The sequence below is a fragment of the Vibrio sp. AH4 genome (assembly GCF_030710545.1).
GTDB lineage: Bacteria > Pseudomonadota > Gammaproteobacteria > Enterobacterales > Vibrionaceae > Vibrio > Vibrio metoecus.
This window is the reverse complement of sequence record NZ_JALAIV010000001.1, coordinates 1170001-1227671: the sequence shown is the minus strand read 5'-3', so window position 1 is coordinate 1227671 and position 57671 is coordinate 1170001. Positions and strand designations below refer to the sequence as shown.

The following is a 57671-nucleotide window of genomic DNA, read 5'->3' as shown; positions in this document are numbered from 1 at the left end:
CTAGACGGTGGATTTTACCGCCCGCTTCAGTGATTGAGCCAGTGTAACGTTCGATCATGCCAGCAACTTGCTCGCTTTGATCTGGGTGCACCATGAATACGATTTCGTAATGACGCATTATTTGCTCCTTACGGATTATTCAGCTTCCAGAGTTGGCCCGGTCATCCAGAGGAAGCAAGGAACTAATGATAATTGACCGAGAATTAAGGAGCGGGAATAGTACAGAAAGGAAGCAGCTTTAGCAAGGGAATTCTCTGGGATAAACTGGAAACGCACAAGGCAGATAAGCCGCGTCCTGCCTTGTGATACTACACCTCAGTGGTTCACACTATTCTTCATCTACAAACTGAGCTTGTAAGTAATTTTGAATACCTGTCATGTCAATAAGTCCGAGTTGAGTTTCTAACCAATCAACATGCTCTTCTTCATCTTCCAAGATGCCATGAAATAGATCTCGCGATACGTAGTCACGCACTTTTTCGGCGTAAGCAATTGCCTCTTTCAAATCGGGAATGGCGGCCAACTCAAGTTTGAGATCACACTCCAGCATCTCTTGTACGTCTTCACCAATCATCAACTTGCCGAGATCTTGCAAGTTAGGAATGCCCTCAAGAAATAAAATGCGCTCGACAAGATGATCCGCGTGTTTCATCTCATCAATCGATTCATGATATTCCTTATCAGCCAGATGTTTTAAGCCCCAGTCCTTGTACATACGTGCATGCAGAAAATATTGGTTGATAGCAATTAACTCATTAGCAAGCACTTTGTTGAGATGTTGAATAATAACCGGATCACCTTTCATAGCAGAGCCCTCCTCTTTGGTTCTATTAACTGTAGAACTGATTAGAAGAGAGTCAAAACATGTTGATCACTAACTGGCCATTTTAAACTGACAGCTCAGCGACGCTTCGATGATCTCTTTAGCTTGGCGTACACACTTACCGCACTGTGAACCCAGTGCAGTACAGCGTTTAATGCCTTTGATATCCGTTATCCCTTGCTCCGCAACCAATCTCTTGATTTTTTTGTCTGAGACACCATGACACAAACAGACGTACATAAAACAACCTCAACGTATCGACGCTGAAAATATAAAGGAGAATCACTCCCATTTCTATTGCGTTTGCTATTTTATTCAGATCGTATGGTTATAAGAAAAATAACAGGAGAGGTGGCCATGTCGGTAAGAGATGGAAGAAGACGGCGGTTCACTGCCTTTTATTGAAACTAATAGGTTGTTTTAGCTATAAACGGAAAGAAGTGGCAACAGCAAAGATAGGTGAAAATCCTTATAACTAAAAATGAAAAAGGGAAGCCGAAGCTCCCCTTTTTCGATGCAGCATTGCGCGGCAAGATAAACGCGATTAAGCGATGATCTTAGCTACAACACCAGCACCTACAGTACGGCCACCTTCACGGATAGCGAAGCGTAGACCTTCGTCCATCGCGATTGGCGCAATCAGGTCTACAACCATCTTGATGTTGTCGCCTGGCATTACCATTTCTACGCCTTCTGGAAGCTCGATGCTGCCTGTTACGTCAGTTGTACGGAAGTAGAACTGTGGACGGTAACCTTTGAAGAATGGAGTATGACGGCCACCTTCGTCTTTTGACAGTACGTATACTTCTGATTCGAACTTAGTGTGTGGTGTGATTGAACCTGGCTTCGCCAGTACTTGACCACGCTCTACTTCTTCACGCTTAGTACCACGTAGTAGTGCACCAACGTTCTCACCTGCACGACCTTCGTCAAGCAGCTTACGGAACATCTCTACACCTGTACAGGTAGTTTTTACTGTGTCTTTGATACCTACGATCGCAACTTCGTCACCCACTTTCAGGATGCCGCGCTCGATACGGCCAGTTACTACTGTACCACGACCTTGGATTGAGAATACGTCTTCGATTGGCATCAGGAATGCCATGTCTACTGCACGCTCTGGCTCTGGAATGTATGAATCCAGTGCTTCTGCTAGTTCAACAATCTTCGCTTCCCACTGTGCTTCGCCGTTTAGCGCGCCTAGTGCTGAACCTTGGATTACTGGCAGGTCATCACCTGGGAAATCGTACTCAGACAGCAGCTCACGAACTTCCATCTCAACCAGCTCTAGAAGCTCTTCATCGTCAACCATGTCACATTTGTTCATGAATACGATGATGTAAGGAATACCTACCTGGCGACCCAGCAGGATGTGCTCACGAGTTTGTGGCATTGGACCGTCAGTTGCCGCTACAACTAGGATACCGCCGTCCATCTGTGCAGCACCAGTGATCATGTTCTTAACATAATCCGCGTGTCCTGGACAGTCTACGTGTGCGTAGTGACGGTTTGGAGTATCGTACTCTACGTGAGAAGTATTGATTGTAATACCACGCTCACGCTCTTCTGGTGCGTTGTCGATTGACGCGAAGTCACGAGCTTTACCGCCGTATACTTTTGCAAGTACAGTACAGATAGCTGCGGTTAGAGTTGTTTTACCGTGGTCAACGTGGCCGATAGTACCAACGTTTACGTGCGGTTTCGTACGTTCAAATTTTTCTTTAGACACGATCGTGTTCCTTCCTAGTTATGATTCGCTTTGGGTAAACTATACCCAAGGCGCGCCAGAAATTGCTATTTTATGCGCCAACTCACGTTAGCGCAATAGATTCGTTATTAACCAACAACGGTTAACCACGTTCTGCGATAATTGCATCGGCAATATTTTTCGGCACATCAGCGTACTCAGCAAACTCCATAGAGTAAGAAGCACGACCTTGTGTTGCAGAACGCAGGTCAGTTGCATAACCAAACATCTCAGAAAGTGGCACTTTAGCGTGGATAATTTTCAGTCCAGCAGGGCCTTCATCCATACCTTCGATGATGCCGCGACGACGGTTTAGGTCACCCACTACATCACCCATCCAATCTTCTGGAGTGGTTATTTCAACTTTCATTAGCGGCTCAAGAAGAACAGGTTGCGCTTCAAGCGCACCTTTCTTGAATGCCATAGAACCAGCGATTTTAAACGCCATTTCGCTGGAGTCGACATCGTGGAATGAACCATCAAACAGGGTTGCTTTGACATCCAATACTGGATAGCCCGCTAACACACCGTTGTTCATTTGCTCCTCGATACCTTTCGCAACTGGGTTGATAAATTCTTTTGGAATCACACCACCCGCGATTGCGTCAACGAAGACAAACCCTTGACCAGGCTCAGCAGGTTCAATTTTCAGCCAAACGTGACCATATTGACCACGACCACCAGACTGACGAACGAACTTACCTTCCACTTCCGATTTACCACGAATGGTTTCACGGTAAGCCACCTGAGGTTTACCTACGTTACAATCGACACCAAACTCACGTTTCATGCGATCGACGATAATATCTAGGTGAAGTTCACCCATACCAGAAATCAGCGTTTGACCCGTTTCAGCGTCAGTCTCTACGCGGAATGATGGGTCTTCTGCCGCTAGTTTACCTAGAGCAATGCCCATTTTTTCCTGATCGGCCTTAGAGCGAGGCTCTACAGCGATCTGAATAACTGGTTCAGGGAACTCCATGCGCTCCAGAATCACAACATGATTCGGATCACACAAAGTATCGCCCGTAGTGACATCTTTCAGGCCGATAGCCGCTGCGATGTCGCCCGCACGAATTTCTTTGATTTCATCACGCTTGTTAGCATGCATCTGTACGATACGGCCAAAGCGCTCTTTCTTTTGCTTCACTGAGTTGTAAACCGCATCACCCGAGTTAACCACTCCAGAGTAGACGCGAATAAAAGTCAGTGTGCCAACAAAAGGATCGGTAGCAATCTTAAACGCGAGTGAAGAAAACGGTTCGTTGTCGTCAGCGTGACGCTCAACATGGTTTTCTCGTTCATCAATACCTTTGATTGCAGGAACATCCGTCGGTGATGGAAGAAACTCAATCACCGCATCCAGTACCGCTTGTACGCCCTTGTTCTTAAACGCACTACCACAAGCTGCGAGAACAATTTCGTTATTGATGGTGCGCTGACGCAGAGCTTGTTTGATCTCTACTTCGCTAAGTTCACCATCTTCAAGGTATTTTTCCATCAACTCTTCACTGGCTTCGGCAGCTGCTTCCACAAGGTGGTTACGCCACTCTTGGGCAAGCTCAAGCATATCCGCAGGAATTTCTTCATAAGTGAAGCTCATGCCTTGATCGGCTTCATTCCAGTTGATGGCTTTCATCTTGATAAGGTCGATGACACCTTTGAACTCTTCTTCTGCACCAATGTTGAGTTGGATAGGAACAGGGTTCGCACCAAGACGATGTTTAATTTGGCCTACTACGCGTAAGAAATCTGCACCGGCACGGTCCATTTTGTTAACGAATACCATGCGTGGAACGCCGTATTTGTCAGCTTGGCGCCAAACGGTTTCAGACTGAGGTTCAACACCTGATGTGCCACAGAATACGACCACTGCACCATCAAGCACACGAAGTGAACGCTCTACTTCGATCGTAAAGTCAACGTGTCCAGGGGTATCAATGATGTTGATGCGATGTTCTTGGAATTGCGCTTCCATACCACGCCAGAAGGTGGTGGTAGCCGCAGAGGTAATGGTAATACCACGCTCTTGCTCTTGGACCATCCAGTCCATAGTCGCAGCACCGTCGTGAACTTCGCCGATTTTGTGAGAGAGGCCAGTGTAGAACAGAATACGCTCAGTAGTGGTTGTTTTTCCTGCATCTACGTGAGCACAGATACCGATGTTACGGTAGCGCTCAATAGGAGTTTTACGAGCCACGATTGTATCCTCTTACTAAGGTCAACCTTAGAAAATAGAAATGTGCTGCGAGAGAACCTCGCAGCACAGAAGGTATTACCAGCGGTAATGAGCGAACGCTTTGTTCGCTTCTGCCATACGGTGAACGTCTTCACGTTTCTTAACAGCAGAACCTTTGTTTTCAGCCGCATCCAGCATTTCAGCAGCCAGACGAGCAGCCATAGATTTTTCACCACGCTTACGCGCAGCTTCAACCAACCAACGCATTGCCAGAGCATTACGACGTACTGGACGTACTTCAACTGGCACTTGGTAAGTTGAACCACCTACACGGCGAGATTTAACTTCTACCGCTGGGCGAACATTTTCAAGAGCTTCTTCAAAAACAGCTAAGTGGTCTTTACCAGACTTCTCAGCCATAGTGTCTAGTGCAGTGTAAACAATTTTCTCTGCAGTAGATTTTTTACCGTCAACCATAAGGATGTTAACGAATTTTGCCAGCAGTTCAGATTTGAACTTTGGATCTGGAAGGATCTTACGCTGACCAATGACGCGACGACGTGGCATGGAATATTCTCCGTTGTCTTCTTCAGGTTTTTTCCAAAACTTTTCAGTTTTTTCAAAAAATTCAAATTAATTTAGTGTTTGGCCTTACTTAACGGATTCCATTAAGACTTAGGACGCTTCACACCGTACTTAGAACGAGCTTGTTTACGGTCGTTCACGCCAGCACAGTCTAGTGCGCCGCGAACAGTGTGGTAGCGAACACCTGGAAGGTCTTTAACACGACCACCACGGATCAGTACAACACTGTGCTCTTGTAGGTTGTGACCTTCACCACCGATGTATGAAGTAACTTCAAAACCGTTAGTTAGACGTACACGACATACTTTACGAAGTGCTGAGTTAGGTTTTTTAGGTGTAGTAGTATAAACACGAGTACATACACCACGCTTTTGTGGGCACGCAGCTAGTGCTGGCACGTTGCTTTTAACAACTTGCTTAGCACGTGGCTTACGAACCAACTGGTTAATAGTTGCCATTAACTAGCTCCTGATTTACTTAAAGTAAGCTTGTGAAAAATCTACCCCGACTCATGCAAACAGATTGCACAAATAGGGACGCAAAATTCTATGCAGCAGTGGGAGGTGTGTCAAGAAATATACAGATCTTTTTTGCTGATCCAGCAGCGTTACAAATCAACACTGCCATTGCAGAAAAGCAATCCCTACCATGTTATTGATTTTTCATGAGTTATGGTTAACTCAACAAAATCACTCATGGTTGTGATATGAATACGGGGATCTACATTTATCAGCCAACCACGAGCTTGCAGATCCTCATGCAGAACCGCCCAAGAGATCTGATCATTGAGACGGATTGGATAAGGCGATTGAGCCGCGGCGGCATAAACGGCATTTTCAGTTAACAATGCGGCATCGCCCGGCAACAAATACGCACTGACTAACGAGAGCTTCTCTAGATGCTTAATAATATGCAACATGCGTGATCCTTAGAAGGTGAGTAATTGATCGTAGTTGCGCAGCCGTTGCGCCAATGCTTGAGGATCCAGCACTTCCACCTCTATCAGCAGATCCTCTTCACTCACCCCCCAGCACTGTAAACTCTGTTGGCAGACATAGCGTGCGTCGATGTCGTAGAGATCCAACAATTTGAATGCTGCAATATAGTCACGACTTAAAATCACTTCTGGCTGCTGGTTTTTCACTAACTGTAGTACGCCTTCGCCAACAAAAAACAGGGCTTGAGCGTCACTGTAAGCCGAAGTGGCCAGAATGGCATCAAGCCCTTCTCGCCCTGCGGCGGTTCCATGCGGTGGAGTATGGAATACCCATGCGACTTTGTTCAAAACTGTACCACCCTATCTTGCTCTAATAACGCTTGTGCGAGGCTACCTAACCCTGCCTGAGTGAAATGAGATGCGAGGTTATGGCTACTTAAACCGTGTTGTTGAGCCTCTTGCTCACTTACCACCCCGCGACGTAGCGCCGCAGCAACACAGGTTTCAAGCTGCACGTTATGTGCTTGTGCGAGCGTTTGCCAACCTTGCAGTAAGTCAAATTCGTCATTAGCTGGCACATGCGTTGCCGAACCATTCAGCACACCATCTTGATAAAAAAACACACTTTTCAACGTATGCCCTTTGGCAATCAACGTGTTGGCAAATAGGTAGGCATTACGAGCTGATTGCGTGCCGTATTGTGGCCCGTTCACTACCAAGGTGTAAGTGATAGATTTCACTTCTCATCATCCTCAGTTTTGCGCTGACGAATGTAGAGATAAACCGTGTGCTTAGAGATGTTCAGACGATCCGCGACACGGTTGATCGCATCTTTAATGTCGAAGATGCCTTTATCAAACAGCGCCATCACAATCTGACGGTTTTTGGTGTTGTTGGAGACCGATTTATCGCCATTGATTTCTTCGATCGTACGTTCTACGGTTTGATCCACCAACTCTTCAACATCACTGGCGAAGTTCACCGAAGAAGCCGCTTCTTGTGCTTCCTGGGTTGGCATGAAAGATTTCAGCACTTGTGAGAAAGGAGCATCAAGGTTGACGTTGATACACAACAAACCAATCACTCGGTTATCGCCATTACGGATCGCAACGGTGATCGACTTCATCAGTACGCCACCTTTGGCGCGCGTGAAGTAAGAGCGAGAAAAGTTACGCTCGGATCCTTCAATATCACGCAGCATTTTCAGCGCCATGTCGGTAATCGGAGAGCCCACCTGACGGCCAGTGTTTTCACCATTGGCAATTTTGATTGCCGACGTGTTTAAATCTTCGAGCGAGTGAAGAACGATTTCGCAAAATGGACCAATCAGGCTTGCGATACCATCGACAACTGCTTCATAGGAACGCAAGATCACCTTATCGTGCTCGGTAAATGGCTTTACGTGCACCGATTCCATCTCTAGCAGTAAATCGACATTCATGGTTTCTGTCATTGTCACTGTGCTTAAACCTTAGAATGAAAAATCAACAAATTGCTGTAAGTTTATCAGAAAATTTTAAACCACGATTCTGCAATATTACCAACAAGTGATTTAGAACAAATTCTTATTAGGATCAGCGCATAGAAAAAGGCCTGAACACAGTCAGGCCTTAAGTAATTCATCTGCTCACAAAATACAAAGCAAGCTCTGAATGAACGATTATTGGGTAGCGTCTTTACCGTTTTCAATCTTCAGCAATTCCACTTCAAACACTAAGGTTGAATTCGCTGGGATCGTTGGAGTATCTTGCTCACCGTAAGCCAGTTCAGGCGGGATAACCAGTTTGAATTTTGAGCCTACTGGCATCAGCTGTACGCCTTCCGTCCATCCTGGGATCACACGGTTAAGTGGGAAAGTTGCTGGCTCACCACGCTCATAAGAGCTATCGAATTGAGTACCATCCGTCAATGTTCCTTTGTAGTGAACTTGTACGGTATCCGTGTCTTTTGGCTTATCGCCTTCAGCCGGAGTCATCACTTGGTACAACAGGCCAGATTGTGTTTTCACAACACCTTGCTCTTTCTCGAATTGGGCGCGGAACTCATCACCTTTCTTCTTATTTTCTGCGGCTTTTTCTGTCGCTTTCGCTTGCATGGTTTCAGCTACACGCTTATCCAAAGCCTCTAGCGCTGCGCGAGTCTCTTCTTCACTCATTTCTGGATTGCCAGCGAAAACATGTTGAATACCTTTCAGTACCAGATCTTTGTTCAGCTCAATGCCAATTTCACTTGGTTTTTCAATGCTAGTTTTCAGGTAGTTGGCAAATGACACGCCGATTGCGTAAGCCGCTTTGTCATCTTCAGACTTAAACTCAACGGTTTTTGCTGTCGCGGTTTGAGCCGCGGGTGCCGTTTCAGTTTTTGGTGCTTCTTCTTTTTGACAACCAACCGCGAGCATTACTGTCGCAGCTAGCAGTGACACTTTAAAAAGTGATTTCATTGAGGTCTCCAATTATGAGGTATTCCTTTTGGCGTTGTGCACAAAAACCAGCAACTCACTGGTGCACAACAAAGAGTTGTACCAATATAGCGGTATGTTTCATGATTGTCTTTACACAACAAACGGATAATTAGACTTGATGCGAAGAATTTATCACTCACTCTGCTACTTACTTATCGTCTTCATGTTAAGCGGATGTTTTTTTGCTAATCAAGCAGAACAACGATGGGACTTAGCCCCTGAAGGTTCAACCGCTTTTGGTTTAAGTCGTGATGGCCGCTTCGCATTGATCTATTCCAAGCAGCAACAGTTGGTCTTGTGGGATCTCCAGCAAGACAAAAAACTGTCCGACTTAGGTGCACAAGATCCGCAGGCCAATCCCGTTTCCAAGATCCGACTTGCGGATAGCGGCCGCTACGCGATTACGGCGAGCCAAAACAACTTTGCAGTTTGGGATCTGGCTTGGACCCAAGCTAAGGGGCTTTGGTCGATTACTGATGGCCTGATCCGCGATGTCGATCTCTCCAGCGATGGCGAACAAGTGCTGTTAGGATTGACGAATGGCAAAGCCATTTACGTTGACTTAGTCAGCGGAAGACGCATGGAGTTCCTTGCTCACCGTGAAAAAGTGAATTCAGTGGCACTCTCTGCGAATGGTCGTTATGCCTTGACTGGGGGCAATGATTATCACGCTTATCTATGGGATACCAAGACTGGGCAAATTCTTCGCCAATTTGATCATGAGCAACGCGTCAACCGAGTTGCGTTACAGAGAGAGGGGAAATTAGCCTTTACTTCCGATGATGGCAATCAAGCGCTTATTTGGGATTTAACATCACAAAATAAACCCATCCAACTGCGAAGTTTTAGGCGCCAACTGGTTTTTTCTACCGCTCGCTTTTCCGATGATGGGAAAAAATTGATCACTGGCACCCCATCCGGATTAGTGGAAATATGGAACGCTCAAGAGGGTAAAAAAATCACCAGTGTTGAATCTGCCACCAAAAAAGATAGCGGACCCGCCCAAGCAGTCGTGTATGATGCCACCTTTGATGCCCAACAGCGTGCCGTATCAGGCAGCTCAGCTGGCATCGCTCAAGCTTGGCGTGTGGAGAACTGACAAATGCAACAATTATCGCTAACCCAACTTCAAGAACGTATTGAAGACTTAGAGTGCAAGCTCGCTTTTCAAGAGCAGACGATTGAAACCTTGAATGATTCTCTGACCCAGCAGCAGTTATTGATCACCAGAATGCAAGATCAAATGAAATATGTGGTCGGTAAAGTCAGAAACATCGATACATCCAACCTCGCCGACCAGGCCCACGAAACGCCACCACCGCACTACTAAACGGCTCAACGCCTACGTTAACGCCAGAATTCATCGGGCAAACACGTAGGCGATAACCGCTCCCGCAACCACCAAACACCCACCAATACGGCGTAATTGATTATCTGGCTGTTGGCTGAGCTGAGCAACCATCTGCCGCCATCCTCTCGGCGCTAATAATGGCCCCAACCCTTCAACGATCAACACTAAACCCAATGCAACCCAAAGTGTCTGCGACATATTGACTCCAAATAACAAAGGCTCCTTACGGAGCCTTTTAAAAAGTGACGTTATGCTTACTTGGCTGCAGCGCCTTTCGCATTATTCATGTATTGGAAAAACTCACTTTTTGGATCCAACACCAGAATGTCATTTTTGCTATTGAACGATTTTTCGTAAGCGCGCAATGAACGCAAGAAGCTGAAGAACTCAGGATCTTTCTTATAGGCATCCGAGTAAATCTTCGCCGCTTCTGCATCTGCTGTACCGCGAGTCACACGTGCGGTTTTGTCAGCTTCAGCAAGAATCGTGGCGACTTCAAGTTCTGCTTGTGCACGGATCACTTCCGCTTTTTCACGACCTTGTGAACGGTGCTTACGAGCGACCGATTCACGTTCAGCACGCATACGGCGATAGATAGATTCACTGATTTCGTCCGGTAGGTTGATCTTCTTCATTCGGAAGTCGACCACGTATACCCCTAAATCTTTCATCGCACTTTCACGCGTATCATTCAGTACTTCAGACATGATTTGATCACGCTGACCATCAATCTCAAGAGCTTCTTTCGCCGCTTCTGTAGTCACTTCAGAAGAGTTAGCGCTTTCTGGCAATATTGAAACGTTACGAGGACCAGACACAATCTGTTTGATCTCACGCGCACCAATCTCAGAACGTAGTACATCCGTCACTTTACGCTCCAGTAGTGCTTCCGCGGTCAACGCATTACCACCACCCGTAGCCAAGTAGTACTGACCGAAATCGTCGATACGCCACTTTACGTAAGTATCAATGATCACGTCTTTTTTCTCTGATGTCACAAAACGGTCTGAACGGCCATCCATAGTTTGAATACGCGCATCTAACGTTTTCACACGATCAAACAGCGGCATTTTAAAATGCAAGCCCGGTTCATAAATCTTCGCCAGATCATTGTTGTCTTTCAGCACTCGACCAAAACGGATCACGATACCGCGCTCACCTTCTGGGATCACAAACATCGACATCAATAATGCCGCGACGATCAGAACGATAGTAGGGATTAATAACTTACGCATTCTTAGTATCTCCCTTGACGTGTAGTGCTACGCGACTGAGTATCGGTGTTCGTTTCTGTCGTTTGCTGTGACTCAAGCTCAATCTGATCATACGATGAGGAAGATTTGCTCGGACGTGGCTCCGCCTTGTTACTGTCTTGACCCGCTAACTTATCAATTGGCAGATAAAGCAAGTTACCGCTCGATTCAGAATCAATCAGCACTTTCGAGGTATTGCTATACACCTCTTCCATCGCATCCAAATAGAGACGATCGCGTGTCACTTTCGGTGCGGCTTGGTATTCTGGCAGCAGTTTTTCAAACTGAGCCACCTGACCGAGCGCTTCATTAATTGTGCGCTCGTTATAACCTTGTGCTTCTTTCTTCAAACGCTCAGCACGACCTGTTGCTTTAGGCAAAATTTCGTTCTTGTACGCTTCTGCTTCACGGATGAAACGCTCTTCATCCTCACGCGCAGCAATCGCATCATCGAAAGCGTCTTTGACTTGCTCAGGTGGACGAGCCGATTGGAAGTTCACATCAACAATCATCAAGCCCATATCATAGCTATCAATGATTTGATTGAGTGTTTGCTGAGTGCTTTGACGAATTTGCTGACGACCACTGGTCAAGATGCTATCCATCAATGAGTCACCCACCACTGCACGTAACGCAGAATCCGTTGCTTGACGCAAGCTATCATCGGCATTCGTTACTTGGTACAGATACTTATAGGGATCTGCAATACGATATTGCACATCCATTGAGACGGTGACCACGTTTTCATCTTTGGTGAGCATCAATCCTGATGCACGCAGTGAACGAATGGCTTGTACGTTAACTGGTGTCACTTCATCAATAAAGCGTGGACGCCAGTTCAAACCGGGATCAACAATGCGGTCATATTTGCCAAGGCGTAGAACAACACCACGCTCTGCTTCACCAATGGTATAGAAGCCAGTGAAGAACCATACTGCAGCCGCAATAGCAGCAATCACGCCAAAACCGATGGCACCACCACCCGTCAGCGAAGGCCCTTTACCGCCTTTGCCACCAAATTTCCCACCCAGCTTTTGACTCAGTTTATTAAACACTTCGTCTAAATCAGGGGGACCTTGATCTCGGCCACCTTTGTTACCGCGATTGTTGTTCCCCCATGGGTCATTATCGCGGCCATTGTTGCCGTTATTATTACCAGGCTCATTCCACGCCATTAGAAAACTCCATCATTTGATATGACGTTATACTCTAGCAGTCCTTTAAGTAACTATAAAGTCACATAAATCTGCTTGCTCTCGTTTTTCTAGTCTAGCCCAATCGACCTGTTGCAACCGAACAGTGATCAGTAAATTGCCTTCCGGATCATACTCTTCCTGTTGAATGCAGTTCATTTGGAAAAATGTGCTACGGATACGTCCTTGATGTCGCGGCGGAATACGTAGATTGTGTTCCACCACTTGGCTTGCCAAACGTTCACTCAATGCTTCAAAGAGTAGTTCAATACCGGTTCCCTGCATGGCAGAGATCCATACGACCCTCGGAACGCCTTCATCATCCCGTTCAATACGCGGAGCGTGCTCTTCCAGATTATCGATTTTGTTCATCACCAACAGCGTTGGGACTTCATGGGCATCGATTTCCTGCAAAACAGTCTCTACCGCTTGGATATTCTCACGAAAGCGTTCATCACTGGCATCAACAACATGTAACAAAATGTCAGCTTCTTGTGTCTCTTGTAACGTCGCTTTAAAAGCCGCGACAAGATCATGCGGAAGATGACGAATAAAACCCACCGTATCGGCTAGTACCGCAGGGCCAACATCCGCCAGATCGATTTTACGCAAGGTAGGATCGAGCGTTGCGAACAGCTGATCCGCTGCATACACACCAGCTTCAGTGATTCGGTTAAACAGGGTGGATTTCCCTGCGTTGGTATAACCCACCAACGAGATGGTTGGAATTTCTGCACGGCTACGAGCACGGCGCCCTTGCTCACGCTGTTTGGCCACTTTTTCTAAGCGGCGCAAAATCGCTTTAATTCGTTCACGCAGTAAACGTCGGTCAGTTTCAAGCTGGGTTTCACCCGGCCCACGTAGACCAATCCCGCCTTTTTGTCTTTCCAAATGCGTCCAACCACGGATTAAGCGTGTCGAAATATGGCGTAGCTGAGCCAACTCGACTTGTAGCTTACCTTCATGGGTACGAGCACGTTGAGCAAAAATATCAAGGATAAGGCCTGTGCGATCAATCACACGACACTGGCACAGTCTTTCGAGGTTACGTTCTTGGGCAGGAGAAAGAGCATGGTTAAAAATCACCACGTTAGCACCGTGCATTTGCACAGCTTCGGCGATTTCTTGGGCTTTGCCCTCACCAACAAAATATTTAGGGTGAGGGGTTTGACGACTGCCTGTTACGACATGCAGTGTGGTCACCCCGGCGGAAGAGATAAGCATTTTACATTCGCTCAGATCTTCCCACTCACCCCGTTGCGTGAAGTTGACATGAACAAGTACGGCTCGCTCACCGGCTTCATAACGGTCAAACAAGCGATCAACTCCTTAAGTTATTGCGCAAAGAATTATTCTTCAGACTTCTCTGCTGGACGATCTGATGCTGGGCGGTCGCCGCTGTGGTGACTCACTGGACGAGCAGGAACCACAGTAGAAATCGCATGCTTGTAAACCATTTGGTTTACCGTGTTCTTCAGCAGGATCACAAATTGATCAAATGATTCGATCTGGCCTTGCAGCTTGATGCCGTTGACAAGGTAGATAGAAACTGGAATACGTTCACGACGTAGTGCATTCAGAAATGGGTCTTGTAGAGATTGCCCCTTAGCCATTTTATTTTTTCCTTATTTTGTCTTTTCTAGTAATTATTTAGCTAGCGGTGCAGCAGAATTATATGCAGCCTTGCATCTGAGCTAAACGAATCAAAATCCCCGTTGCTACCGATGCTCAACAGAGTACCAATAGCGGATCCTTTCCGGGGTACATCACGCAAAAGCGATCACATTATACACAGCTTATTTCGTTGGACGCTATCGCATTCGAGAGTGTTTCAACGGCTTGATCAACGTTTTCGCTATCTAACCAAGTTAAATCATCCCAGCTGCGTAACCAGGTGATCTGTCGCTTGGCCAATTGACGGGTGGCGCAGATTCCACGATAGATTGCTTCGTCTAAGGTGCCGTGACCGTCTAAGTAATCCCACATCTGTCGGTAACCGACGCAGCGAATAGAAGGAAGATCCGGATGAAGATCGTCTCTGGCATATAATGCTTTAACCTCTTCTTCAAACCCTGATTCGACCATCTTCTCAAAACGAAGTTCAATCCGACGATGGAGTTCTGCCCTTTCCTTGGGAGCAATTGCAAACTGCAGCACCCGATAAGGAATTGCTTCCCCTTTGGTTTGCGTCAGTTCAGTAAGAGTTTTACCTGAAATTCGATAAACTTCCAATGCCCGAGACAATCTTTGTGGATCATTGGGATGAATTCGCTGTGCTGAGACGGGATCAATCTGTTGCAGTTGATCATGTAACGCCTGCCAGCCTAATGTTGCGGCTTCTTGTTCGATCTGCTCACGAATCGCCGGATCGGCGGCCGGCAGTGGCGATAGCCCTTCGAGTAAGGCCTTGTAATAGAGCATAGTTCCTCCCACCAACAGCGGAATTTTGCCCTGAGCAACGATATCTGCCATCTCTTTCAAGGCGTCACGACGAAAATCGGCGGCAGAATAAGATTCACTCGGGTCCAGAATATCGATCAAACGGTGTGGTGCGAGTGCTAGCTCTTGAGCATCAGGTTTTGCGGTACCGATGTCCATCCCCCGATAAATCAGTGCCGAGTCGACGCTGATGATCTCCACCGGGTATTTCTGACGTAAGCGAATGGCTAAATCCGTTTTGCCAGAAGCCGTTGGGCCCATTAAAAACAGGGCGAGAGGTAACTTTTGAGTCATGAGTGTAATGCTGTAATTGAGGCGGAAAAATCCACCAAAGTAATAAAATGTGGGTCTTGCAAAGGCAAGTTGCCTTGCCAGAGCTGCTCCAGCTCTGCGATCAAGCCGATCGCCTCGGCTAAAATGTAGTCTCTTTTTTCTACAACGATGCGTTGAGTTAACCAATCCGCCAACGCTTGATGGCTCAAGGCTTGGCTTTCCGAGCAACTCGCCGCGTAAGATAACAGATCCGGCAGCAATTGCTGTAAATTTTGCTGGCGCAGCGGCTGCGGAACCGCCATCACCATAATGCTGTGATTGGCGCGCGTTTTCAGTTCAATCCCCAGTTGCAACAGTGCAGATGAATGACGCTGCGCAGCTTGCCATTCCAGTTCACTCAACTTTAGCCCAAGTGGCACAAGCAGTGGCTGCGCTTTCAGCGCGCCCTGCTGAGCATTGAGTAGCCCGCGCAGTTTGAATTGCTGAGCTTGGTAGAGTGAGATAAGTACACAACCTTGTGGGCTACTCATCAACAGATACTGCCCCGCCACCACTTGGATCGCTTTACCCAGTTTTTCGATAGCAGTATTAGCCTTGACGGCTTCAATTAATGAGACGACGGTACTGGCTGTACTCGGTTCTGCATCAGATAAATCGGGAGTTTGCATCAAGGTTTGGTAAACCGCGGCCTCCTTTTTACTGACGGATGCCGAACCATATCTTTCTTTGCCAGTACTTGCAGCCTTGGGTGAAGCCACCCACGGATTGGCGACAGCGCGTTCTCTCAGCTGATAATTATCGCCCTCACCTTCAGGGTTATCGCGCGCAACTTTGCGTGGATAATCAGGCGAACTTTGCACGGCTTGCCACACTCTCTCTGGCACGGGTGCTACCGATATCGGTTCAACCTCGTCAGCAACCTCTTCTACTGGTGAGGAATGGAAGGCGCCTTCATTGACTGCGGGTGCAATCACTTGTGTACTTTGTACCAACGCACTGCTTAACGCTTGATAAATGAAATCGTGAACGAGGCGGGCTTGATGAAAACGCACTTCATGCTTGGCTGGATGCACGTTGACATCCACTTGATGGGGATCGAGTTCAATAAACAGCACATAGGTCGCAAATTGATCGGCACGTAAGCTGGTTTCGTAGCTTTGGCGGATGGCATGATTGATCAGCTTATCGCGCATCATCCGACCGTTAACATAACAGTATTGCAGATCACTCTGCTGACGCGCGCCCTCGGGTGTGGTGATCCAACCATGCAGTTTGAGGCCTTGGTGCTCTAACTCAATGCGCAGCATATGCTGTACAAACGGGTTGCCACATACCGCTGCTAAACGTTTTTCCTGCTGCGGTAAAGTCGTTGCAGCGCGATACTGCCGCACGAGTTTGCCGTTATGGCGCAAGGTAAAGCTGACATCAAAACGGCTCAGCGCAATCCGCTTGAGCAGCTCATCGATATGGGTAAATTCGGTTTTTTCGGTACGCAGAAATTTGCGCCGTGCGGGAGTATTGAAGAACAGATCCAGCACTTCTACTGTCGTACCTACTGGATGGGCAGCCGGTTGTAACTTCACCGCCATATCGCGGCCTTCACTGTAAGCCGACCATGCTTCCTCTTGAGTCACGGTGCGCGATGTCAGCGTCAAACGAGATACAGAGCTAATACTCGCTAACGCCTCACCACGAAAACCTAGGCTCATGATCGCTTCGAGATCATCCAGTGTATGGATTTTAGAAGTCGCGTGACGACTCAACGCCAGACCGAGCTCCTCTTTATCAATTCCAGAGCCATTATCTCGGATACGAATGAGCTTCGCGCCACCTTTCTCGATGTCGATATCGATCCGAGTCGCACCTGCATCAAGGCTGTTTTCCACCAGCTCTTTCACCACCGATGCAGGTCTTTCGACAACTTCACCAGCAGCAATTTGGTTGGCTAAACGAGCCGGTAGAATTTGAATTGTCATAATCGGTTATTTATTCGGAATAATCAGTTGCTGCCCCACCAACAGTTGGTCAGAGCGCAACTGGTTGGCTTGGCGAATGCTATCAACACTAACCTTGTATTGATCCGCGATTTTGCTCAAGAACTCACCGCGCTGCACCTTGTGCTTACGTAGCGGCTTATCTTTTAAGCTCACGGTGATTTTCAGCTTTTGCCCGAGCACCAGCGTATCGGACTTCAAATTGTTCTCTTTTTTGATCGCCGCAACAGAAACTTTGTACGTGCTTGAAAGCTTGCCAAGGAAATCACCCGATTTCACCACATGAGTAATAGTTTCGGTTTCGACTGGATTATTCACTGTTGGCACAGGGATTGGAGCCGGAGCTTGTGAAGCAGGAATGACCAACCATTGCCCCACCGCCAATGTTGACGATTTGAGCTTATTTGCTTTCATCAAGGCATCCACGCTCACGCCATATTGATTCGCAATCAACCCCACCGATTCTCCACGCTGAACTTTATGCTTTTGCGCTTTTCCACGATTGGCAAAGAGGGTTCCTTCTGGAGGGTTATCTTCAAAGTACTGCACAATCGCCGTAGCTAACGCACGAGCTAACTTATCTTGATGAGTACGTTGAAACAGCAACTTCTCTTCCGATGGATTCGAGATAAAACCGGTTTCGACTAATACCGAGGGAATATCGGGCGATTTTAACACCGCCAAACTCGCATTCACCGGTTCCGCTTTATGCAGATGTGCGACTTTACCCATCTCTCGCAAAATATTGGAGGCCACTTTATAGCCTTCCTTTTGTGAATGGCTAAATTGCAGATCCAGCAAAGTTTGGCTGACATTGCGATCGTTATTGGCTTTTGACAGCACCTCACCTGCACCACCGAGTAATTCAGATTGCTGCTCATGGTTTTCAACCCAACGGGCAATCTCGGTATTGGCACGGCGGGTATTGAGTACAAACACCGAACCACCACGAGGCTGTGGAGTATGGAAAGCATCGGCATGCACCGAAACCAGTAGATGCGCTTTACTGCTACGGGCAATTTCTGTGCGTTTATTGAGATTCACAAAATAGTCACCACGACGAGTCAGTACCGCTTTCATTCCCGGCACCGCATTAAGCTGGTCAGCCAGTTTTTTCGATACACTCAAGGTAACGTCTTTTTCATATTTGCGTGTCGGGCCTATCGAGCCTGGGTCTTCCCCCCCATGCCCCGCATCAATCGCAACCACAATATCGTCATTGCCCAGTAACTGAGAGGCATCTTTGCTCACTTGGGTAGACGAACTTGGGGTACTGGCAGCACTGCTTTCACTCACTTTGCCATGAGGCATGTCCACCACCAAGCGGTGCCCATATTGTCCGCCAGGAGTTGGAGCCAATTTGAACAAGGTTGGCGTTGTTTTTTGCTTCAGTTCAAAAACCAGTCGGAAAGTGCTTTTTTCTGGCGGAGACGAGGCGCGAATTTTCGATAGAATCCCGCTTTCAGTGACATTCTGCGGTAACTTAGCGCGAGAAGTGCTCTGTTTAAGATCAATAACCAAACGCTCAGGCGAGCTGAGGGTAAAGTAGCTGTAGTCCACTTCAGACTTAACGTCCAAAACCACTCTGGTTTCATCAGGCGAAGGCCAAACTCGCACCCCCTCCAATACATTCGCCCAAGCTTGAGGAGCGAGTGTCAGTAAGGCTAATCCGAAGAGTAAGAATCCAAAACGAAAACGGCTAACGTTCAACATAACTCCAACTGATTCAAGAGGTCGCGTCCATAATCATTATTAGCAGTGAGTGTCGCGATTCGTTGCTCACCGTCATAACGTAAATCAATATCGAGATCAGCATTAGGCAATAACCCATGCCCTTTTTCTGGCCACTCAACCAAACAGATCGCATCGGCGGTGAAGTAATCACGAATCCCCATAAACTCAAGCTCTTCCGGATCGGCAAGACGATAAAGATCAAAGTGATACACCTGCCATGCGCCGAGTTGGTATGGCTCCACCAAAGTATAGGTTGGACTTTTGACATTGCCTTTATGGCCTAATGCACGAATAAAACCACGACTAAACGTCGTTTTTCCCGCACCAAGATCACCATGCAGATAAAGCGTCGTTTGTTGTAAACAAATAGCCGCTAACGCGCTACCCAATTCAATGGTGGCTTGCTCATCTTTTAGGGAAAAAATCTTGTTATTCATTGCGCTTTTCTCGACAAGGTCGTTATTGACTATAAAGAAATCAAAAGAACAGGAATAGTAAACTGGGTTGGAATTGAGAGACAAGAGCTGTTCTGTTAACAAAGCGAAAAATATCCATCACCCCGTAAGATCTCGCCGTGATTAATGCTAGATGCAAAAAAGAAGATCCGCTAAGATCCTCGCCCCTTACCGTGAGTACCCTCTAATGGACTACCAACAGCTAGCAGACAAGATCAAACAGTGGGCGATCGAACTCGGCTTTGAAAAAGTCGGAATTTGTGATGTCGATTTAAGCGAACATGAACATGCTTTGCAACGTTGGTTAGATGCCGGTTACCACGGTGAAATGGATTGGATGGCCAGACATGGCATGATGCGTGCGCGCCCTGCGGAGCTTCTGCCTGGCACTCTTCGAGTCATCAGTGCGCGTATCAACTATCTGCCACCACAAGCGCAATTTGCCTCCAATCTGAATGATCCAAACCAGGCTTACATCAGTCGCTATGCATTGGGGCGTGATTATCACAAGTTAGTACGTAGTCAGCTTAAAAAGCTCGGAGAGAAAATAGAACAAGAAGTCGGGCAACTCAGTTACCGCCCTTTTGTTGACTCAGCTCCGATTCTTGAGCGCCCATTAGCGCAAAAAGCCGGATTGGGTTGGATAGGGAAACATTCGCTCATCTTAGATAAAGAAACTGGCTCTTGGTTCTTCTTGGGGGAATTACTGGTTGATATTCCATTACCGGTTGATGAACCGAGCGATAATCAATGCGGCAAGTGCACGGCTTGCATTACGAGCTGCCCAACCAACGCCATTGTGGCAGAGGGCGTTGTTGATGCACGGCGGTGTATCTCTTATCTGACCATCGAATTTGATGGAGTGATCCCTCTTGAATTTCGGTCAGCCATGGGCAACCGAATTTACGGATGTGATGATTGCCAACTCGTTTGCCCTTGGAATCGCTTTGCACCTTTAACGCAACAGAATGATTTCCATCGTCGGCAAGGCCTAACCAATGCTGACTTAGTCACGCTATTTGAGTGGGATGAGACAACATTTCTAAAAAATATGGAAGGTTCTGCGATTCGCCGAATAGGTCATCAGCAATGGCGGCGCAATCTGATCATCGCGATGGGGAATGCACCTTACTCTCCGCGTATTATTGAAACCCTACAACAGCACCTTGGGCAAAGCGAACTGCTTGATGAACATATTTACTGGGCTTTAGCAGAACAAACCAACAACTCTGAGCCATCACGTCAGCATACGCGACTCATTCGAATTATCGAGAAAGGTCTACCGCGGGACGCATAAGAAAGTAACTTGCATAATCAGAGAAAGGATTGTTTGATGCCCATCCCAAATTGCGCTGTGTGGACAACATTTTTAATCAGACGCTGTTTTCTATCTAGAAAAAAACTTAATCACAGTCTCAGTAAATGATTAGGATCAAGCTTTTGGATAGTAATGATCTTAATGTTCTAGAAGCTACGCACCACGGCCAACCAAAAAACCATTAAAAACAACAAGTTAAACGAAATCGATTTTCTTGCAAAGAAGTAAGAGCAAGCAAAGATCCTCAGAGGTGTCAATAAGCAATATGAGGATTAAGAGTTTATCAACCACTTTATCCACAGAAATTTTTTGTGGATAAGTCTGTTAATGAAGTCAGCAAAGCAAGCAAAGTCCTATCCTTAACGATAAGCACTTGGTTGCTATAAATCTGAATATTGTCTCGGTGATAGCGATAAATTAGAACTAATGTTCACGGATAAATTCGCTAAGAGATGATGCTTCACAGCATTATAGAAAGAGCCTTAGCAAAGCGCTAAGTAATCTAAAAAGAAAAACCTGCGCATAAGCACAGTCTCTCTTTTTTAAAGAATTGGTTGCGGGAGCTGGATTTGAACCAACGACCTTCGGGTTATGAGCCCGACGAGCTACCAAGCTGCTCCATCCCGCGTCCATGTTGTTTCACTGTTAAGCACAATGAGAGCTTTTAAATTGGTTGCGGGGGCCGGATTTGAACCGACGACCTTCGGGTTATGAGCCCGACGAGCTACCAAGCTGCTCCACCCCGCGTCCGTATTGTGTCACTGTTAAGCACAGTGAGGGCTTTAAATGTGGTTGCGGGAGCTGGATTTGAACCAACGACCTTCGGGTTATGAGCCCGACGAGCTACCAAGCTGCTCCATCCCGCGTCCGTATATATCGCTAGACGCAATAAATCTTTTCTTCAGTTTTCTGTGGTATGCAAGAAACTGGAGCGACACACGAGGTTCCCTTCTTTAAAACAAAAAGTCGTGACCTCAACCTTGGCAAGGTTTTACTCATCAAATGAGCAAGTGTGGCGCACTTCATCGTTAAGTACGATGAAACTATTAACTTGGAGCGACACACGAGGTTCGAACTCGTGACCTCAACCTTGGCAAGGTTGCGCTCTACCAACTGAGCTAGTGTCGCATTTGTCGCGATGCAACTGCATCTACGAGAGATTTGGTTGCGGGGGCCGGATTTGAACCGACGACCTTCGGGTTATGAGCCCGACGAGCTACCAAGCTGCTCCACCCCGCGTCCGTATGTTATCGTTAAGCACGATAAGGGCTATAAAACTGGAGCGACACACGAGGTTCGAACTCGTGACCTCAACCTTGGCAAGGTTGCGCTCTACCAACTGAGCTAGTGTCGCATTTCATCGTTAAGTACGGTGACAACTTCAATTTGGAGCGACACACGAGGTTCCCTTCTTTAAAACAAAAAAGGCGTGACCTCAACCTTGACAAGGTTTGCTCATCAACTGAGCGAGTGTGGCGCACTTCATCGTTGAGTACGATGAGAACTTAAATCTGGAGCGACACACGAGGTTCGAACTCGTGACCTCAACCTTGGCAAGGTTGCGCTCTACCAACTGAGCTAGTGTCGCATTTCATCGTTAAGTACGATAACAACTATCAATTTGGAGCGACACACGAGGTTCCCTTCTTTAAAACAAAAGGCGTGACCTCAACCTTGGCAAGGTTGCGCTCTACCAACTGAGCTAGTGTCGCACTTCATCGTTGAGTACGATGACAACTTAAATCTGGAGCGACACACGAGGTTCGAACTCGTGACCTCAACCTTGGCAAGGTTGCGCTCTACCAACTGAGCTAGTGTCGCATTTCATCGTTAAGTACGATGACAACTATCAATTTGGAGCGACACACGAGGTTCGAACTCGTGACCTCAACCTTGGCAAGGTTGCGCTCTACCAACTGAGCTAGTGTCGCATCAACAACGTTTTCCGTCGTTTAGGGCTGCGAATTATAAGAGCATTTTCTTGTGATGCAAGAGCTTCTCGTGAAAAAAACTCTTTTTTTTTTCGCTTGCCGAAAAAGCATGCAAGATGTCGAATAATTGCTCTTTTTATAGCATTGAATACCCGATATTAGATCTTGAATACCGCCTTACGATAGAACTGAAGCTCAGCAATTGACTCTCGAATATCATCCAAAGCAAGATGGCTACCTGTTTTACTGAACTCTTTTAGCACTTCAGGCTGCCAGCGGCGAGTCAGCTCTTTGATGGTGCTGACATCAATATAACGATAATGGAAGTACGCTTCCAAGCGCGGCATATGCTTGTAAAGGAAACGTCGATCTTGGCCAATGCTGTTACCACAAATTGGCGATTTCCCTTCCGGAACCCATTGTTTTAAAAATGCCAGGGTTTGATCGATCGCTTGTTCTTCGCTGACTTGGCTGGCTCGCACTCGTGCAACCAAACCGCTGCCTGTGTGCGTGGTGGTGCACCACTCATCCATTTTGGCGAGTTCTGATTCTGGTTGATGAATCGCAATCACTGGGCCTTCAGCTAAAATGTTTAACTCACTGTCAGTAACAATGGTCGCCATTTCAATGATTTTGTGCGTTTCAGGATCGAGTCCTGTCATCTCTAAATCAATCCAAATCAGATTCTGGTCGCTAAAAGACATAGTAGTGCGCCTATAGGGGTTTATTCACAAAAGAGGTACTATACCCAAATTCAGATCGACAGGATACGTATCAAATTGAGATTTGGTACGCCATTTAATATCCAGCAGAGAGTAAGTAGAACACTGTGGCAAAAAAGAAAAAGCTCACACACGGTCAAGTTCGCCGAGTTAGACACAACCAAAATAAGAAACTCAAGCAAGAAGAAGCCATCGTTTGGGATGAAACCTTATTGGGCAATGCTCAACAAGGGTTGGTGATCACTCGCTTTGGCCAACATGCCGATATTGAAGACCCAGCGACAGGCGAAATTCATCGCTGTAACCTGCGCCGTGGTATAGAAAGCCTCGTGTCTGGCGATAAAGTGCTGTGGCGTCCCGGCGCAGAAACGCTTGCGGGAATTTCTGGTGTCGTTGAGGCAGTCGAAACACGCAGCTCCATCTTGGTACGCCCTGACTATTACGATGGCCTCAAGCCCGTTGCGGCAAACGTGGATCAAATGGTGATCGTATCATCCGTATTGCCAGAGCTCTCTCTGAATATTATTGATCGCTACTTGATCGCCTCTGAAACCTTGGGCATTGCTCCACTCATCGTGCTGAACAAAATTGATTTGCTTAGCCCCGAGCTGCGTGAGCAATACACCACATGGTTAAATGATTACCGCGCGATTGGCTATGACGTGCTGTACGTCAGTAAGAAAACCGGTGAAGGGATTGCAGATCTTGAAGTGAAACTGCGCGATCGCACTAACGTGTTTGTCGGTCAATCGGGGGTTGGTAAATCTAGCTTAGTCAATGCACTACTTCCTGAGCTGGAAGACGATGTGGAAGAAGGCGCGATTTCTGAAACGTCTGGTTTAGGCCAACACACCACCACCGCCGCTCGACTCTATCACATTCCAAGTGGCGGTAATTTGATTGACTCTCCCGGAGTGCGTGAGTTTGGTTTATGGCATTTAGAAACCGATGATGTCACCAAAGCTTATGTCGAGTTTCGCCCTTATTTAGGTGGCTGCAAATTCCGTGATTGCAAACATGGGGATGACCCCGGTTGCTTGCTGCGTGCCGCAGTAGAAAAAGGCGAAATCAGCGCGATGCGTTTCGACAACTACCATCGTATTGTGCTGAGCATGACGGAAAACAAAGCCAATCGACAGTATTCGCGCAGCAAAAAAGCCGATCTATAAGAGCAAATTGTTAGCAAGTTTAGAGCATCTACTGACAGAAGGCGTGATTTTCAGTAACATCTCGCGCCCATCACTAATGTATTGGAATGTAAACCATGGATAAGATTAAAGTTGGACTGCAATATTGGATTCCACAACATGGCCTGACCCGCTTGGTTGGCAAGTTGGCGTCTGCGCGGGCAGGCAGCCTAACCACGGCCATCATCCGCTGGTTCATCAAGCAATATAACGTCAATATGGACGAGGCACTGCACTCTGATCCGGCCCACTTCAAGACGTTTAATGAATTTTTTGTGCGTGAGCTAAAAGCTGGCGTGCGCCCTATCGCGGAAGGCGAAAAGGTGATCACTCATCCTGCCGATGCGTGCGTGAGCCAGTTTGGTGCTATCGAAGACGGCAAACTGATCCAAGCGAAAGGCCACACGTTTTCAGCCCAAGAACTGCTCGGTGGTGATGCCAAACTTGCGGAAGAGTTCCGTGATGGGGATTTTGCTACTTTGTATCTCTCTCCACGTGATTACCACCGCGTACATATGCCTTGTGATGGCACGTTACGCCAAATGATCTACGTACCGGGCGATCTATTCTCTGTGAACCCTCTGACCGCGGAAAATGTACCGAACCTGTTTGCTCGCAATGAGCGTGTGGTGTGTATTTTCGATACTGAATTTGGCCCAATGGCACAAGTGCTGGTTGGCGCCACAATTGTCGGCAGTATTGAACTGGTTTGGGCGGGCACCGTGACTCCGCCACGTGGTAACACCGTGTATCGTTGGGACTACCCAGCTAACGGCAACCAAGCTGTGGTTCTGAAAAAAGGCGAAGAGATGGGTCGCTTTAAACTGGGCTCCACCGTGATCAACCTGTTTGCCAAACAAGCCATTCGCTTTGATGACAGCATGGTGCTGAGTGCACCAACTCGTATGGGTGAGCCTTACGCACACCAAGCTTAATATACGATTTGGAGTTGCAGCCAACACCGCTGCGGGTTCAAGTAGGAAGACTCAACATCCCAGCTTCGGCTGGGATGTTGTCTTTTGAAGCTCGCCACACATCTGTACTGTCATCCACTGTAAAAGATAAAAATTTAACCGCCCTCTAAGACCCCTATTTTTCAATCGCTTACTCTAGGCTTTCAATCCAGCGAAGAGGAAGTGCCAATGCCAACACTGGAACGAGGTCTGCTCGTCAAACTCCTGATCTGTTTCTTACTGCCGTTGGGCGTACTATTGATGCCGATTGATGCGATCCCCATTCAAGATCTCACCTTGGTTCAACACCGTTTACTCGCCATTTTTCTTCTTGCCGCACTACTGTGGGTTTTGGAACCTGTTCCTGTGTTTGCCACGTCGATCCTGATCATTGCCCTTGAGCTCGTCATGATTTCCGATAAAGGTTTGCATGGCTTTCGAGTGCCCGATCCGCATCATCCGCTCGGTGAACTCCTTAAATACACCGATATTTTCAGTGCCTTCTCCTCTCCCATTATCATTTTGTTTATGGGCGGTTTTGCTTTAGCCATCGCCGCATCTAAATACGAATTGGATAACAACCTAGCACGCGTGTTGCTCAAACCTTTTGGCCACCAGCCTAAATACATCATGCTCGGTTTAATGTTGATTACCTCGGTTTTCTCAATGTTTATGTCCAATACAGCGACCACCGTGATGATGTTGGCGCTGCTGGGTCCTATTGTTGCCTCAGCCCCCAAAGGGGATTTAGGCATCAAAGCTCTGGTGCTGTGCATTCCGATTGCAGCCAACACAGGGGGCATCGCAACCCCGATCGGCACGCCACCTAATGCCATTGCATTGCAGTATTTAACTGGAGCAAACAGCATTGATTTTCTGTCATGGATGATGATGGGATTGCCGTTTGTACTGGTACAGCTGACGATTGCTTGGTTCTTACTGCAAAAGCTTTTCCCCTCCTCACAAGCCACAATGACCTTGAAACTCAAAGGCGAATTTCAACGCGGCTGGCGAGCCATACTGGTCTACATCACGTTTGCTTTAACCATAGTGCTGTGGATGACTACTACATGGCACGGTATGAACACTTATGTAGTGGCGATTATTCCACTGGCCGTGTTCACCCTCACTGGCATCATGGGCAAAGAAGAGCTGAAACAGATCAACTGGGATGTGCTTTGGTTAGTCGCCGGTGGGATCGCGATTGGCATCGGCCTTGAACAGACGGGACTCGCCCAAGCGTTAGCACATGCCATCGATTATCAATCTCTCTCACCCATGCTGATTGTGATTGCCCTTTCACTGGTGTGCTGGCTGATGGCCAACTTTATGTCTAACACCGCCACTGCCAACTTGATCATGCCGATTGCCGCAGCCATTGGCACTTCGATGAGTAGCCTTGAACAAGTCGGCGGCTTACAAGCATTGTTAGTCGTGGTGGCTTTTTCCGCGTCACTGGGGATGATTTTACCCGTCTCGACACCGCCTAACTCGCTTGCTTACTCAACGGGGCTTATCGAAAGCAAAGATATGGCCAAAACGGGCTTAGTCATTGGGGTGATTGGGCTTGGCATCGTCTATCTTATGGTATTCCTACTCGGATAAAGCACCGCTATCCCCCTCTCTTTCACAGCTTGTCATCACTCTAGAGATGGCAAGCTGTGAACCTTCTAATCGCACTAAAATTGCTTTTGTCTTCCTGATCGCTTAATGGCATATTGAGTGCCCTCATCACTCCCAACTGCAAGGATGACGCAATGGGTTACGAATGGCTGGCACTTGCCGCAGCCTGTCTTTGGGCTATCGCCAGTTTACTTTCTATCACGCCCGCGAAACACCTCGGCTCTTTTGCTTATAGCCGCTGGCGTATGGGGTGTACTTCCGTCATCTTAACCAGCATTGCCCTCTTCAGCGGAGGTTGGTTAACCGTACACAGCAGTGCAATTCCAGCCATGATGTTGTCGGGGTTTATTGGGATTTTTATCGGTGACACCGCGCTTTTTGCTTGTCTGAATCGCATGGGGCCAAGACAGTCCGGCTTACTCTTCTCCTGTCATGCGGTGTTTTCTGCCGTGCTCGGTTATTTCCTGTTTAGTGAAAGCATGACTAAGCAAGAACTATTGGGCTCAACCTTAGTGTTCAGCGGCGTGTTGATGGCAATTTTCTTTGGTCGCCGCGGGCAAGCGGGGCCTAGTTTGGATAGCATCAATGGCAGTGTGTGGGCGGGGATTGGGCTCGGCTTAACCGCCGCTTTATGCCAAGCCCTAGGTGGCATTATTGCTAAACCCGTGATGCAAACGGAGATCGATCCGGTTGCTGCCTCTGCGATGCGGATGATCACCGCCTTTGCGGCGCACTCTTTACTGCGTTTAACCGGCGCGCGCATTGCTCGTCCTACACAAACCATCACGCTCAATATCTTTTTGGTCACGGCACTCAACGGCTTTATTGCCATGGCGGTTGGTATGACGCTGATCCTCTACGCTCTGCGTGAGGGGAATGTCGGTATGGTCGCCCTACTTTCTTCCACTACGCCGATCATGCTGCTGCCACTGCTTTGGATCTACACCAAACAGTGCCCAAACCGCTATGCTTGGTTAGGGGCTATCGTTGCGGTTACTGGTACCAGCTTATTGGTGTCTTAAAACCGATTTTGATCAATAGGCTACATTTACTTGCATTGATAGAGAGAATCATTGATCTTAACCGGATGCAAAGCGTCTAGATTGTAGTAAAATTACGCTAATTTTACGTTTCAGTTATTTTGATTTTGACGAGGTTAGAACTATGTCAGCTAAGAAGCCAATGGCTCTGGTGATCCTAGATGGTTGGGGTTACCGCGAAGACAACGCAAATAACGCGATCAACAATGCGCGTACACCTGTGATGGATAGCCTAATGGCGAACAACCCTCACACTCTGATTTCTGCTTCTGGTATGGACGTAGGTCTGCCTGATGGTCAAATGGGTAACTCAGAAGTAGGTCACACCAACATCGGTGCTGGCCGCATTGTTTACCAAGACCTGACTCGCATCACCAAAGCGATCATGGATGGTGAATTCCAACAAAACGAAATTCTGGTTGCCGCGATTGATAAAGCGGTTGCTGCTGGCAAAGCCGTTCACCTAATGGGTCTGATGTCTCCAGGTGGCGTACACTCACACGAAGACCACATCTACGCAGCAGTAGAAATGGCAGCCGCGCGTGGCGCAGAAAAAATCTACCTGCACTGCTTCCTTGACGGTCGTGACACACCACCACGTAGCGCAGAAGCGTCACTGAAACGCTTCCAAGATCTGTTTGCCAAATTGGGCAAAGGTCGTATCGCTTCTATTGTAGGTCGTTACTACGCAATGGACCGTGACAACAACTGGGATCGCGTTGAAAAAGCCTATGACCTACTGACTCTGGCACAAGGCGAGTTTACTTGTGACTCTGCAGTTGAAGCACTGCAAGCGGCTTACGCTCGTGAAGAAAACGATGAGTTCGTGAAAGCGACCGAAATCCGCGCAGCGGGCCAAGAGTCTGCCGCGATGCAAGATGGCGATGCACTGTTGTTCATGAACTACCGTGCTGACCGCGCGCGTCAAATCACCCGTACTTTCGTACCTGATTTCGCAGGCTTTAGCCGTAAAGCATTCCCAGCGCTTGATTTTGTGATGTTGACTCAATACGCCGCAGACATCCCACTGAAGTGTGCGTTTGGCCCAGCATCACTGGAAAACACCTACGGTGAGTGGCTATCAAAAGCCGGCAAAACTCAGCTACGCATCTCTGAAACTGAGAAATACGCGCACGTCACTTTCTTCTTCAACGGCGGCGTTGAAAATGAATTCCCTGGCGAAGAGCGTCAGCTGGTTGCTTCACCAAAAGTCGCAACCTACGACCTACAACCAGAAATGAGCTCTAAAGAGCTGACCGACAAGCTGGTAGCAGCGATCAAATCAGGTAAATACGATGCGATCATCTGTAACTATCCAAACGGTGACATGGTTGGTCACACTGGCGTTTACGATGCTGCAGTGAAAGCATGTGAAGCTGTCGATGAATGTATCGGTCGTGTGGTTGAAGCCATCAAAGAAGTGGATGGTCAACTGCTGATCACGGCAGACCACGGTAACGCGGAAATGATGATCGACCCAGAAACGGGTGGTGTACACACTGCGCACACTAGCCTGCCAGTACCGCTCATTTATGTTGGTAACAAAGCGATCAGCCTGAAAGACAACGGTAAACTGTCTGATCTGGCTCCAACCATGTTGGCGCTGTCTGATCTGGAAATTCCTGCAGACATGTCAGGCCAAGTGCTATTTAGCTAAGGCTAGCTTAGTGATAAAAGCCCTGAATCTTCAGGGCTTTTTTATACCTTTTTCCCATCAAGTGCGATGAGAATTGCAAACTTTTGACATCGCAGGCTCGCCACCTGCCAAGCTTTGGGTATACTGAATCACCCTTTTTAATCCACTAACTCCAGATCAAACTCAATGACACCTACTGCGCCGCATGCGATTTTCAGTGACTTTCGAGGTAAAAACCTGACCAATCGTTTGTTGGCTTGCCTGCTATTTATGGTTGCACCTCACCTTGGAGCGGCAACTCAGCAGGAACTGACTGGAGTAAAAAGTGAAATCTCTCGCCAACAACAATCCTTAGCGGATCAACAAAAATCGCTCGATCAGCTACAGCAATCTCTTAAGCAACAAGAGCTTGGCATCAACAGCATCGAAAATCAGATCACCAAAACCAAAAACGATCTTGAGAATGCCAATCGCAACATTGCTCAGCTCAACAGCAATATTCAAGCACTCGAAAATCAGAAACAGCAGCAAGCCGAAAAACTCGAACGCTTACTACAAACCTATTACCTAACGCAACGGTCGCTGACAAATGGCCAGTTTTTCCACCGCAGCGCTGATGAAGATCGCATCAGTCAGTACTATCAACACTTGGCAAAAAGCCGTGCACAAGCCATCGAAGCGTTAGAAAAAACGCGTTCTGATCTGCATGCCAACCAGCAGCAAAGACAAGCTGAGCGCGAACAAATTGAGAAATTACTGGCAGAGCAGACCCAACAGCGAGACAAGCTCGCCAAAACGCAAACTGAGCGTAAGCAGACCGTAAAGAAAATCGAGAGCAGCATTTCTGGCGACAAAGTGTATCTTGCTGAATTGCAGCGCAACGAAACTCGCCTCAAAGCTGAAATCGCCAAAGCCGCCAAACGAAATGCGGTACTGATGAATGGCATTGCGAGTCAACGCGGTAAACTGCCGTGGCCGCTGAAAGGCCGTGTGCTACACAATTTCGGTGAACGCCAAACTGGACAGATTGATTGGAAAGGCTTAGTCATTGACGCCAACTATGGTCAAGAGGTCAAAGCGGTTTATCCGGGCACGATAGTGTTTGCCGAGTACCTGCGAGGTTATGGCTTGGTTGTGCTCCTCGACCACGGCAAAGGTGATATGACACTGTATGGCTTCAACCAGACCCTGCTCAAGAAAGAGGGTGATAAAGTTATCGCGGGTGAAACGATCGCCCTTGCCGGTGATACCGGAGGCCAATCACGCCCTGCCCTCTATTTTGAGATTCGCCGCAATAGCCGAGCGGAAAACCCATCTCAATGGTTACAACGCTAACGAGCGTAGAATCGTTCCACCACTTGGATAACGTCATCCAATAGTGCTTGGGGTAAATGGTTGATGCCACCAGCCGATTCACGGCCACCGCCAGAAGGAAACTGAGCACACAGGCTTCCAGCTCCTCGTTTATCACTTAACGGTGCACGCAAAGAAAGCGTGTAGTGCTGAGTATCCGCATACGTCACGATCAAATGCGCACGCTGAATATCCTGATTAGCAAGATGATTGGCGAATGCGCCACTGACTCGCTGCGCCGCGGCACAATCGGGTAAGATAACCACGGTTAAACTTGAGCTCTGATAATAAACCGGTTGCTCAAGGGCAAAAGCAAAATCTTGCTGATAGGCGCTGCGTAGCTGGTAGAAAGGCGAGTTGAGATCAGCCAGCACTGCCCATGGCGTGCCATAAGCCAATAAAGTTTGATAAAGCGCATCGGGCGCAAAATGCAGTTCAGACACCTCACGTCCGTAGCCGTTGTAGTTTATCAGCGTTCCTAATTCACAAAGCTCTGCGGTTTGCGCAGCATCGAATCCCGCTCCCTCAGCCAGAGTGTGTGCAACAGGGTGTAAGTTATCACCAAACGCAGCCGCAATCGCCCAGTCACGAAAACGTCCCGCGAGTAGACGATCAATAATCAGCGCGGTACAAACATTCGCATCGGTATCAATATGCGCTTGCAGTGCAGAATGGGCAGGAATATCGCCGGGCTGATGATGGTCGACATAAAAAACACTGACTCCCGCTTGTAGCGTACGCTGCAAGCCAAGCTGATTTTTAGCCATGGAGATATCCAATACCACCAGCTGATCACCTGCCGTCACCTCAAGCCGATTCAGTAAGGCAATATCACGCTTAACCCCAGTGACTAACTGAGTCGACTTTGGGTGCGCTAAGCGCCATTGCACAAGAGAAAGGATGCCATCGGCATCCCCATTAAACACATCGTAATCCACGAATGGCTTCCTTTCGGCTTGGGAATGGTAAGAAAATTAGCAAGTAATCCACCGCATGCCCAAGACAGATTGGTTATAACTCATGCTCAGGCGTGCATGGCTTTTACACCCTCTTCAAGCAGTTGAAGCTGTTCACGCCCGGCTTTCGTCGCACAAGGTTTAACGACGGAGATCATCTGCAACATGCCTTGATGAATCACCTCTTCAGTGATCTGTGTTTTGTGTGACATCGCCGATTGATAACCAAGCCAGCTAGATGCAATCAAATGCAGCGTGCGAACTAATTTCGGCATCTCATCTTCATTCAAATCCAACAGCTGTAAACTCACAAAATTACGTACGATATGAATCAGATTGGTCTGTAGCCGTTCTTGCACCTGAATATAGTCATCGTGTAACTCTTCATCGCGCTGCAAAATTTCCGGCAAATTGGCATAGAAAAAACGGTATTTCCACATCAGCGTGAAAATCGAATCCAAATAGTGCTTGAGTAGAGAGAGGCTTTCATACTGCCCTTGCAGTGGCGTAAAGCGCTCAATCAACTCTGCCGAGTAAAGGGCGAATATATCGCGCACAATCTCCTGCTTATTGCGAAAGTGGTAGTACAAATTACCTGGGCTGATCTCAATGTGAGCAGCGATGTGGTTGGTCGTGATATTGCGCTCACCTTGCTGATTAAACAGCTCAAGCGCAGCATGCACGATGCGATCCTTGGTTTTCATCATGATTCGCTTCATCTATCTGTTTCGATTACCGAAGTATAAAACAGTTGGGCTCAAGATGTGAAAAGCGTCTGACCTGCAGACGCTTAACGGATTATTTTTGATGGTAAGGTTTAGAAAGCTCATGCACCGCTTCAACAAATACACCCGCATTTTCAGGCGGCACATCAAGATGAATACCGTGACCTAAATTAAACACATGCCCTGTATCACCCTGGCCAAAACCAGCCAGAATACTCGCCACTTCTTCACGAATTCGTGGGGCTGGAGCATACAAAATGGAAGGATCCATATTGCCTTGCAGTGCCACTTTATCTCCCACGCGAGCTTTGGCATCGGCGATATTGATCGTCCAATCCAAACCTACAGCATCACAGCCAGTCGCGGCGATCTGCTCCAACCACATACCACCGTTTTTAGTAAACAGCGTGACTGGTACACGGCGACCGTCATTTTCACGAATCAAGCCATCCACAATCTTGTGCATGTATTGCAAAGAGAACAGCTGGTAATCACGCGGTGTTAACACGCCACCCCAAGTATCAAACACCATCACCGCTTGAGCGCCCGCTTTAATCTGAGCATTCAGGTAGCTGATCACGCTATCGGCTAATTTATCTAACAGCGCATGCAGTACGGCAGGATCGCTGTACATCATCTTTTTGATCTTGGTGAAGGCTTTTGAACTGCCCCCTTCAACCATATACGTGGCGAGAGTCCATGGGCTGCCAGAGAAACCAATCAACGGCACTTCACCTTGCAGATCTTTGCGAATTTGACGCACCGCGTTCATGACATACTGCAATTCACCCTCTGGATCGGGAATGCCAATTTTATCGACATCCGCTTTGCAGGTAATAGGGCGATCAAACACTGGACCTTCACCCGCTGCAAAACGTAGCCCAAGCCCCATCGCATCAGGGATAGTCAAAATATCAGAGAACAGAATTGCCGCATCGAGCGGAAAACGGCGCAGCGGCTGGAGTGTGACTTCAGAAGCCAATTCAGCATTCTTGCACAGCGCCATAAAATCACCCGCTTGAGCGCGAGTGGCACGGTATTCAGGAAGATAACGACCTGCTTGGCGCATCATCCATACAGGGGTGTAATCGACTGGCTGCTTGAGCAGAGCACGCAGATAACGATCATTTTTTAATTCAGTCATGGTGATTTCCACTTATTCGGCTGCTTTACTTTGCGCGTATTCTAACACCGTTTGTCCCACAAAAGCGGTTGGCTTTGCAAGCGGGATCAAGTTATTAACTCATAAATCAATGCTTAAATTGCGTCCAAACCTTAACGGTGTTAAAAATTTGTTCGCTAGCGAAAACTATAATCATAAACTGGGTCTTCGACTCAGCATCTCATAACGACATCTTACTTACCCCCTCCTTAACCGGAGGGTTTTTTTTGCCATTTTCTAGTGATGATCTTGGGCAATATTGACCAATGTCTGCTCAATCAACGCGCGAGCGATGGTACCTTGTGGCGCAACGGGCGGAAGATTATCCATACCAAACCAGTTGGCATCACTCAATTCACTGTAATCAGGCTTAAGCTCACCGCCTCGATAATCAGCGAGAAACGCCATCATCATACTCGATGGAAACGCCCAAGGTTGGCTGCCAAAGTAGCGAATATTGGTCACTTCAATTCCGGTTTCTTCTCGTACCTCACGAGCCACACACTGCTCAAGCGTTTCACCAACCTCAACGAACCCAGCAATCACGGTATACATGCCGCTACGATGGCGTGGGTGCTGCGCTAATAAAATCTGCTTCTCTTTGCGAACGGCCACAATAATACAGGGGAAAATACGCGGATAATGCAGCGTTCGGCAATCGTGGCATTGCATTGCCAGTTGCTGATGATTGAGGTAGTTGCGCCCCCCACACTGTGGACAAAAACGTATGGTTTGGCTCATATGTCCGTATTGCACCGCTTTGCTTGCAGCAAGAAACAGCGCCTCATCCACACCCAATAACTCACGTAATGAACTGAGCGGACGATCCTGTTCAATATCCGCGGCATTCAGCCAGTAGACAGGGGAGTTTTGGTAACGATCCACTAAGATCGCCTTATCTTGCGGCAGATCCCACTGCTCTGCACAGCCATAAGGGATTTGACCATCCACCAGCCAAAGATCGCTGCCTGAAACAACACACCAATAAGCGTTCTTGCCGTCACTCTTTTCCACTCTGCTTCTCCTGATTGCTTGCAGTCGGATCATTTTACTGGCAATCTAAATTCACACCACAATTTGTCAGCACAAGAATTATTGACTATAACTTTTTGTGAGGGCAGTAGTGATATCTTATTGATATTACTAAGAAGGCAAAGGAACGATCGTCAGTGACGATCCGATCATGAGGACATGGTCATGCTAAAAAGATTCAAAAACACTCAAGACCAATGGGGCGGTTCGAACGAGATCATTGATCACTGGTTGGACAAACGACAACATGTGATCGTTGAGTATTGTAAGCTGGCAGCTCTACAGCCTTGTGCTAATAAGACTGCCGTATCAGAACTCCCTTCTCCGCAGGCTTTGCTGTACTTTTGCCAAGAATTGGTGGACTACATTTCTGAAGGTCATTTCAAGATCTACGACATGGTCATGAATAAATGGCAAGCTACCGGTTTTAAAGCCACCGATGAGATTAATCAGGTTTACGCAAAAATCGTCGCCACGACTGAGCCGCTACTCAACTTTAACGATCAGTACGCCACCATCAGTGAATATGATGAGCTGATCGATTTAGATCGCGATTTATCCGAAGTGGGTGAAGTGCTTGAAGCTCGTTTCTCTCTCGAAGATCATTTAATCCAGTTGATCGCCGATAGCCTTGCTGTACCTCCTGGCGCTTAATCGCTCCGTGCATCCTTGAGTGAGCTTGCTCATCCTGAATTTCAAAAGAAAAGCACCAATAAAAAAGGCACCCTAAGGTGCCTTTTTTCATAGCTTGATGACTTACTCGTCGTCAGAAGAGAAACCTGCATTCAACAGTGCAGCGAGGTTGTCAGTGGCTTGTTCAGCCGATGGTCCTTGCTGTTCTTGTGCACGTTTGGCTTGACGATCTTGGTGGTACGCAAAACCAGTACCAGCCGGGATCAGACGGCCAACGATTACGTTCTCTTTCAGACCACGCAGATCGTCACGCTTACCAGATACCGCGGCTTCGGTTAGAACGCGAGTGGTTTCTTGGAACGATGCTGCCGAGATGAAGGACTCAGTCGCCAGAGATGCTTTGGTAATACCCAGCAGCTCACGCTCGAAACGAGCTGGCTCTTTGCCTTCTTCAACCAGTTGACGGTTCGCGATCTTCACTTGTGAGTACTCAACCGTCTCGCCAGGCAAGAACTCTGAGTCACCCGCGAAGGTGATCGTACACTTACGCAGCATTTGACGAACGATAGTCTCGATGTGCTTATCGTTAATCTTAACGCCTTGTAGACGGTAAACTTCCTGAACCTCGTTCGCGATGTAAGTGGTCACTGCATGGATACCACGCAGACGCAGGATGTCATGTGGCGACTCTGGGCCGTCCGCAATCACATCACCACGCTCAATGCGTTCACCTTCAAACACGTTCAATTGACGATGTTTAGGGATCATCTCTTCGTAAGTGTCACCACTGTCGCGAGTGATGATCAAACGACGCTTACCTTTGGTCTCTTTACCGAACGATACCGTACCTGAGTGCTCAGCCAGAATCGCAGGCTCTTTTGGCTTACGCGCTTCAAACAGGTCAGCAACGCGTGGCAGACCACCGGTGATGTCCTTGTTACCGCCAGACTTCTGAGGAATACGAGCCAGAGTATCACCCACATTCACTTCAGCGCCGTCGTCCAAGTTCACAATCGCTTTACCTGGCAGGAAGTATTGAGCTGGCATATCTGTACCTGGAATCAGGACATCTTTACCATTTGCGTCAACCAGCTTAATGGCTGGACGCATATCTTTACCTGCTGCAGGACGCGCTGCGGCTTCCGTCACTTCACTTGAAGACAGACCTGTCAGATCGTCCGTTTGACGAGAAACAGTTACGCCATCGATCATATCCACAAACTGTACGCGACCAGCCACTTCAGTGATGATTGGCATGGTGTGCGCTTCCCAGTTTGCAACAGTTTCACCCGCTGCAACGGCATCGCTATCGGCTTTGCTCAGCATAGAGCCGTATGGCAGTTTGTGTTTCTCTTTGGTACGACCAAATTCGTCAATAATGGTCAGCTCAGAAGCACGAGACGTGATAACGAGCTTGCCATCTTTGTTGATTACGAACTTCGCGTTATGCAGTTTCACAGAACCGTTGTTTTTCGCTTGGATGCTGTTTTCTGCCGCTGCTGTTGATGCCGCACCACCGATGTGGAACGTACGCATCGTCAGCTGTGTACCTGGTTCACCGATTGACTGTGCCGCGATAACACCGACCGCTTCACCTTGGTTCACCAAGTGACCACGTGCAAGGTCACGACCGTAACACTGTGCACAACAACCGAAGTCAGAATCACAAGTTACGACTGAACGTACTTGGATTTGGTCAACTGAGTTATCGTTGATCACCTTACACCACTTTTCATCAAGCAGCGTATTACGTGGGATCAGCACTTCGTCTGTACCTGGTTTGAGGATATCTTCCGCAACCACACGGCCCAGAGCCAGCTCAGTCAACGCAACTTTAACGTCACCACCTTCGATGTGTGGTGTCATCACCACGCCTTCTAAGGTGCCACAGTCATGTTCTGTAACAACAACGTCTTGCGCTACGTCTACCAGACGACGAGTCAGGTAACCGGAGTTCGCTGTTTTCAATGCCGTATCCGCCAGACCCTTACGAGCACCGTGCGTTGAGATAAAGTACTGAAGAACGTTTAGACCTTCTTTAAAGTTTGCCGTGATTGGCGTTTCGATGATCGAGCCATCTGGACGCGCCATCAGACCACGCATACCCGCCAACTGACGGATCTGAGCAGCAGAACCACGAGCACCTGAGTCGGCCATCATATAGATGCTGTTGAACGACTCTTGTTTTTCTTGTTCGCCTTGACGGTTGATCACCTGCTCAGAAGAGAGGTTTTCCATCATCGCTTTCGCTACGCGATCGTTGGTTGAGGCCCAAATATCGATCACTTTGTTGTAGCGTTCGCCAGCGGTAACCAGACCAGACTGGAACTGCTCTTGAATTTCGCGTACTTCTTCTTCCGCTTCAGCAATTTCAGTGTACTTAGCGGCTGGTACTACCATATCGTCGATACCAACCGATACACCTGACAGTGCCGCGTATGCGAAACCGGTGTACATGATTTGGTCAGCGAAGACAACGGTGTCTTTTAGACCTAGCTTACGGTACGCCTCGTTGAGCAGGTTAGAAATTTGCTTCTTACCTAGCTTCTGGTTCACCAAGCTGTATGGCAGACCTTTCGGTACGATTTGCCACAACATGGCACGGCCAACGGTCGTGTCAATCATCTTGGTTTCAGTGGTCAACTTACCGTTTTCATGCTTGATGGTTTCGGTAATACGTACTTTAACGCGAGCGTGCAGTTCAGCAGTCTTAGTACGGTACGCCTTCTCAGCCTCAGTTGGGCCAGTCAGGTACATACCTTCGCCTTTCGCGTTGATCTTTTCACGGGTCATGTAGTACAGACCCAGTACCACGTCCTGAGACGGTACGATGATTGGATCACCTGACGCTGGCGACAGAATGTTGTTGGTTGACATCATCAGGGTACGAGCTTCCAGCTGCGCTTCAAGCGTCAGTGGAACGTGTACCGCCATTTGGTCACCGTCGAAGTCCGCGTTATACGCCGCACACACCAGTGGGTGCAGTTGGATCGCTTTACCTTCGATAAGAACCGGTTCAAACGCTTGGATACCCAAACGGTGAAGTGTTGGTGCACGGTTCAGCAGTACTGGGTGTTCACGGATAACTTCATCCAAGATATCCCATACCACCGCTTCTTCGCGCTCAACCATTTTCTTAGCGGCTTTGATCGTCGTTGCTAGGCCACGAGTTTCCAGCTTGCTGTAGATGAATGGTTTGAACAGCTCAAGAGCCATTTTCTTCGGCAGACCACATTGGTGCAGACGCAAGTATGGACCTACGGTGATAACCGAACGGCCTGAGTAGTCAACACGTTTACCCAGCAGGTTCTGACGGAAACGACCTTGCTTACCTTTGATCATGTCAGCCAGAGACTTCAGCGGACGCTTGTTCGAGCCCGTGATCGCACGACCACGACGACCGTTATCCAGCAGCGCATCCACAGACTCTTGCAGCATACGTTTTTCGTTACGTACGATGATGTCTGGTGCAGCCAGTTCAAGCAGACGCTTCAAACGGTTGTTACGGTTGATAACGCGACGGTACAGATCGTTCAGATCTGACGTTGCGAAACGACCGCCATCCAGTGGAACCAGTGGACGTAGATCAGGCGGCAGAACTGGCAATACAGTCAGGATCATCCATTCAGGTTTGTTACCTGATGCAACGAACGCTTCAACCAGCTTCAGACGCTTAGTCAGCTTCTTACGTTTGGTTTCAGAGTTAGTGGTGTCCAGCTCTTCGCGCATCTGCTCAGCTTCTGCTTGCAGATCCATAGATGACAGCAGATCTTTGATCGCTTCTGCACCCATTTTCGCAGTGAACTCGTCGCCCCACTCTTCCAAACGGTCGAGGTACTCTTCCTCAGTCAGCATTTGACCACGTTCAAGGTCAGTCATGCCTGGCTCAGTCACTACGTACATTTCAAAGTACAGTACGCGTTCGATGTCACGCAGAGGCATGTCCATCAGCAGACCGATACGAGATGGCAGAGACTTCAGGAACCAGATGTGTGCAACTGGAGAAGCTAGCTCGATGTGGCCCATACGGTCACGACGAACTTTAGTTTGAGTGACTTCAACGCCACACTTCTCACAAATCACGCCACGGTGTTTCAGACGCTTATATTTGCCACAAAGACATTCGTAGTCTTTTACCGGGCCAAAAATACGCGCACAGAACAGACCATCACGCTCAGGTTTGAACGTACGATAGTTGATGGTTTCAGGTTTTTTCACTTCACCAAAAGACCATGAACGGATCATGTCTGGTGAAGCCAGACCGATTTTGATCGCGTCAAATTCTTCAGTCTTATGCTGTGCTTTTAGAAAGTTTAATAAGTCTTTCACATTCAGCTCCTGTAAGGAGTTAAAAGGAACTCGCTGCACTTGACAACGAGCACCTTCCTACCGAAAACCGGTAGGCTTCCCCTTGCGGGGAAACCTTAGGGTTTATTATTCGTCTTCTAGCTCGATGTTGATACCCAGCGAGCGAATCTCTTTCAACAGTACGTTGAACGATTCTGGCATACCAGGTTCCATCGCGTGATTACCATCTACGATGTTCTTATACATCTTAGTACGGCCGTTCACGTCGTCCGATTTCACGGTCAACATCTCTTGCAGAGTATACGCAGCGCCGTATGCTTCCAGTGCCCACACTTCCATCTCACCGAAGCGCTGACCACCGAACTGAGCTTTACCGCCCAGAGGTTGCTGAGTAACCAGACTGTAAGAGCCTGTAGAACGAGCATGCATCTTGTCGTCAACCAAGTGGTTCAGTTTCAGCATGTACATGTAACCCACGGTAACTGGACGCTCAAACGCGTCACCCGTGCGGCCATCGAACAGAGTCAACTGACCTGAAGCTGGCAGATCCGCCAGTTCCAGCATGGCTTTGATAGACGATTCAGGTGCACCATCGAATACTGGCGTCGCCACTGGTAGACCTGCACGCAGGTTTTGTGCCAGTGTACGAACGTCTTCATCACTGAGTGCTGAGATATCAACACGTTGACGAGTATCGCCAAGATCATAAACCTTCTGCAGGAACTCACGCAGCTTCGCTAGCTCTTGTTGTTCCTTGATCATTTGGTTGATCTTGTCACCGATACCTTTCGCCGCCAGACCTAAGTGAACTTCTAGGATCTGACCGATGTTCATACGTGATGGTACGCCCAGAGGGTTCAGTACGATGTCAACCGGTTGACCGTTTTCATCGTATGGCATGTCTTCAACAGGGTTGATCTTAGAGATAACACCCTTGTTACCGTGACGACCCGCCATCTTATCACCCGGCTGGATGCGACGTTTAACCGCTAGGTAAACCTTAACAATCTTCAGTACGCCAGGAGCCAGATCATCACCTTGGGTGATCTTGCGACGCTTCGCTTCAAACTTCTTATCGAAGTCTGCTTTCAGCTCGTCGTACTGCTCTGCTAGCTGTTCCAGCTGAGTTTGCAGTTCGTCGTTTTCTAGCGTCTGCTCTAACCATTTCTTACGTTCGATTGAACCCAGTTTCGCTTCAGTGTAACCACCGGCTAGCAGAACAGAGCGAACACGCGCCAGAAGACCGCCTTCCAGAATTTGGAACTCTTCAGTCAGGTCTTTCTTCGCTTCTTTCAGCTGCATCTGTTCGATTTCAAGCGCACGCTTGTCTTTTTCTACGCCATCGCGAGTAAAGACTTGTACGTCGATAACCGTACCTGCTACTGAGTTTGGTACACGTAGAGAGGTATCTTTAACGTCTGATGCTTTCTCACCAAAGATCGCACGCAGCAGTTTCTCTTCTGGAGTCAGCTGAGTTTCACCTTTTGGTGTTACTTTGCCCACCAGAATGTCGCCGCCTTTCACTTCTGCACCGATGTATACGATGCCAGATTCGTCAAGCTTAGACAGAGCCGCTTCACCCACGTTAGGGATATCCGCCGTGATCTCTTCTGCGCCCAGCTTAGTATCACGCGCCACACAAGAAAGTTCTTGGATGTGGATAGTGGTAAAGCGGTCGTCTTGAACTACACGCTCAGAAACTAAGATCGAGTCTTCGAAGTTGTAACCGTTCCAAGGCATGAATGCGATACGCATGTTTTGGCCAAGAGCCAGCTCACCAAGGTCAGTTGATGGACCGTCGGCCAGTACGTCACCACGAGCCACAGGTTCACCCGGCATCACACATGGACGCTGGTTGATACACGTGTTCTGGTTCGAACGGGTGTACTTAGTCAGGTTGTAGATATCGATACCCGCTTCGCCAGGGATCAACTCTTCTTCGTTCACTTTTACTACGATGCGTGAAGCGTCAACTGACTGGATCATACCGCCGCGTTTCGCAACCGCTGTTACACCAGAGTCAACCGCTACGTTACGCTCGATACCCGTACCAACCAGTGGTTTCTCTGAACGCAGAGTTGGAACCGCCTGACGTTGCATGTTCGCACCCATCAAGGCACGGTTAGCATCGTCGTGTTCTAGGAACGGGATCAAGGATGCCGCGATCGATACAACTTGGTTAGTCGCAACGTCCATGTAGTCAACGTGTTCACGAGGGTGAAGACCTGACTCGCCTTTTTGACGTGCAGTAACCAACTCATCGGCAAAACCACCTTCTTCAGTCAGTTTCGCGTTCGCCTGAGCGATAACGAATTGACCTTCTTCGATCGCAGACAAGTAATCAACTTCGTCAGTGACGACGCCGTTCACTACGCGACGGTAAGGAGTTTCTAGGAAACCGTACTCGTTGCAGCGTGCAAACGCAGACAGCGAGTTGATCAAACCGATGTTTGGACCTTCAGGTGTTTCGATAGGACATAGACGACCGTAGTGCGTTACGTGTACGTCACGTACTTCGAAGCCAGCACGCTCACGAGTCAGACCGCCAGGGCCCAATGCAGAAATACGACGCTTATGCGTCACTTCTGACAACGGGTTGTTCTGGTCCATAAACTGAGACAGCTGAGAAGAACCAAAGAATTCTTTTACAGCAGCAGAAATCGGTTTCGCGTTGATCAAGTCTTGTGGCATCACGTTGTCCAGATCGCCCAAGCTCAGGCGTTCTTTCACAGCGCGTTCAACACGTACTAGACCTACACGGAATTGGTTTTCTGCCATTTCGCCGACACTACGGATACGACGGTTGCCAAGGTGGTCGATATCGTCCACTTCGCCTTTACCGTTACGAATCGAGATCAGCTTTTTCATCACTTCGATGATGTCTACTTGATCCAGCGTGCCTTGTTCATCTGCATCTTCACGACCGATTGAGCTGTTGAACTTCATACGGCCAACAGTTGACAGATCGTAACGCTCTGCAGAGAAGAATAGGCTTTCAAACAGCGCTTCTGCTGCTTCTTTCGTTGGCGGCTCACCAGGGCGCATCATGCGGTAGATTTCTACCAGTGCAGAGATGCGATCGGTGGTGCTATCAACACGCAGGGTTTCTGACATGAACGGACCGTGGTCCAGATCATTGGTAAACAGAACTTCTAGCTTCTTGTAGCCTGCTTGAGACAGGTTAGCTAGCGCTTCCAGGCTGATTTCCTGGTTAGCGGTAATGATCAGTTCGCCAGTCGCTTCGTTCACGTAATCTTTCGCAGATACTTTACCTACGATGTACTCAACCGGAACTTCAATGAAGTTCACGCCATCTTTTTCAAGTTGACGGATGTGACGTGCAGTCACACGACGGCCTTTCTCTACGTAAACCTTACCATCCGCTTCGATATCGAAAGTCGCAGTTTCACCACGCAGACGCTCTGGAACCAACTCCATCATTAGAGTTTGATCTTTCACTTCGAAATTCACTTTTTCGAAGAAGATGTCCAGGATCTCGGCGCTAGTTTTACCTAGTGCACGCAGGATGATCGATGCAGGCAGCTTACGACGACGGTCAATACGTACGTACAGGTTGTCTTTTGGATCGAACTCAAAATCGAGCCATGAACCACGGTACGGAATGATACGTGCGTTATACAGAACTTTACCTGAAGAGTGGGTCTTACCCTTATCGCTGTCGAAGAACACGCCTGGGCTTCGGTGCAGCTGGGATACGATAACCCTTTCGGTACCATTGATTACGAAGGTACCATTTTCTGTCATGAGCGGAATTTCGCCCATGTAGACTTCTTGTTCTTTAATATCTTTGACAGTACCTGCTGGCGCGTCTTTATCAAAGATCACTAGGCGTAGTTTCACGCGTAGCGGTTTTGAATAAGTTACACCACGGATTTGACATTCTTTAACGTCAAAAACTGGCTCACCAAGACGGTAGCTAACGTATTGCAGCTCTGAATTGCCGTTATAGCTCTGAATTGGAAATACAGAACGAAAAGCGGCTTCAAGACCGTATTGTCCTTCAGGATCCTGTTCGATGAACTTTTCGAACGAATCGAGCTGGATCGATAGCAGGTATGGAATGTCCAACACTTGTGGACGAGTACCAAAGTCCTTACGGATGCGCTTTTTCTCGGTATAAGAGTAAACCATGGGGTTCCTCAGCTCGCTGATAAGTGACCCAAACTGTCCGCCTTTCAGGTTAAAAAGGGGGAGGACAGTGACTAATCGCTGTTTACTGTAGTGTGAATTCATTGCGTTGAATGAACTCATTTGCATGAATATGGAACGCTTAAACAGCGGGAAAATTCGTCCATACCCTACAGCGCAAAAAGGCCGGTGGTTATTAAACCACCAGCCATTAGCCTTTCGGCTAAGAAATTAAGTAAGAATTACTTAACTTCAACAGTTGCACCAGCTTCTTCAAGCTCTTTCTTCAGTGCTTCTGCTTCTTCTTTAGATACAGCTTCTTTAACAGTTGCTGGAGCGCCGTCTACAAGAGCTTTAGCTTCTTTCAGACCTAGGCCAGTTGCGCCACGTACTGCTTTGATAACAGCAACTTTGTTCGCGCCTGCAGCAGACAGAACTACGTTGAATTCAGTTTGCTCTTCAGCAGCAGCGCCGCCAGCAGCTGGACCAGCTACAACTGCAGCTGCAGCAGAAACACCGAACTTCTCTTCCATAGCAGAGATCAGTTCAACAACTTGCATTACAGACATTTCTGCAATAGCGTCTAGGATTTGCTCGTTAGTAATAGACATAACAATTCTCTTTTAAGTCAACAATAAGTTTATTTAGCAACCAGTAAAAAGCAAAAGCGATTTTGCTTATGCAGCTTCTTTTTGATCGCGGACAGCAGCGATTGTACGAACCAGCTTGCCAGCAGAAGCTTCTTTCATGCACATCATCAGGCGTGCAATCGCTTCGTCGTAAGTTGGTAGTGTCGCTAGTACTTCAGGGTCAGTCAGTACGCCTTCAAATGCAGCTGCTTTGATTTCAAATGCTTTGTTCTCTTTAGCGAAGTCTTTAAAAAGACGCGCTGCAGCACCTGGGTGCTCGTTAGAGAAGCCGATCAAAGTAGGACCTACGAATACGTCTTTCAGACATTCGTAAGCTGTGCCTTCTACTGCGCGACGTGCCAGTGTGTTACGAACAACTTTCAGGTAAACGCCCGCTTCACGAGCTTGTTTACGCAGATTAGTCATCGCAGCAACTTGAACACCACGAGAGTCAGCAACAACTGCAGAAAGTGCACCACTGGCCGCTTCGTTGACTTCAGCAACAATTGCTTTTTTGTCTTGAAGATTTAAAGCCATCTTGGATTAACTCCTGGTTGTCGTTACACCGCTCACTATTATCAACAACAGTGAGAGCTTTTTTGGTGCAGTCCCAGAAGAAAGGTAACTTAAAAAGTAAATCTTTCTGTCAGTTCGGGCACCATCTACGTAGGTTTTATTAAGTTATCCGAAGATAACGCCTACGGTCTTGGACGGAGACTGTTTTTCACCACGAGGGTAAAAGTCAGCCCCAACCACAAATATTAGGCGCAGAATTATACACAAATTCTGCGCCTAAGCAAATGCATTAAACTTGTGCGCTCAGAGTATTCTGATCGACAGCAACGCCAGCACCCATAGTAGTAGAGATGCTTACCTTCTTCACGAAAACGCCTTTCGCAGAAGATGGTTTTGCTTTTTTCAGAGCAACCAACAGAGCTTCTAAGTTCTCTTTCAGTTGTTCTGTTTCGAACGATACCTTACCAATAGTGGTATGGATGATACCGTTCTTGTCGTTACGGTAACGAACCTGACCTGCTTTCGCGTTCTTAACCGCTTCAGCAACGTTAGGAGTTACAGTACCAACTTTCGGGTTTGGCATCAGACCACGTGGGCCTAGGATAGTACCTAGTTGACCAACAACGCGCATTGCATCTGGAGATGCGATAACTACGTCGAAGTTCATTTCGCCTTTCTTCACTTGGTCAGCCAGATCTTCCATACCAACCAGTTCAGCACCAGCAGCTTTAGCCGCTTCAGCGTTAGCACCTTGAGTGAATACCGCTACGCGGATGTCACGGCCAGTACCGTGTGGCAGCACAGTCGCGCCACGAACGTTTTGGTCAGATTTACGAGCGTCGATACCCAGGTTAACAGCAACGTCAACTGATTCAACGAACTTCGCTGTTGCCAGCTCTTTCAGCAGAGCAACTGCTTCGTTGATGTCGTACTCTTTAGTTACATCCACTTTTGCGCGGATAGTACGCATACGTTTAGTTAGTTTTGCCATTGTATTAACCCTCAACCACTAGGCCCATTGAGCGAGCAGTACCTGCGATAGAACGCTTCATCGCTTCGATATCAGCACCAGTCATGTCAGCCGCTTTAGTTGCAGCGATTTCTTGGATTTGAGCGTCAGTGATTGTGCCCACTTTAGCAGTGTTAGGACGTGCAGAACCAGACTTGATGCCAGCTGCTTTCTTCAGAAGAACTGCTGCTGGTGGAGTCTTGATTTCGAACGTGAAAGAACGGTCGCTGTACACAGTAATAACTACTGGAGTTGGCAGGCCTTTCTCTAGAGATTCTGTACGTGCGTTGAACGCTTTACAGAATTCCATGATGTTAACACCACGTTGACCCAGAGCTGGACCTACTGGTGGACTTGGGTTTGCCATGCCAGCTGCAACTTGCAGCTTTACATAAGCTTCAACTTTCTTAGCCATGATATTTCCTAAATTATGGGTGCAAACGCTAATCGATTGATCAGCTCCCCGAGTTTCATAAAGAACCTGTAAAAAGGCGCGAAATTATAGTCATAATCCACGCCCCAGACAAGCCTAAAGAGATGCTTTTTTAATCAAGCTTTTCAACTTGACCAAATTCGAGTTCAACAGGTGTTGCGCGACCAAAGATCGAAACCGACACTTTCAAGCGGCTTTTCTCGTAATCCACCTCTTCAACGGTACCGTTGAAGTCAGCAAATGGGCCATCGTTAACACGTACGACTTCACCTGCTTCAAACATGGTTTTAGGACGCGGCGCTTCGCTAGCTTTTTCAAGACGGTTAAGGATTGCATCCGCCTCTTTATCCGTGATAGGTGCTGGGCGATCCGATGTACCACCGATGAATCCCATTACGCGAGGTACGCTACGTACCAAGTGCCAAGATTCATCATTCATGATCATCTGCACTAGCACATAACCAGGGAAGAATTTACGTTCGCTTTTGCGGCGTTGGCCAGCGCGCATTTCTACCACTTCTTCTGTTGGTACTAATACTTCACCAAACAGCTCTTCCATACCGTGCATCTTGATATGTTCACGAAGTGACTGAGCAACACGTCCTTCAAATCCCGAGAAGGCTTGAACTACATACCAGCGTTTTTTGGGAGCTTCACTCATGTATTAAACCCTCTACTATACTCCGGTCGCAAAGGCCACTAGACGAACCATAATGCCGTCAATACCCCAAAGCGCCAGAGCCATTACAATACTTACTGCTAAAACGATCAATGTAGTTTGCATGGTTTCTTGGCGGGTAGGCCAAACCACTTTACGAACTTCCATACGGGATTCGCGTGCAAAAACGATCGCTTCTTTGCCTTTTGTTGTTGTCGCAGCAACACCAAGTGCTGCAGCAATCAACACAATTACACCTGCGGCGCGAGCCACCACAGACAGTTCACCATACAGGTAATTACCCACAACAGCGGCAACCAGCAGAACAAAAGTGATTACCCACTTCAGAGTGTCTGCTGCATTTGAGCTATCAGGAGCTTCAGCGTTGTTTGCTTTCATAAACCAACCTGTCACAAATCTGACTTCTAGACGACAACGACCCCGCTGTTGCAGGGCAAATCCATTCGGTCAACGCAATGCGCTGATTCCATACTAAAGAGCGAGAAAATACTCTCTCACCCCAAAATCTTGGCTGCGTTTGATCAAGAAATCGACACATTAGTGCGCAGCGCAGAAAAAGGGCATCAAATGATGCCCTTTTTAGTAGTGCTTAGTCAAATAATTAAGCGATGATCTTAGCTACAACACCAGCACCTACAGTACGGCCACCTTCACGGATAGCGAAGCGTAGACCTTCGTCCATCGCGATTGGCGCAATCAGGTCTACAACCATCTTGATGTTGTCGCCTGGCATTACCATTTCTACGCCTTCTGGAAGCTCGATGCTGCCTGTTACGTCAGTTGTACGGAAGTAGAACTGTGGACGGTAACCTTTGAAGAATGGAGTATGACGGCCACCTTCGTCTTTTGACAGTACGTATACTTCTGATTCGAACTTAGTGTGTGGTGTGATTGAACCTGGCTTCGCCAGTACTTGACCACGCTCTACTTCTTCACGCTTAGTACCACGTAGTAGTGCACCAACGTTCTCACCTGCACGACCTTCGTCAAGCAGCTTACGGAACATCTCTACACCTGTACAGGTAGTTTTTACTGTGTCTTTGATACCTACGATCGCAACTTCGTCACCCACTTTCAGGATGCCGCGCTCGATACGGCCAGTTACTACTGTACCACGACCTTGGATTGAGAATACGTCTTCGATTGGCATCAGGAATGCCATGTCTACTGCACGCTCTGGCTCTGGAATGTATGAATCCAGTGCTTCTGCTAGTTCAACAATCTTCGCTTCCCACTGTGCTTCGCCGTTTAGCGCGCCTAGTGCTGAACCTTGGATTACTGGCAGGTCATCACCTGGGAAATCGTACTCAGACAGCAGCTCACGAACTTCCATCTCAACCAGCTCTAGAAGCTCTTCATCGTCAACCATGTCACATTTGTTCATGAATACGATGATGTAAGGAATACCTACCTGGCGACCCAGCAGGATGTGCTCACGAGTTTGTGGCATTGGACCGTCAGTTGCCGCTACAACTAGGATACCGCCGTCCATCTGTGCAGCACCAGTGATCATGTTCTTAACATAATCCGCGTGTCCTGGACAGTCTACGTGTGCGTAGTGACGGTTTGGAGTATCGTACTCTACGTGAGAAGTATTGATTGTAATACCACGCTCACGCTCTTCTGGTGCGTTGTCGATTGACGCGAAGTCACGAGCTTTACCGCCGTATACTTTTGCAAGTACAGTACAGATAGCTGCGGTTAGAGTTGTTTTACCGTGGTCAACGTGGCCGATAGTACCAACGTTTACGTGCGGTTTCGTACGTTCAAATTTCTCTTTAGACATGAGTTGTCCCTCTAGGTACGGATTTAGGTGGCTTTTGAGATGACCACGCAACCAAAAAATATCGGTAGTAAAGTATATATCAAAAGGAAAATGTTGCTTAGAGTGATCAGAGCTGGTGCTGATAGGCAGAATCGAACTGCCGACCTCATCCTTACCAAGGATGCGCTCTACCATCTGAGCTATATCAGCACTCTAAAATGAGTGGAGCGGGCAGCGGGAATCGAACCCGCATCATCAGCTTGGAAGGCTGAGGTAATAGCCATTATACGATGCCCGCACACGTAACTCTGAGAGCTATTTCCTTAAGAATATGGTGGAGGGGGACGGATTCGAACCATCGAAGGCGGAGCCGGCAGATTTACAGTCTGCTCCCTTTGGCCACTCGGGAACCCCTCCAAATTTTTAGACCATTTTCACTGCTAGTGGAGAAAATGGTGCCGACTACCGGAATCGAACTGGTGACCTACTGATTACAAGTCAGTTGCTCTACCTACTGAGCTAAGTCGGCATAAGTGGTGCGCATTCTAGTGAATGATCTGGGGGGTTGCAACCCTTATATCGAAAAAAATGTCACTTTTCAGAGCATTTTGTTTAATCGATGTTTTTTCAGTCAAATTGCCGCGCAATCGCTAATTCTCACATCATTCTATTTTGCTTTATCTTTAGCTTATTGTATTTTCGCTTTCCTTATTATTAACCGCATGATTGAACCGATGATGAGTCCCTACCTAACCTTTGATCGCCAACACTGGGCTGAATTGCGTAATTCGGTACCCATGACGCTATCTGAAAGCGATCTTAAAGAGTTACAAGGGATCAATGACCATTTGACCATGACCGAAGCCGTGGAAATTTATCTTCCTCTTGCTCGCCTACTCAATCTGTATGTGGCTGCTCGTCAGAGTCGTAATGGTGTATTACATCAGTTTTTAGGGAATACCGAATCGGCTCCACCGTTTGTCATTGGCATTGCAGGCAGCGTTGCAGTCGGTAAAAGTACAACGGCCCGCTTACTGAAAGCCCTCTTGTCTCGTTGGGAGAACCATCCGAAGGTAGAACTGATTACTACCGATGGTTTTCTGTATCCCAATAAAGTGCTCATGGAGCGCGGGATCATGCATAAGAAAGGCTTTCCTGAATCTTATGATATTCGCCGATTGGTTGAATTTGTTTCGGAAGTCAAAGCGGGGCTGCCGAACGTGGTCGCCCCTGTGTACTCGCATTTGACTTACGATATTACTGATGAGCAGAAAGTAGTCGATCGCCCAGATGTGCTGATCATCGAAGGTTTGAATGTGCTGCAAAGTGGTATGGACTACCCTCACGATCCGCATCGCGTGTTTATTTCTGATTTCCTCGATTTTTCGATTTATGTCGATGCCGACAGTGAGCAGATCGAGAAATGGTATGTCGAACGGTTTATGAAATTTCGCCAAGGTGCGTTTAAAAAGCCGGGGTCATACTTCAGTCACTATACGGCTCTCACTGAAGCGCAAGCAGAACAAAAAGCGCGTTCGATTTGGGAAAGCATCAATGGTAAAAATCTGGTTGAAAACATCCTTCCAACTAAAGGACGCGCACACCTGATCCTACGCAAAGGACTTAATCATAGTGTGGAAGAAGTGCTCCTACGTAAATAAGCATTACAGGCTACTCGATTGTGACAAAAAAGAGGCTTTCGCCTCTTTTTTGTTTTAGTCATTTTTACGCAGTGATATTTCACCACCAATAAAGCTTTTTAGGCCGTCAGCAGTTTCTAATAACACGCCACCATGTTCATCGATTCCACGTTCAATCCCTCGAACTTCATTGGCTCCCATCAAAAGTTTAACGGGTCGACCAATAAAGTTATCCCAACGATTCCAACGCTCAACAAAATTCTGCATTCCCGAGACTTCATATTGGCGTAGGGTGCGATCTAAAGCAGTAATGAGATTGGTGGCTAACGCATTACGATCAATTCGACTTTGACCCGTCACTTCCGCAAGACTTACCCATGGTTGATCAATATTGCCTTCGTTATCACGCATTGCAAGGTTGATCCCCATCCCGATCACTAAATGTGCCGCAGCCCCCGCTTGACCTGACATTTCCACTAAGATGCCAGCCAGCTTTTTGTCTTGATAATAGAGATCATTCGGCCATTTAAGCTTAACGCCATTCACGCCGATGGCTTCCAACGCCTCGACAATGGCCACCCCAACCACCAAACTCAGCCCCATTGCCGCTGCCATACCAGCATCTAAACGCCAATACATGGAGAGGTAAAGATTGGCACCAAAAGGAGATACCCAATGTCGGCCACGTCGACCACGTCCACTGGCTTGATATTCGGCTAAACAAACGGTCCCAGATGACAGTGTATCTACGTGATCAAGCAGATATTGGTTGGTTGAGCCAATAATCGGGTGCAACTCAACTGGGTTTGTGACTTGCGATTGAATAACCGATTGATCAAGCAACATCATAGGTTGTGCCAGTTGGTAACCTTTACCTTGCACCCGAAACACATCCACGCCCCACTCACGAATGCCTTGAATGTGTTTACTGATCGCTGCGCGCGAGATCCCTAATTGAGAACCCAGGACTTCACCAGAGTGAAATTCTCCGTCTGACAGTTGTTTAAGTATGGTTAATTTGGCGCTGTGCTCTTTCATCGTTGTTCACTCATCCATTCGCTTAGATTGGTTTCCTCGCTTTTCCCCATAAAACGCACTTCATGTTCCAGTTCAATACCATAAGATTCAAACACTTGCTGTTTCACGTAGGCTGCCAGTTGTAAAATATCTTGCGCGCAAGCCGCGCCGGTATTCACAATCACCAAAGCTTGTTTCGGGTGCACTTTCGCCCCACCGATTTGGTAGCCTTTTAATCCCGCGTGATCAATTAACCATCCCGCAGCGATTTTCACACCATGTTCCGCTGGATAAGCGACAATATCGGGGTGCAATGTGTGTAGGCGAGCAAATTCAAGCTCACTGATCACTGGATTTTTGAAGAAGCTCCCCGCATTCCCCATAACATTAGGGTCGGGCAGCTTCTCCATTCGTGTTGCACAAACACGCTGATACACATCATGTACCGTACAAGTCGAAGGAAGATCTTTTAACGGGCCGTAATGAATACTCGGCACCCAAGCCTTGGCTAATTTCAGTCCAACTGCAATCACCACCGCTTTCTCGTAGAGCTGATGTTTAAAGATCGAATCACGATAACCGAACTGACACTCTTCCACCGTCAAACGTTTCACTTCGCCAGTTTCCAGACATAAGTAATCCACGTAATGGCAGACATCCTTAAACTCAATGCCATACGCACCAATATTTTGGATAGGAGCCGAACCTGCACAGCCGGGGATGAGGGCTAGATTTTCAAGCCCACCGATACCTTGCTCAACGCACCAAGCCACAAGTGAAGGCCAATCTTCCCCTCCCGATACATGAAGCCAGTGGTAGGCATCATCTTGTTGATGCTCGATTCCATATAGTCGATTGAGTATCACGACGCCTGAATACGGGCAGGTAAACAACATATTACTGCCTTTACCAATAATTAACTTAGGTACGTTTGCCCATTGCACTGAACCGTAGAGGTTTTTTAGATCATCAATCGACTCTGCCACAACCAATTGCGCAGCAGATTGTTCAATACCAAAGGTGTGATAGGGTTTGAGGCTGGCCCCGAGTTGAATTTGCATGGTCGTCTTAGGATAACTTAAACTGGCCATATTCTACCTTAGATAAACCGTAAGCACGAAAGACCAATGTTAGAGTTTCAGCAATTTGATCCTATCAAACTCCCGCTTATCAAACGATTTTATAAAACACATTACCCAGGGACGAAACCCAAAAGCGATGAGTCGATCGTTGTCGCATTGGAAAACACAGAAATCGTCGCCGTAGTGCGTTTTCGTAGGATTTGCACATACCGCTTACTCACTGGAATGGCGGTGAAAGCGAACCTCCGACAAACTGGCATTGGCAAACAACTGCTTCACTATTGCCGCAAAGAACAGCTCAACCATGACACATACTGCTTTGCCTATACACATCTTGAGCATTTCTACCAACAAGGAGATTTTGTTCGCATTGAGCCCCTTGCTCTTCCTCCTGAACTGAATATTCTCTACGAGCGTTACTCAAGAACAGGCAAGGATCTCATTCCGATGCAATATCAATCGAAGTAATGTCAAGAATGGTCGCCATTTCTAGCCTTTTCTTAACCAGTTTTGGTAATATCCACTGCTCGCAATTTTGCACACAACAAGGTAATGCATCCCAATGATTGCTCGAAGAAACCCTATCGAACAACTACCAGCGATTGCGCAAGATCCTGACAAGTTCGGCGTATTGCTCTCTGCTGCGGAATTTCGAACTCATTTGGTGGAATCGATTCGTCAGGCGCGCAAACGTATCTACCTCGTTGCACTCTATTTAGAAAATGACGACGCTGGGCGTGAAATCCTCAGCGAGCTTTACGCAGCCAAGCAACGTAATCCGGGGCTCGACATTCATATCTGCGTTGATTGGCATCGCGCCCAACGCGGCTTAATTGGCGCTGCGGAATCCGAAGGCAATGCGGCGATGTATCGAGACTTCGCTCAACAGCATGAACACTGTATTCCTGTGTACGGCATTCCAGTACGAGGAAGGGAAGTTTTCGGAGTATTACATCTTAAAGGCTTCATTATTGACGATCAGGTTATTTACAGCGGCGCTAGTCTCAATAATGTCTATCTCCAATACCATGATCGCTATCGCTTCGATCGCTACCATACTCTGGAAAACCCAGCACTTGCGGACAGTATGGTTAAATTTATCCAGCAAGAAATGCTGGCACATCCTGCCGTCAACAACCTAGCTTGTGGCAGTAAGCCAACCACCAAAGAGATCAAATCCGATATTCGCCAATTCCGAGCCGCACTTGCTCAGGCCCATTATCAGTTCACCAAACAGAAAATTGCCGATAATCAGGTTGGCGTTGTACCCTTGGTCGGCCTCGGTCGTCGCAGAAACCGGCTCAATCAAACCATAGTACAACTACTCGCGTCGGCAAAAGATGAAGTGTTTATCTGCACGCCTTACTTTAACTTTCCACCTAGCATTGCTAAAGAAGTGAAAAAAGCGCTGAGACGTGGAGTACAAGTCCATATCGTGATTGGCGATAAAACCGCGAATGATTTTTATATTGCACCAGAAGAGCCATTCAAAACCATCGGTGGCTTGCCTTATTTATATGAACTCAATTTGCGCCGCTTCGCTAAAGCTAATGAAGCGCATATCGCGAGCCGTAAATTGTCAATTCATTTATGGAAACACGAGAATCATAGCTTCCATCTGAAAGGCATCTGGGTTGATAAACGCTATATGCTCATCACAGGTAACAACCTCAATCCACGCGCTTGGAAGCTCGACCTAGAAAATGCCATTTTGATCCGTGATGATTACCATCACTTGACCGAGAAATTCGATTCAGAAATTAATAACATACTGCAACATACCCAACTCATCTGCACTTATAAGCAAATAGAGAAACCGGAGCAGTACCCAGAACGAGTTCAACGTCTAGTCCGTCGGATCATGCGTTTAAAAGCGGATCGCGTTCTCAAACAAATCTTGTAAGCCTAGACTCTAGAAACCGAGTATATCTCCTTGAGCCGATGCCCAGTGCGTCGGCTTTTCATTATCGCTCTACGACCAATTCGCATGATAGCCAGCACTCATATTCACTTCTCACTTTGCGGCCCAACTGCAGAGAGTTAAACACAGTACGAGCCCAGCTACGAATAGCAAAAGCGCTACATTCGTTTGAATGTTTGAGTCACGATACAGCGCCAAGGCGAAGATAACCAAGGTAGGAATCAGCCCAAAATCAGTAAATAAGAAGTCAGAAGCTTAGACGTTAGAGCTTGAGAGAAGGGTCATGCTAGGAAGCAGAGATAGGGATTGCCCAAAAGCAAAAAACCCAGTCCTAAGACTGGGTTTCTCAAATAAGTGGCGGAGCGGACGGGACTCGAACCCGCGACCCCCGGCGTGACAGGCCGGTATTCTAACCAACTGAACTACCGCTCCGCATTGGTTAGCGCTTGGTGCTAAATTAAAAGCCTGGCGATGTTCTACTCTCACATGGGGAAACCCCACACTACCATCGACGCTGTTTCGTTTCACTTCTGAGTTCGGGATGGAGTCAGGTGGGTCCAAAACGCTATGGTCGCCAAGCAAAATTTTAAAATCTGGAAAGCTGTTTTCGTTCTCACACACATTCTTATGCGCTTAGCTTTGAGTCCACTACAAAACCCCTTGGGTGTTGTATGGTTAAGCCTCACGGGCAATTAGTACAGGTTAGCTCAACGCCTCACAACGCTTACACACCCTGCCTATCAACGTTCTAGTCTCGAACAACCCTTTAGGACAGTTAAACTGTCAGGGAAGACTCATCTCAGGGCTCGCTTCCCGCTTAGATGCTTTCAGCGGTTATCGATTCCGAACTTAGCTACCGGGCAATGCGTCTGGCGACACAACCCGAACACCAGAGGTTCGTCCACTCCGGTCCTCTCGTACTAGGAGCAGCCCCCTTCAATCTTCCAACGCCCACGGCAGATAGGGACCGAACTGTCTCACGACGTTCTAAACCCAGCTCGCGTACCACTTTAAATGGCGAACAGCCATACCCTTGGGACCGACTTCAGCCCCAGGATGTGATGAGCCGACATCGAGGTGCCAAACACCGCCGTCGATATGAACTCTTGGGCGGTATCAGCCTGTTATCCCCGGAGTACCTTTTATCCGTTGAGCGATGGCCCTTCCATACAGAACCACCGGATCACTATGACCTGCTTTCGCACCTGCTCGAACCGTCATTCTCGCAGTTAAGCGGGCTTATGCCATTGCACTAACCTCACGATGTCCAACCGTGATTAGCCCACCTTCGTGCTCCTCCGTTACTCTTTGGGAGGAGACCGCCCCAGTCAAACTACCCACCAGGCACTGTCCTCAACCCAGATAATGGGTCTAAGTTAGAACATCAAACATACAAGGGTGGTATTTCAAGGACGGCTCCAACGCAACTAGCGTCACGTCTTCATAGCCTCCCACCTATCCTACACATGTAGGTTCAATGTTCAGTGCCAAGCTGTAGTAAAGGTTCACGGGGTCTTTCCGTCTAGCCGCGGGTACACTGCATCTTCACAGCGATTTCAATTTCACTGAGTCTCGGGTGGAGACAGCGTGGCCATCATTACGCCATTCGTGCAGGTCGGAACTTACCCGACAAGGAATTTCGCTACCTTAGGACCGTTATAGTTACGGCCGCCGTTTACCGGGGCTTCGATCAAGAGCTTCGCTTACGCTAACCCCATCAATTAACCTTCCGGCACCGGGCAGGCGTCACACCGTATACGTCATCTTGCGATTTTGCACAGTGCTGTGTTTTTAATAAACAGTTGCAGCCACCTGGTATCTGCGACTCTCGTCAGCTCCATCCGCGAGGGACTTCACCATCAAGAGCGTACCTTCTCCCGAAGTTACGGTACCATTTTGCCTAGTTCCTTCACCCGAGTTCTCTCAAGCGCCTTGGTATTCTCTACCCGACCACCTGTGTCGGTTTGGGGTACGATTCCTGACTATCTGAAGCTTAGAGGCTTTTCCTGGAAGCATGGCATCAATGACTTCACTGCCGTAGCAGCTCGACGTCGTGTCTCAGCCTTAAAGAGAGCCGGATTTACCTAACTCTCAAGCCTACGCACTTGAACCAGGACAACCGTCGCCTGGCCCACCTAGCCTTCTCCGTCCCCCCATCGCAATAGTCAGAAGTACGGGAATATTAACCCGTTTCCCATCGATTACGCCTTTCGGCCTCACCTTAGGGGTCGACTCACCCTGCCCCGATTAACGTTGGACAGGAACCCTTGGTCTTCCGGCGGGGAGGTTTTTCACCCCCCTTGTCGTTACTCATGTCAGCATTCGCACTTCTGATACCTCCAGCAAACCTTACGATTCACCTTCAACGGCTTACAGAACGCTCCCCTACCCAATGTCTAAAAGACATTGCCGCAGCTTCGGTGTATTGCTTAGCCCCGTTACATCTTCCGCGCAGGCCGACTCGACTAGTGAGCTATTACGCTTTCTTTAAATGATGGCTGCTTCTAAGCCAACATCCTAGCTGTCTGAGCCTTCCCACATCGTTTCCCACTTAGCAATACTTTGGGACCTTAGCTGGCGGTCTGGGTTGTTTCCCTCTCCACGACGGACGTTAGCACCCGCCGTGTGTCTCCCGGATAGTACTTACTGGTATTCGGAGTTTGCAAAGGGTTGGTAAGTCGGGATGACCCCCTAGCCTTAACAGTGCTCTACCCCCAGTAGTATTCGTCCGAGGCGCTACCTAAATAGCTTTCGGGGAGAACCAGCTATCTCCGAGTTTGATTGGCCTTTCACCCCTAGCCACAAGTCATCCGCTAATTTTTCAACAT

General features: G+C 47.8%; 50 protein-coding genes, 15 tRNA genes and 2 rRNA genes (2 of these 67 only partly in view). 13 read left to right on the top strand and 54 right to left on the bottom strand.

Annotated elements, in window-relative coordinates; translation table 11 throughout:
* The 12 genes from rpsF to fkpA all read right to left on the bottom strand — a co-directional run.
* Nucleotides 1-118 carry the 5' end (the start) of a 30S ribosomal protein S6 gene (gene rpsF / locus MKA69_RS05860; protein WP_001216670.1) on the bottom strand. The gene continues 251 nt to the left of window position 1, outside the view, so 118 of the gene's 369 nt are visible here — the first part of the coding sequence; it begins with the start codon at nt 116-118; the stop codon falls past the left edge of the window.
* 210 nt (nt 119-328) lie between these two features.
* Nucleotides 329-805, bottom strand: a complete 477-nt coding sequence (gene bfr, locus MKA69_RS05855; RefSeq protein WP_000675501.1) for a bacterioferritin — start codon at nt 803-805, stop codon at nt 329-331.
* Between the two features lie 69 nt (nt 806-874).
* Nucleotides 875-1063 carry a (2Fe-2S)-binding protein gene (locus MKA69_RS05850; protein WP_000289077.1) on the bottom strand — a complete coding sequence of 63 codons (189 nt, stop codon included), beginning with the start codon at nt 1061-1063 and terminating at the stop codon, nt 875-877.
* A 304-nt stretch (nt 1064-1367) separates the two neighbouring features.
* Nucleotides 1368-2552 (bottom strand): elongation factor Tu, encoded by a 1185-nt coding sequence (gene tuf, locus MKA69_RS05845; protein WP_000031640.1) that lies wholly within the window; start codon nt 2550-2552, stop codon nt 1368-1370.
* A gap of 121 nt (nt 2553-2673) precedes the next feature.
* The gene (gene fusA, locus MKA69_RS05840) at nt 2674-4770 is read right to left on the bottom strand and encodes an elongation factor G (protein ID WP_055034024.1); all 2097 of its coding nucleotides are present in this window, start codon (nt 4768-4770) and stop codon (nt 2674-2676) included.
* 75 nt (nt 4771-4845) lie between these two features.
* The gene (rpsG, locus tag MKA69_RS05835) at nt 4846-5316 is read right to left on the bottom strand and encodes a 30S ribosomal protein S7 (RefSeq protein WP_001138050.1); all 471 of its coding nucleotides are present in this window, start codon (nt 5314-5316) and stop codon (nt 4846-4848) included.
* 101 nt (nt 5317-5417) lie between these two features.
* Entirely contained in the window at nt 5418-5792 is a 375-nt protein-coding gene (gene rpsL / locus MKA69_RS05830) for a 30S ribosomal protein S12 (protein ID WP_000201237.1), read from the bottom strand.
* Nucleotides 5793-5977: 185 nt separating this feature from the next.
* Nucleotides 5978-6253: a sulfurtransferase complex subunit TusB gene (tusB, locus tag MKA69_RS05825; RefSeq protein ID WP_305847668.1), complete on the bottom strand. Its 276-nt coding sequence runs from the start codon at nt 6251-6253 to the stop codon at nt 5978-5980.
* A gap of 9 nt (nt 6254-6262) precedes the next feature.
* A complete protein-coding gene (gene tusC, locus MKA69_RS05820; protein ID WP_158120244.1) occupies nt 6263-6619 on the bottom strand; it encodes a sulfurtransferase complex subunit TusC in 357 nt (118 codons plus the stop codon).
* Nucleotides 6616-7011, bottom strand: coding sequence for a sulfurtransferase complex subunit TusD (gene tusD / locus MKA69_RS05815; RefSeq protein ID WP_305847667.1), 396 nt, complete (start codon nt 7009-7011; stop codon nt 6616-6618). The genes tusC and tusD overlap by 4 nt, the downstream gene beginning before the upstream one ends.
* A complete protein-coding gene (locus MKA69_RS05810; RefSeq protein WP_000140990.1) occupies nt 7008-7724 on the bottom strand; it encodes a transcriptional regulator in 717 nt (238 codons plus the stop codon). Before MKA69_RS05810 ends, tusD begins: the two co-directional genes overlap by 4 nt.
* A gap of 207 nt (nt 7725-7931) precedes the next feature.
* On the bottom strand, nt 7932-8711 hold the full coding sequence (gene fkpA / locus MKA69_RS05805) for an FKBP-type peptidyl-prolyl cis-trans isomerase (protein ID WP_055030540.1): 780 nt from the start codon (nt 8709-8711) through the stop codon (nt 7932-7934).
* A 184-nt stretch (nt 8712-8895) separates the two neighbouring features.
* Between fkpA and MKA69_RS05800 the strand changes: the two genes are divergently transcribed.
* Together MKA69_RS05800 and MKA69_RS05795 are read left to right on the top strand one after the other, a co-directional pair.
* Nucleotides 8896-9831, top strand: a complete 936-nt coding sequence (locus tag MKA69_RS05800; protein ID WP_162231952.1) for a WD40 repeat domain-containing protein — start codon at nt 8896-8898, stop codon at nt 9829-9831.
* A gap of 3 nt (nt 9832-9834) precedes the next feature.
* Nucleotides 9835-10062: a SlyX family protein gene (locus MKA69_RS05795; protein WP_001186809.1), complete on the top strand. Its 228-nt coding sequence runs from the start codon at nt 9835-9837 to the stop codon at nt 10060-10062.
* A gap of 30 nt (nt 10063-10092) precedes the next feature.
* Here the strand turns inward: MKA69_RS05795 and MKA69_RS05790 are convergent, their stop codons facing one another.
* From MKA69_RS05790 to tsaE, 9 genes are all read right to left on the bottom strand, one after another.
* Nucleotides 10093-10281 carry a DUF2065 domain-containing protein gene (locus MKA69_RS05790; protein WP_055030543.1) on the bottom strand — a complete coding sequence of 63 codons (189 nt, stop codon included), beginning with the start codon at nt 10279-10281 and terminating at the stop codon, nt 10093-10095.
* Nucleotides 10282-10337: 56 nt separating this feature from the next.
* Nucleotides 10338-11318, bottom strand: a complete 981-nt coding sequence (gene hflC / locus MKA69_RS05785; RefSeq protein ID WP_095459551.1) for a protease modulator HflC — start codon at nt 11316-11318, stop codon at nt 10338-10340.
* A gap of 2 nt (nt 11319-11320) precedes the next feature.
* Complete coding sequence (gene hflK, locus MKA69_RS05780) at nt 11321-12511, bottom strand: FtsH protease activity modulator HflK (RefSeq protein WP_000312462.1); 1191 nt, start codon at nt 12509-12511, stop codon at nt 11321-11323.
* A gap of 45 nt (nt 12512-12556) precedes the next feature.
* The gene (gene hflX, locus MKA69_RS05775) at nt 12557-13846 is read right to left on the bottom strand and encodes a ribosome rescue GTPase HflX (RefSeq protein ID WP_000460369.1); all 1290 of its coding nucleotides are present in this window, start codon (nt 13844-13846) and stop codon (nt 12557-12559) included.
* 32 nt (nt 13847-13878) lie between these two features.
* Entirely contained in the window at nt 13879-14142 is a 264-nt protein-coding gene (gene hfq, locus MKA69_RS05770; protein ID WP_001051872.1) for an RNA chaperone Hfq, read from the bottom strand.
* 172 nt (nt 14143-14314) lie between these two features.
* Complete coding sequence (gene miaA, locus MKA69_RS05765; protein WP_055035736.1) at nt 14315-15262, bottom strand: tRNA (adenosine(37)-N6)-dimethylallyltransferase MiaA; 948 nt, start codon at nt 15260-15262, stop codon at nt 14315-14317.
* Nucleotides 15259-17217, bottom strand: coding sequence for a DNA mismatch repair endonuclease MutL (mutL, locus tag MKA69_RS05760; RefSeq protein ID WP_305847666.1), 1959 nt, complete (start codon nt 17215-17217; stop codon nt 15259-15261). Before mutL ends, miaA begins: the two co-directional genes overlap by 4 nt.
* A gap of 6 nt (nt 17218-17223) precedes the next feature.
* Nucleotides 17224-18948: an N-acetylmuramoyl-L-alanine amidase gene (locus tag MKA69_RS05755; RefSeq protein ID WP_305847665.1), complete on the bottom strand. Its 1725-nt coding sequence runs from the start codon at nt 18946-18948 to the stop codon at nt 17224-17226.
* Complete coding sequence (tsaE, locus tag MKA69_RS05750; RefSeq protein WP_055035734.1) at nt 18942-19406, bottom strand: tRNA (adenosine(37)-N6)-threonylcarbamoyltransferase complex ATPase subunit type 1 TsaE; 465 nt, start codon at nt 19404-19406, stop codon at nt 18942-18944. The genes MKA69_RS05755 and tsaE overlap by 7 nt, the downstream gene beginning before the upstream one ends.
* Before the next feature lie 205 nt (nt 19407-19611).
* Here tsaE and queG point away from each other — a divergent pair, with 205 nt between their 5' ends.
* Nucleotides 19612-20721: a tRNA epoxyqueuosine(34) reductase QueG gene (gene queG / locus MKA69_RS05745; RefSeq protein ID WP_305848228.1), complete on the top strand. Its 1110-nt coding sequence runs from the start codon at nt 19612-19614 to the stop codon at nt 20719-20721.
* A gap of 572 nt (nt 20722-21293) precedes the next feature.
* On the opposite strand, the gene MKA69_RS05740 is transcribed toward queG, so the two are convergent.
* The 11 genes from MKA69_RS05740 to orn all read right to left on the bottom strand — a co-directional run bounded on the left by MKA69_RS05740 (nt 21294) and on the right by orn (nt 23377).
* Nucleotides 21294-21370: transfer RNA gene (locus MKA69_RS05740), tRNA-Met, on the bottom strand.
* A gap of 42 nt (nt 21371-21412) precedes the next feature.
* Nucleotides 21413-21489 (bottom strand) — tRNA-Met (locus MKA69_RS05735).
* A gap of 42 nt (nt 21490-21531) precedes the next feature.
* Nucleotides 21532-21608, bottom strand: a tRNA-Met gene (locus MKA69_RS05730).
* Between the two features lie 186 nt (nt 21609-21794).
* Nucleotides 21795-21870 (bottom strand) — tRNA-Gly (locus tag MKA69_RS05725).
* Nucleotides 21871-21904: 34 nt separating this feature from the next.
* Nucleotides 21905-21981 (bottom strand) — tRNA-Met (locus MKA69_RS05720).
* A gap of 39 nt (nt 21982-22020) precedes the next feature.
* Nucleotides 22021-22096, bottom strand: a tRNA-Gly gene (locus tag MKA69_RS05715).
* Between the two features lie 158 nt (nt 22097-22254).
* Nucleotides 22255-22330 (bottom strand) — tRNA-Gly (locus tag MKA69_RS05710).
* 34 nt (nt 22331-22364) lie between these two features.
* Nucleotides 22365-22454: transfer RNA gene (locus tag MKA69_RS05705), tRNA-Gly, on the bottom strand.
* Nucleotides 22455-22487: 33 nt separating this feature from the next.
* Nucleotides 22488-22563, bottom strand: a tRNA-Gly gene (locus MKA69_RS05700).
* A 34-nt stretch (nt 22564-22597) separates the two neighbouring features.
* Nucleotides 22598-22673 (bottom strand) — tRNA-Gly (locus MKA69_RS05695).
* A 158-nt stretch (nt 22674-22831) separates the two neighbouring features.
* The gene (gene orn / locus MKA69_RS05690) at nt 22832-23377 is read right to left on the bottom strand and encodes an oligoribonuclease (RefSeq protein ID WP_305847664.1); all 546 of its coding nucleotides are present in this window, start codon (nt 23375-23377) and stop codon (nt 22832-22834) included.
* 125 nt (nt 23378-23502) lie between these two features.
* On the opposite strand from orn, the gene rsgA reads away from it, so the two are divergent.
* The 6 genes from rsgA to MKA69_RS05660 all read left to right on the top strand — a co-directional run bounded on the left by rsgA (nt 23503) and on the right by MKA69_RS05660 (nt 31169).
* The gene (gene rsgA / locus MKA69_RS05685; protein WP_305847663.1) at nt 23503-24564 is read left to right on the top strand and encodes a small ribosomal subunit biogenesis GTPase RsgA; all 1062 of its coding nucleotides are present in this window, start codon (nt 23503-23505) and stop codon (nt 24562-24564) included.
* A gap of 95 nt (nt 24565-24659) precedes the next feature.
* Nucleotides 24660-25517, top strand: a complete 858-nt coding sequence (asd, locus tag MKA69_RS05680) for an archaetidylserine decarboxylase (protein ID WP_055030472.1) — start codon at nt 24660-24662, stop codon at nt 25515-25517.
* Nucleotides 25518-25724: 207 nt separating this feature from the next.
* On the top strand, nt 25725-27140 hold the full coding sequence (locus MKA69_RS05675) for an SLC13 family permease (protein ID WP_305847662.1): 1416 nt from the start codon (nt 25725-25727) through the stop codon (nt 27138-27140).
* Between the two features lie 152 nt (nt 27141-27292).
* Nucleotides 27293-28180, top strand: a complete 888-nt coding sequence (locus MKA69_RS05670) for a DMT family transporter (protein WP_305847661.1) — start codon at nt 27293-27295, stop codon at nt 28178-28180.
* A gap of 142 nt (nt 28181-28322) precedes the next feature.
* Nucleotides 28323-29855: a 2,3-bisphosphoglycerate-independent phosphoglycerate mutase gene (gene gpmM, locus MKA69_RS05665; RefSeq protein ID WP_305847660.1), complete on the top strand. Its 1533-nt coding sequence runs from the start codon at nt 28323-28325 to the stop codon at nt 29853-29855.
* Between the two features lie 165 nt (nt 29856-30020).
* On the top strand, nt 30021-31169 hold the full coding sequence (locus MKA69_RS05660) for a murein hydrolase activator EnvC (protein ID WP_095476579.1): 1149 nt from the start codon (nt 30021-30023) through the stop codon (nt 31167-31169).
* Here the strand turns inward: MKA69_RS05660 and MKA69_RS05655 are convergent.
* The 4 genes from MKA69_RS05655 to nudC all read right to left on the bottom strand — a co-directional run bounded on the left by MKA69_RS05655 (nt 31166) and on the right by nudC (nt 35044).
* On the bottom strand, nt 31166-32125 hold the full coding sequence (locus MKA69_RS05655) for a DHH family phosphoesterase (protein ID WP_305847659.1): 960 nt from the start codon (nt 32123-32125) through the stop codon (nt 31166-31168). The genes MKA69_RS05660 and MKA69_RS05655 overlap by 4 nt on opposite strands.
* An 86-nt stretch (nt 32126-32211) precedes the next feature.
* The gene (locus MKA69_RS05650) at nt 32212-32847 is read right to left on the bottom strand and encodes a TetR/AcrR family transcriptional regulator (protein WP_055030474.1); all 636 of its coding nucleotides are present in this window, start codon (nt 32845-32847) and stop codon (nt 32212-32214) included.
* A 94-nt stretch (nt 32848-32941) separates the two neighbouring features.
* Nucleotides 32942-34012 (bottom strand): uroporphyrinogen decarboxylase, encoded by a 1071-nt coding sequence (gene hemE / locus MKA69_RS05645; protein WP_009355161.1) that lies wholly within the window; start codon nt 34010-34012, stop codon nt 32942-32944.
* A gap of 255 nt (nt 34013-34267) precedes the next feature.
* Nucleotides 34268-35044, bottom strand: coding sequence for an NAD(+) diphosphatase (nudC, locus tag MKA69_RS05640; RefSeq protein WP_162233355.1), 777 nt, complete (start codon nt 35042-35044; stop codon nt 34268-34270).
* A gap of 177 nt (nt 35045-35221) precedes the next feature.
* Between nudC and MKA69_RS05635 the strand changes: the two genes are divergently transcribed.
* Nucleotides 35222-35716 (top strand): Rsd/AlgQ family anti-sigma factor, encoded by a 495-nt coding sequence (locus MKA69_RS05635; protein WP_000245192.1) that lies wholly within the window; start codon nt 35222-35224, stop codon nt 35714-35716.
* Between the two features lie 102 nt (nt 35717-35818).
* On the opposite strand, the gene rpoC is transcribed toward MKA69_RS05635, so the two are convergent.
* The 13 genes from rpoC to MKA69_RS05570 form a co-directional block, all read right to left on the bottom strand.
* Nucleotides 35819-40024, bottom strand: coding sequence for a DNA-directed RNA polymerase subunit beta' (gene rpoC / locus MKA69_RS05630; protein ID WP_000654002.1), 4206 nt, complete (start codon nt 40022-40024; stop codon nt 35819-35821).
* Nucleotides 40025-40129: 105 nt separating this feature from the next.
* Complete coding sequence (rpoB, locus tag MKA69_RS05625) at nt 40130-44155, bottom strand: DNA-directed RNA polymerase subunit beta (RefSeq protein WP_000263113.1); 4026 nt, start codon at nt 44153-44155, stop codon at nt 40130-40132.
* A gap of 239 nt (nt 44156-44394) precedes the next feature.
* Nucleotides 44395-44763 (bottom strand): 50S ribosomal protein L7/L12, encoded by a 369-nt coding sequence (gene rplL / locus MKA69_RS05620; RefSeq protein WP_000028971.1) that lies wholly within the window; start codon nt 44761-44763, stop codon nt 44395-44397.
* Between the two features lie 66 nt (nt 44764-44829).
* Entirely contained in the window at nt 44830-45318 is a 489-nt protein-coding gene (gene rplJ, locus MKA69_RS05615; protein ID WP_001207198.1) for a 50S ribosomal protein L10, read from the bottom strand.
* Between the two features lie 268 nt (nt 45319-45586).
* Entirely contained in the window at nt 45587-46288 is a 702-nt protein-coding gene (gene rplA, locus MKA69_RS05610; protein WP_055028364.1) for a 50S ribosomal protein L1, read from the bottom strand.
* 4 nt (nt 46289-46292) lie between these two features.
* Nucleotides 46293-46721: a 50S ribosomal protein L11 gene (gene rplK, locus MKA69_RS05605; RefSeq protein ID WP_001085797.1), complete on the bottom strand. Its 429-nt coding sequence runs from the start codon at nt 46719-46721 to the stop codon at nt 46293-46295.
* Nucleotides 46722-46851: 130 nt separating this feature from the next.
* Nucleotides 46852-47400, bottom strand: a complete 549-nt coding sequence (nusG, locus tag MKA69_RS05600) for a transcription termination/antitermination protein NusG (protein WP_001287510.1) — start codon at nt 47398-47400, stop codon at nt 46852-46854.
* A gap of 15 nt (nt 47401-47415) precedes the next feature.
* Nucleotides 47416-47796, bottom strand: coding sequence for a preprotein translocase subunit SecE (secE, locus tag MKA69_RS05595; RefSeq protein WP_055028365.1), 381 nt, complete (start codon nt 47794-47796; stop codon nt 47416-47418).
* 223 nt (nt 47797-48019) lie between these two features.
* On the bottom strand, nt 48020-49204 hold the full coding sequence (gene tuf, locus MKA69_RS05590; protein ID WP_000031640.1) for an elongation factor Tu: 1185 nt from the start codon (nt 49202-49204) through the stop codon (nt 48020-48022).
* A 113-nt stretch (nt 49205-49317) separates the two neighbouring features.
* Nucleotides 49318-49393 (bottom strand) — tRNA-Thr (locus tag MKA69_RS05585).
* Between the two features lie 13 nt (nt 49394-49406).
* Nucleotides 49407-49481: transfer RNA gene (locus MKA69_RS05580), tRNA-Gly, on the bottom strand.
* 34 nt (nt 49482-49515) lie between these two features.
* Nucleotides 49516-49600 (bottom strand) — tRNA-Tyr (locus MKA69_RS05575).
* A gap of 36 nt (nt 49601-49636) precedes the next feature.
* A tRNA-Thr gene (locus MKA69_RS05570) sits at nt 49637-49712 on the bottom strand.
* Between the two features lie 208 nt (nt 49713-49920).
* On the opposite strand from MKA69_RS05570, the gene coaA reads away from it, so the two are divergent.
* Nucleotides 49921-50844 carry a type I pantothenate kinase gene (gene coaA, locus MKA69_RS05565; RefSeq protein WP_305848227.1) on the top strand — a complete coding sequence of 308 codons (924 nt, stop codon included), beginning with the start codon at nt 49921-49923 and terminating at the stop codon, nt 50842-50844.
* Between the two features lie 54 nt (nt 50845-50898).
* Here coaA and birA read toward each other — a convergent pair whose 3' ends face one another.
* Both birA and murB read right to left on the bottom strand, forming a co-directional pair.
* Nucleotides 50899-51861: a bifunctional biotin--[acetyl-CoA-carboxylase] ligase/biotin operon repressor BirA gene (gene birA / locus MKA69_RS05560; RefSeq protein WP_000658164.1), complete on the bottom strand. Its 963-nt coding sequence runs from the start codon at nt 51859-51861 to the stop codon at nt 50899-50901.
* Nucleotides 51858-52931 (bottom strand): UDP-N-acetylmuramate dehydrogenase, encoded by a 1074-nt coding sequence (murB, locus tag MKA69_RS05555; RefSeq protein WP_305847658.1) that lies wholly within the window; start codon nt 52929-52931, stop codon nt 51858-51860. The genes birA and murB overlap by 4 nt, the downstream gene beginning before the upstream one ends.
* A gap of 36 nt (nt 52932-52967) precedes the next feature.
* Here murB and MKA69_RS05550 point away from each other — a divergent pair, with 36 nt between their 5' ends.
* Together MKA69_RS05550 and pssA are read left to right on the top strand one after the other, a co-directional pair.
* On the top strand, nt 52968-53390 hold the full coding sequence (locus MKA69_RS05550) for a GNAT family N-acetyltransferase (RefSeq protein WP_305847657.1): 423 nt from the start codon (nt 52968-52970) through the stop codon (nt 53388-53390).
* A 94-nt stretch (nt 53391-53484) separates the two neighbouring features.
* Entirely contained in the window at nt 53485-54825 is a 1341-nt protein-coding gene (gene pssA / locus MKA69_RS05545) for a CDP-diacylglycerol--serine O-phosphatidyltransferase (protein WP_305847656.1), read from the top strand.
* A 373-nt stretch (nt 54826-55198) separates the two neighbouring features.
* Here pssA and MKA69_RS05540 read toward each other — a convergent pair.
* From MKA69_RS05540 to MKA69_RS05530, 3 genes are all read right to left on the bottom strand, one after another.
* Nucleotides 55199-55275: transfer RNA gene (locus MKA69_RS05540), tRNA-Asp, on the bottom strand.
* 31 nt (nt 55276-55306) lie between these two features.
* Nucleotides 55307-55422 (bottom strand): 5S ribosomal RNA (rrf, locus tag MKA69_RS05535).
* 92 nt (nt 55423-55514) lie between these two features.
* A 23S ribosomal RNA gene (locus MKA69_RS05530) occupies nt 55515-57671 on the bottom strand; it runs 730 nt beyond the window's last position.

Coding starts and splice junctions, on each gene's coding strand:
- bfr (WP_000675501.1), bottom strand. CDS start 805: ATGAAAGGTGATCCGGTTATTATTCAACATCTCAACAAAGTGCTTGCT.
- MKA69_RS05850 (WP_000289077.1), bottom strand. CDS start 1,063: ATGTACGTCTGTTTGTGTCATGGTGTCTCAGACAAAAAAATCAAGAGA.
- rpsG (WP_001138050.1), bottom strand. CDS start 5,316: ATGCCACGTCGTCGCGTCATTGGTCAGCGTAAGATCCTTCCAGATCCA.
- rpsL (WP_000201237.1), bottom strand. CDS start 5,792: ATGGCAACTATTAACCAGTTGGTTCGTAAGCCACGTGCTAAGCAAGTT.
- tusB (WP_305847668.1), bottom strand. CDS start 6,253: ATGTTGCATATTATTAAGCATCTAGAGAAGCTCTCGTTAGTCAGTGCG.
- MKA69_RS05810 (WP_000140990.1), bottom strand. CDS start 7,724: ATGACAGAAACCATGAATGTCGATTTACTGCTAGAGATGGAATCGGTG.
- fkpA (WP_055030540.1), bottom strand. CDS start 8,711: ATGAAATCACTTTTTAAAGTGTCACTGCTAGCTGCGACAGTAATGCTC.
- MKA69_RS05800 (WP_162231952.1), top strand. CDS start 8,896: ATGTTAAGCGGATGTTTTTTTGCTAATCAAGCAGAACAACGATGGGAC.
- MKA69_RS05795 (WP_001186809.1), top strand. CDS start 9,835: ATGCAACAATTATCGCTAACCCAACTTCAAGAACGTATTGAAGACTTA.
- MKA69_RS05790 (WP_055030543.1), bottom strand. CDS start 10,281: ATGTCGCAGACACTTTGGGTTGCATTGGGTTTAGTGTTGATCGTTGAA.
- hflC (WP_095459551.1), bottom strand. CDS start 11,318: ATGCGTAAGTTATTAATCCCTACTATCGTTCTGATCGTCGCGGCATTA.
- hflK (WP_000312462.1), bottom strand. CDS start 12,511: ATGGCGTGGAATGAGCCTGGTAATAATAACGGCAACAATGGCCGCGAT.
- hfq (WP_001051872.1), bottom strand. CDS start 14,142: ATGGCTAAGGGGCAATCTCTACAAGACCCATTTCTGAATGCACTACGT.
- miaA (WP_055035736.1), bottom strand. CDS start 15,262: ATGACTCAAAAGTTACCTCTCGCCCTGTTTTTAATGGGCCCAACGGCT.
- mutL (WP_305847666.1), bottom strand. CDS start 17,217: ATGACAATTCAAATTCTACCGGCTCGTTTAGCCAACCAAATTGCTGCT.
- MKA69_RS05755 (WP_305847665.1), bottom strand. CDS start 18,948: ATGTTGAACGTTAGCCGTTTTCGTTTTGGATTCTTACTCTTCGGATTA.
- tsaE (WP_055035734.1), bottom strand. CDS start 19,406: ATGAATAACAAGATTTTTTCCCTAAAAGATGAGCAAGCCACCATTGAA.
- queG (WP_305848228.1), top strand. CDS start 19,612: ATGGACTACCAACAGCTAGCAGACAAGATCAAACAGTGGGCGATCGAA.
- orn (WP_305847664.1), bottom strand. CDS start 23,377: ATGTCTTTTAGCGACCAGAATCTGATTTGGATTGATTTAGAGATGACA.
- asd (WP_055030472.1), top strand. CDS start 24,660: ATGGATAAGATTAAAGTTGGACTGCAATATTGGATTCCACAACATGGC.
- MKA69_RS05675 (WP_305847662.1), top strand. CDS start 25,725: ATGCCAACACTGGAACGAGGTCTGCTCGTCAAACTCCTGATCTGTTTC.
- MKA69_RS05670 (WP_305847661.1), top strand. CDS start 27,293: ATGGGTTACGAATGGCTGGCACTTGCCGCAGCCTGTCTTTGGGCTATC.
- gpmM (WP_305847660.1), top strand. CDS start 28,323: ATGTCAGCTAAGAAGCCAATGGCTCTGGTGATCCTAGATGGTTGGGGT.
- MKA69_RS05660 (WP_095476579.1), top strand. CDS start 30,021: ATGACACCTACTGCGCCGCATGCGATTTTCAGTGACTTTCGAGGTAAA.
- MKA69_RS05650 (WP_055030474.1), bottom strand. CDS start 32,847: ATGAAAACCAAGGATCGCATCGTGCATGCTGCGCTTGAGCTGTTTAAT.
- hemE (WP_009355161.1), bottom strand. CDS start 34,012: ATGACTGAATTAAAAAATGATCGTTATCTGCGTGCTCTGCTCAAGCAG.
- MKA69_RS05635 (WP_000245192.1), top strand. CDS start 35,222: ATGGTCATGCTAAAAAGATTCAAAAACACTCAAGACCAATGGGGCGGT.
- rpoB (WP_000263113.1), bottom strand. CDS start 44,155: ATGGTTTACTCTTATACCGAGAAAAAGCGCATCCGTAAGGACTTTGGT.
- rplL (WP_000028971.1), bottom strand. CDS start 44,763: ATGTCTATTACTAACGAGCAAATCCTAGACGCTATTGCAGAAATGTCT.
- rplJ (WP_001207198.1), bottom strand. CDS start 45,318: ATGGCTTTAAATCTTCAAGACAAAAAAGCAATTGTTGCTGAAGTCAAC.
- rplA (WP_055028364.1), bottom strand. CDS start 46,288: ATGGCAAAACTAACTAAACGTATGCGTACTATCCGCGCAAAAGTGGAT.
- rplK (WP_001085797.1), bottom strand. CDS start 46,721: ATGGCTAAGAAAGTTGAAGCTTATGTAAAGCTGCAAGTTGCAGCTGGC.
- nusG (WP_001287510.1), bottom strand. CDS start 47,400: ATGAGTGAAGCTCCCAAAAAACGCTGGTATGTAGTTCAAGCCTTCTCG.
- secE (WP_055028365.1), bottom strand. CDS start 47,796: ATGAAAGCAAACAACGCTGAAGCTCCTGATAGCTCAAATGCAGCAGAC.
- tuf (WP_000031640.1), bottom strand. CDS start 49,204: ATGTCTAAAGAGAAATTTGAACGTACGAAACCGCACGTAAACGTTGGT.
- coaA (WP_305848227.1), top strand. CDS start 49,921: ATGAGTCCCTACCTAACCTTTGATCGCCAACACTGGGCTGAATTGCGT.
- birA (WP_000658164.1), bottom strand. CDS start 51,861: ATGAAAGAGCACAGCGCCAAATTAACCATACTTAAACAACTGTCAGAC.
- murB (WP_305847658.1), bottom strand. CDS start 52,931: ATGGCCAGTTTAAGTTATCCTAAGACGACCATGCAAATTCAACTCGGG.
- MKA69_RS05550 (WP_305847657.1), top strand. CDS start 52,968: ATGTTAGAGTTTCAGCAATTTGATCCTATCAAACTCCCGCTTATCAAA.
- pssA (WP_305847656.1), top strand. CDS start 53,485: ATGATTGCTCGAAGAAACCCTATCGAACAACTACCAGCGATTGCGCAA.